Source organism: Desulfolutivibrio sp. (assembly GCF_036584575.1).
In the GTDB taxonomy this organism is placed as follows: Bacteria; Desulfobacterota; Desulfovibrionia; order Desulfovibrionales; family Desulfovibrionaceae; genus Desulfolutivibrio.
On sequence record NZ_JAZHDB010000080.1, the window covers coordinates 1 to 57,671 of the forward strand.

50 protein-coding genes and 1 tRNA gene (1 of these 51 running past the window's edge) are annotated in these 57,671 nt (G+C 62.6%); 31 read left to right on the forward strand and 20 right to left on the reverse strand.

The genetic code is table 11. The features are described 5' to 3' along the window. The first annotated feature begins 2 nt into the window (after positions 1-2). The 8 genes from V3572_RS05930 (at position 3) to V3572_RS05965 (ending at position 8,598) form a co-directional block, all read left to right on the forward strand. On the forward strand, positions 3-1,577 hold the full coding sequence (locus V3572_RS05930; RefSeq protein ID WP_442877361.1) for an NAD(P)H-hydrate dehydratase: 1,575 nt from the start codon (positions 3-5) through the stop codon (positions 1,575-1,577). 13 nt (positions 1,578-1,590) lie between these two features. Continuing rightward, positions 1,591-2,040: a CBS domain-containing protein gene (locus V3572_RS05935; RefSeq protein WP_332110061.1), complete on the forward strand. Its 450-nt coding sequence runs from the start codon at positions 1,591-1,593 to the stop codon at positions 2,038-2,040. Between the two features lie 10 nt (positions 2,041-2,050). Next, entirely contained in the window at positions 2,051-2,665 is a 615-nt protein-coding gene (gene tsaE, locus V3572_RS05940) for a tRNA (adenosine(37)-N6)-threonylcarbamoyltransferase complex ATPase subunit type 1 TsaE (protein ID WP_332110062.1), read from the forward strand. A gap of 26 nt (positions 2,666-2,691) precedes the next feature. Continuing rightward, positions 2,692-3,927: an aspartate kinase gene (locus V3572_RS05945; protein ID WP_332110063.1), complete on the forward strand. Its 1,236-nt coding sequence runs from the start codon at positions 2,692-2,694 to the stop codon at positions 3,925-3,927. A 305-nt stretch (positions 3,928-4,232) separates the two neighbouring features. Then, positions 4,233-5,843 (forward strand): citramalate synthase, encoded by a 1,611-nt coding sequence (cimA, locus tag V3572_RS05950; protein ID WP_332110064.1) that lies wholly within the window; start codon positions 4,233-4,235, stop codon positions 5,841-5,843. 121 nt (positions 5,844-5,964) lie between these two features. Further along, on the forward strand, positions 5,965-7,038 hold the full coding sequence (locus tag V3572_RS05955; protein ID WP_332110065.1) for an acyltransferase family protein: 1,074 nt from the start codon (positions 5,965-5,967) through the stop codon (positions 7,036-7,038). Between the two features lie 102 nt (positions 7,039-7,140). After that, positions 7,141-7,590, forward strand: coding sequence for a universal stress protein (locus V3572_RS05960; protein WP_332110066.1), 450 nt, complete (start codon positions 7,141-7,143; stop codon positions 7,588-7,590). 144 nt (positions 7,591-7,734) lie between these two features. Further along, positions 7,735-8,598 carry an AraC family transcriptional regulator gene (locus V3572_RS05965; RefSeq protein WP_332110067.1) on the forward strand — a complete coding sequence of 288 codons (864 nt, stop codon included), beginning with the start codon at positions 7,735-7,737 and terminating at the stop codon, positions 8,596-8,598. A gap of 77 nt (positions 8,599-8,675) precedes the next feature. On the opposite strand, the gene V3572_RS05970 is transcribed toward V3572_RS05965, so the two are convergent. The 4 genes from V3572_RS05970 to V3572_RS05985 all read right to left on the reverse strand — a co-directional run bounded on the left by V3572_RS05970 (position 8,676) and on the right by V3572_RS05985 (position 10,946). Beyond that, positions 8,676-9,092: a type II toxin-antitoxin system HicB family antitoxin gene (locus V3572_RS05970; protein WP_332110068.1), complete on the reverse strand. Its 417-nt coding sequence runs from the start codon at positions 9,090-9,092 to the stop codon at positions 8,676-8,678. 11 nt (positions 9,093-9,103) lie between these two features. Continuing rightward, positions 9,104-9,289, reverse strand: coding sequence for a type II toxin-antitoxin system HicA family toxin (locus V3572_RS05975; RefSeq protein ID WP_332110069.1), 186 nt, complete (start codon positions 9,287-9,289; stop codon positions 9,104-9,106). Between the two features lie 265 nt (positions 9,290-9,554). Further along, positions 9,555-10,298: an S-methyl-5'-thioadenosine phosphorylase gene (gene mtnP, locus V3572_RS05980; RefSeq protein ID WP_332110070.1), complete on the reverse strand. Its 744-nt coding sequence runs from the start codon at positions 10,296-10,298 to the stop codon at positions 9,555-9,557. A gap of 105 nt (positions 10,299-10,403) precedes the next feature. Further along, positions 10,404-10,946 carry an adenine phosphoribosyltransferase gene (locus tag V3572_RS05985; protein WP_332110071.1) on the reverse strand — a complete coding sequence of 181 codons (543 nt, stop codon included), beginning with the start codon at positions 10,944-10,946 and terminating at the stop codon, positions 10,404-10,406. Between the two features lie 118 nt (positions 10,947-11,064). Between V3572_RS05985 and V3572_RS05990 the strand changes: the two genes are divergently transcribed. From V3572_RS05990 to V3572_RS06015, 6 genes are all read left to right on the forward strand, one after another. Next, complete coding sequence (locus tag V3572_RS05990) at positions 11,065-12,402, forward strand: amidohydrolase (RefSeq protein ID WP_332110072.1); 1,338 nt, start codon at positions 11,065-11,067, stop codon at positions 12,400-12,402. Positions 12,403-12,498: 96 nt separating this feature from the next. Then, positions 12,499-12,744, forward strand: coding sequence for a PxxKW family cysteine-rich protein (locus tag V3572_RS05995; protein ID WP_332110073.1), 246 nt, complete (start codon positions 12,499-12,501; stop codon positions 12,742-12,744). 620 nt (positions 12,745-13,364) lie between these two features. Next, positions 13,365-14,591, forward strand: a complete 1,227-nt coding sequence (locus tag V3572_RS06000) for a M20 family metallo-hydrolase (RefSeq protein ID WP_332110074.1) — start codon at positions 13,365-13,367, stop codon at positions 14,589-14,591. After that, a complete protein-coding gene (mnmG, locus tag V3572_RS06005; RefSeq protein WP_332110075.1) occupies positions 14,588-16,468 on the forward strand; it encodes a tRNA uridine-5-carboxymethylaminomethyl(34) synthesis enzyme MnmG in 1,881 nt (626 codons plus the stop codon). The genes V3572_RS06000 and mnmG overlap by 4 nt, the downstream gene beginning before the upstream one ends. Before the next feature lie 174 nt (positions 16,469-16,642). Next, entirely contained in the window at positions 16,643-17,194 is a 552-nt protein-coding gene (locus tag V3572_RS06010; RefSeq protein WP_332110076.1) for a hypothetical protein, read from the forward strand. Beyond that, positions 17,170-17,565, forward strand: coding sequence for a type II toxin-antitoxin system death-on-curing family toxin (locus V3572_RS06015; protein WP_332110077.1), 396 nt, complete (start codon positions 17,170-17,172; stop codon positions 17,563-17,565). The genes V3572_RS06010 and V3572_RS06015 overlap by 25 nt, the downstream gene beginning before the upstream one ends. A 96-nt stretch (positions 17,566-17,661) precedes the next feature. On the opposite strand, the gene V3572_RS06020 is transcribed toward V3572_RS06015, so the two are convergent. Continuing rightward, positions 17,662-18,663: a glycosyltransferase family protein gene (locus tag V3572_RS06020; RefSeq protein ID WP_332110078.1), complete on the reverse strand. Its 1,002-nt coding sequence runs from the start codon at positions 18,661-18,663 to the stop codon at positions 17,662-17,664. Positions 18,664-19,351: 688 nt separating this feature from the next. Between V3572_RS06020 and V3572_RS06025 the strand changes: the two genes are divergently transcribed. The 4 genes from V3572_RS06025 to V3572_RS06040 all read left to right on the forward strand — a co-directional run bounded on the left by V3572_RS06025 (position 19,352) and on the right by V3572_RS06040 (position 22,667). Beyond that, positions 19,352-19,627 (forward strand): RNA recognition motif domain-containing protein, encoded by a 276-nt coding sequence (locus tag V3572_RS06025; protein ID WP_332110079.1) that lies wholly within the window; start codon positions 19,352-19,354, stop codon positions 19,625-19,627. 197 nt (positions 19,628-19,824) lie between these two features. Next, positions 19,825-21,198: a protoporphyrinogen/coproporphyrinogen oxidase gene (locus V3572_RS06030; protein WP_332110080.1), complete on the forward strand. Its 1,374-nt coding sequence runs from the start codon at positions 19,825-19,827 to the stop codon at positions 21,196-21,198. Positions 21,199-21,249: 51 nt separating this feature from the next. Beyond that, positions 21,250-22,353 (forward strand): M24 family metallopeptidase, encoded by a 1,104-nt coding sequence (locus V3572_RS06035; RefSeq protein WP_332110081.1) that lies wholly within the window; start codon positions 21,250-21,252, stop codon positions 22,351-22,353. Further along, positions 22,350-22,667, forward strand: a complete 318-nt coding sequence (locus tag V3572_RS06040; RefSeq protein WP_332110082.1) for a DUF4911 domain-containing protein — start codon at positions 22,350-22,352, stop codon at positions 22,665-22,667. Before V3572_RS06035 ends, V3572_RS06040 begins: the two co-directional genes overlap by 4 nt. Here V3572_RS06040 and V3572_RS06045 read toward each other — a convergent pair. After that, positions 22,654-23,019, reverse strand: coding sequence for a response regulator transcription factor (locus V3572_RS06045; RefSeq protein WP_332110083.1), 366 nt, complete (start codon positions 23,017-23,019; stop codon positions 22,654-22,656). The two genes, V3572_RS06040 and V3572_RS06045, sit on opposite strands and share 14 nt — an antisense overlap. A gap of 125 nt (positions 23,020-23,144) precedes the next feature. Then, positions 23,145-23,792, reverse strand: a complete 648-nt coding sequence (locus tag V3572_RS06050) for a hypothetical protein (protein WP_332110084.1) — start codon at positions 23,790-23,792, stop codon at positions 23,145-23,147. Positions 23,793-24,216: 424 nt separating this feature from the next. On the opposite strand from V3572_RS06050, the gene V3572_RS06055 reads away from it, so the two are divergent. From V3572_RS06055 to V3572_RS06065, 3 genes are all read left to right on the forward strand, one after another. Beyond that, positions 24,217-25,599 (forward strand): LysM peptidoglycan-binding domain-containing protein, encoded by a 1,383-nt coding sequence (locus V3572_RS06055; RefSeq protein WP_332110085.1) that lies wholly within the window; start codon positions 24,217-24,219, stop codon positions 25,597-25,599. Between the two features lie 140 nt (positions 25,600-25,739). Beyond that, positions 25,740-25,901: a hypothetical protein gene (locus V3572_RS06060; RefSeq protein ID WP_332110086.1), complete on the forward strand. Its 162-nt coding sequence runs from the start codon at positions 25,740-25,742 to the stop codon at positions 25,899-25,901. A 12-nt stretch (positions 25,902-25,913) separates the two neighbouring features. Next, positions 25,914-26,063, forward strand: a complete 150-nt coding sequence (locus V3572_RS06065; RefSeq protein ID WP_163300235.1) for a hypothetical protein — start codon at positions 25,914-25,916, stop codon at positions 26,061-26,063. 231 nt (positions 26,064-26,294) lie between these two features. On the opposite strand, the gene V3572_RS06070 is transcribed toward V3572_RS06065, so the two are convergent. The 7 genes from V3572_RS06070 to V3572_RS06100 form a co-directional block, all read right to left on the reverse strand. Next, entirely contained in the window at positions 26,295-27,203 is a 909-nt protein-coding gene (locus V3572_RS06070; protein ID WP_332110087.1) for a DMT family transporter, read from the reverse strand. 209 nt (positions 27,204-27,412) lie between these two features. Beyond that, complete coding sequence (gene jag / locus V3572_RS06075; RefSeq protein WP_332110088.1) at positions 27,413-28,576, reverse strand: RNA-binding cell elongation regulator Jag/EloR; 1,164 nt, start codon at positions 28,574-28,576, stop codon at positions 27,413-27,415. Between the two features lie 74 nt (positions 28,577-28,650). Then, a complete protein-coding gene (gene yidC, locus V3572_RS06080) occupies positions 28,651-30,252 on the reverse strand; it encodes a membrane protein insertase YidC (protein ID WP_332110089.1) in 1,602 nt (533 codons plus the stop codon). Further along, positions 30,134-30,559: a membrane protein insertion efficiency factor YidD gene (yidD, locus tag V3572_RS17795; RefSeq protein WP_442877362.1), complete on the reverse strand. Its 426-nt coding sequence runs from the start codon at positions 30,557-30,559 to the stop codon at positions 30,134-30,136. The genes yidC and yidD overlap by 119 nt, the downstream gene beginning before the upstream one ends. 3 nt (positions 30,560-30,562) lie before the next feature. Next, on the reverse strand, positions 30,563-30,934 hold the full coding sequence (gene rnpA, locus V3572_RS06090; RefSeq protein WP_332110119.1) for a ribonuclease P protein component: 372 nt from the start codon (positions 30,932-30,934) through the stop codon (positions 30,563-30,565). After that, the gene (rpmH, locus tag V3572_RS06095; RefSeq protein WP_163300240.1) at positions 30,931-31,068 is read right to left on the reverse strand and encodes a 50S ribosomal protein L34; all 138 of its coding nucleotides are present in this window, start codon (positions 31,066-31,068) and stop codon (positions 30,931-30,933) included. The genes rnpA and rpmH overlap by 4 nt, the downstream gene beginning before the upstream one ends. Positions 31,069-31,125: 57 nt before the next feature. Then, positions 31,126-31,449, reverse strand: a complete 324-nt coding sequence (locus V3572_RS06100) for a hypothetical protein (RefSeq protein WP_332110091.1) — start codon at positions 31,447-31,449, stop codon at positions 31,126-31,128. Between the two features lie 154 nt (positions 31,450-31,603). Between V3572_RS06100 and V3572_RS06105 the strand changes: the two genes are divergently transcribed. The 10 genes from V3572_RS06105 (at position 31,604) to V3572_RS06150 (ending at position 44,706) form a co-directional block, all read left to right on the forward strand. Further along, positions 31,604-31,680: transfer RNA gene (locus V3572_RS06105), tRNA-Met, on the forward strand. Positions 31,681-32,800: 1,120 nt separating this feature from the next. Further along, entirely contained in the window at positions 32,801-32,980 is a 180-nt protein-coding gene (locus tag V3572_RS06110) for a CsbD family protein (protein WP_332110092.1), read from the forward strand. A 246-nt stretch (positions 32,981-33,226) separates the two neighbouring features. Next, positions 33,227-34,192, forward strand: a complete 966-nt coding sequence (locus tag V3572_RS06115) for a hypothetical protein (protein WP_332110093.1) — start codon at positions 33,227-33,229, stop codon at positions 34,190-34,192. A 112-nt stretch (positions 34,193-34,304) separates the two neighbouring features. Next, on the forward strand, positions 34,305-34,706 hold the full coding sequence (locus tag V3572_RS06120; protein WP_332110094.1) for a PRC-barrel domain-containing protein: 402 nt from the start codon (positions 34,305-34,307) through the stop codon (positions 34,704-34,706). Positions 34,707-34,768: 62 nt separating this feature from the next. After that, positions 34,769-35,245 carry a hypothetical protein gene (locus V3572_RS06125; protein WP_332110095.1) on the forward strand — a complete coding sequence of 159 codons (477 nt, stop codon included), beginning with the start codon at positions 34,769-34,771 and terminating at the stop codon, positions 35,243-35,245. Positions 35,246-35,674: 429 nt separating this feature from the next. Then, positions 35,675-35,923: a GlsB/YeaQ/YmgE family stress response membrane protein gene (locus V3572_RS06130; RefSeq protein WP_332110096.1), complete on the forward strand. Its 249-nt coding sequence runs from the start codon at positions 35,675-35,677 to the stop codon at positions 35,921-35,923. Between the two features lie 191 nt (positions 35,924-36,114). Continuing rightward, complete coding sequence (locus V3572_RS06135) at positions 36,115-36,432, forward strand: BON domain-containing protein (RefSeq protein ID WP_332110097.1); 318 nt, start codon at positions 36,115-36,117, stop codon at positions 36,430-36,432. A 963-nt stretch (positions 36,433-37,395) separates the two neighbouring features. Then, positions 37,396-38,916, forward strand: a complete 1,521-nt coding sequence (locus tag V3572_RS06140) for a sigma-54 interaction domain-containing protein (RefSeq protein ID WP_332110098.1) — start codon at positions 37,396-37,398, stop codon at positions 38,914-38,916. Positions 38,917-39,460: 544 nt separating this feature from the next. After that, entirely contained in the window at positions 39,461-42,463 is a 3,003-nt protein-coding gene (locus V3572_RS06145; protein WP_332110099.1) for a chemotaxis protein CheB, read from the forward strand. Further along, positions 42,460-44,706, forward strand: coding sequence for a hybrid sensor histidine kinase/response regulator (locus V3572_RS06150; RefSeq protein WP_332110100.1), 2,247 nt, complete (start codon positions 42,460-42,462; stop codon positions 44,704-44,706). The genes V3572_RS06145 and V3572_RS06150 overlap by 4 nt, the downstream gene beginning before the upstream one ends. 58 nt (positions 44,707-44,764) lie before the next feature. Here V3572_RS06150 and V3572_RS06155 read toward each other — a convergent pair whose 3' ends face one another. The 6 genes from V3572_RS06155 to V3572_RS17800 all read right to left on the reverse strand — a co-directional run. Then, complete coding sequence (locus tag V3572_RS06155; RefSeq protein ID WP_332110101.1) at positions 44,765-46,261, reverse strand: B12-binding domain-containing radical SAM protein; 1,497 nt, start codon at positions 46,259-46,261, stop codon at positions 44,765-44,767. A gap of 103 nt (positions 46,262-46,364) precedes the next feature. Beyond that, on the reverse strand, positions 46,365-54,962 hold the full coding sequence (locus V3572_RS06160; protein ID WP_332110102.1) for a GH36-type glycosyl hydrolase domain-containing protein: 8,598 nt from the start codon (positions 54,960-54,962) through the stop codon (positions 46,365-46,367). A 307-nt stretch (positions 54,963-55,269) separates the two neighbouring features. Beyond that, positions 55,270-55,551 (reverse strand): hypothetical protein, encoded by a 282-nt coding sequence (locus tag V3572_RS06165; protein ID WP_332110103.1) that lies wholly within the window; start codon positions 55,549-55,551, stop codon positions 55,270-55,272. A gap of 937 nt (positions 55,552-56,488) precedes the next feature. Next, on the reverse strand, positions 56,489-56,647 hold the full coding sequence (locus V3572_RS06170) for a DUF3309 family protein (protein ID WP_332110104.1): 159 nt from the start codon (positions 56,645-56,647) through the stop codon (positions 56,489-56,491). A 656-nt stretch (positions 56,648-57,303) separates the two neighbouring features. Continuing rightward, the gene (locus V3572_RS06175; protein ID WP_332110105.1) at positions 57,304-57,591 is read right to left on the reverse strand and encodes a hypothetical protein; all 288 of its coding nucleotides are present in this window, start codon (positions 57,589-57,591) and stop codon (positions 57,304-57,306) included. 26 nt (positions 57,592-57,617) lie between these two features. Next, a protein-coding gene (locus V3572_RS17800) for a DUF3309 family protein (RefSeq protein ID WP_442877363.1) crosses the window boundary here: on the reverse strand, positions 57,618-57,671 show its final stretch. 123 nt of this gene lie beyond the right edge of the window; only the last 54 of its 177 coding nucleotides appear in the window; the start codon falls outside the window, past its right edge; it ends in the stop codon at positions 57,618-57,620.

Sequence of the window (57,671 nt, forward strand, 5' to 3'; positions counted from 1 at the left end):
TCCTGCCCCCCGGCAGCGTCGTCCCCCTGCCCACCCCGGTCGAGATGGCCGCCTGGGACGCGGCGGCCATGCAGGACTTCGGATTCCATCCCCATGTGCTCATGGAGAATGCGGCCCGGGCGGCCCTCGACGTGCTCGAAGAGCAGTACGGCCCCCTGGTCGGCGCCCGGGTCCATCTCTACGCCGGTCCCGGCCAAAACGGCGGCGACGCCCTGGCCCTGGCCCGGATGCTCCATATGGCCGGGGCCGATCCCCTTCTTCTGTTGGCCCGCAAAAGGGCCCGTTTCCACAAGTCGGCGGCCTACAACCTGCGTCTGGCCGAGAAACTCGGCCTGCCCATGGCGTCCCTGTCCCGGGCCGGACACGCCCTGGCCGAACGCCCGGACATCCTTGTGGACGGACTGCTCGGCACCGGTTTTCGCGGCTCCCTGGCCCCGGATTTCGCGGCCTGGGTGGCGAAGATCAATGCCGCTTCGAGCAAAAGCCTCGTTTTTTCCCTGGACATCCCCTCGGGCCTGGACGGGGCAACCGGGCTTCCCGGCCCCGACGCCGTGCGGGCCACGGCCACGGCCACCTTCGAGGCCGCCAAGGTCGGCCTTTTTCTGCCCCATGCCCGGCCCTTCACCGGGCGCCTGCATGTCTGCCCCATCGGCATCCCGGCCCAGGTCAAGGCCGCCCATCCGGCCTCGTTTGCGGGCCTGTGCCCGGGCATCATGGACCATGCGCCCGATGCCTCGCCCCTCATGCACAAGGGGACGGCCGGAAAGGTGCTGGTCGGCGGCGGCAGCCCGGGGCTTTGCGGCGCGCCGCTTTTGTGCGCCATGGGGGCCATGCGGGCCGGGGCCGGGCTGGTCACCGTGGCCTGCCCGGCCGGGATCGAGCCTGCGGTCAAGGCCGGTCGGCCGGAGATCATGACCGCGCCCCTGCCCGAGACCTCCCCGGGGGCGGGCTGGTCGGCGGACATGGCCGAGGCGGTGCGCGCCCTGGCGACAACGGCCGACGCCGTGGTCATCGGCCCGGGACTTGGCCGCGAGGACGGGGGGGAGGCGTTTCTGGCCGGACTTTTTTCGCCCGGGCCCCTGCCCGGACCCGTGATCCTCGACGCCGACGCCCTGTTTTTTTTGGCCCGCGTGCCGGACCTGGCCACCCGGCTGGGGTCTGGCGCGGTGCTCACCCCGCATCCCGGGGAGATGGCCCGACTGCTCGGCCTGTCCGTGGCCGAGGTGGAGGCCGACCGTCCCGGGGCGGCCCGGACCCTGGCGGCGCGCACCGGGGCCGTGGTCGTACTCAAGGGACCGGGCACGGTCATCGTGGACGGTTCCCATGCGGGCTCGCCGGCCATCCTGTCGCCCCATGCCGCGCCAAACCTGGCCGTGGGCGGGTCCGGCGACGTGCTGGCCGGGGTCGTGGTCCGGCTTTTGGCCGCCGGGTGCTCCCCCTTGCTTGCGGCCTGCCTCGGGGTGTATTGGCATGGCCTTTGCGGGGAACGCCTTTCCCGGCGCTTTCCCCGGCGGGGGAACACGGCCGTGGACATCGCCGACGCCCTGCCCCGGGTGTTTCGCCACCCCCAACCATAAAGAAGGACCAAGCATGCTCAAAGCCAAAGACGTCATGACCCGCGAGGTGGTGACCGTCACCCCGGACACGGAAATCTCCCAGGCCGCCCGCCTGCTCTTGGACAAGGGCATAAACGGCCTGCCGGTCGTCACCCCCCAGGGGGCGGTGGTGGGCATCCTGTGCCAGAGCGATCTGGTGGCCCAGCAGAAAAAGATCTCCCTGCCCTCGGTCTTCTCCCTGCTCGACGGATTCGTGCCCCTAAGCTCCATGAAGGATCTGGACCGGGAGATGGAAAAAATCACGGCCATGACCGTGGAATCGGCCATGACCCCGAAACCCGTCTGCGTCACCCCCGAGACCTTTGTCGACGAGGTGGCCACGCTCATGACCGACCGCAATTTCCACACCGTCCCGGTGGTGGACGGCGGAAAACTGGCCGGGGTCATCGGCATGCGCGACATCTTAAACGCCATCGTGAAATAGACGCCGCCCCATGCCCTGCGTCCCCACCGCCGTGGTTCTCGCGGAGGCCTCCCGCACCGTGCGCCTGGGGGCCGTCGTGGGAACGGTCCTGAAAAACGCCCAGGGCGTGACCGTTGTGCTCTTGCGCGGCGACCTGGGATCGGGCAAAACCACCTTCATTCGCGGATTGGCCGAAAACCTGCCCGGCGGTGACGAAGCCGAGGTGGCAAGCCCCAGTTTCAACCTGGTCAACATCTATCCCACCCGGCCGGAAGTGGTGCACATGGACCTCTACCGCCTACACGGGGAAGAGGCCCGGGAGCTGTTCGAGGACAGCGCCGAGTTCCTGGACGGACAGGCGTCCGGCATGACCGGCGGCCCAGGCCAGGCGGACACGGGGCGCGACCGTCCGGGGCGCATTCTGGCCGTGGAATGGGCCGAGCATCTGCCCCAGGACTGCCTGGAACGCGACCATCTGGCCTTTTTTTTCAGGCCCTCTTTCGCGGGGCGGATGGTGGAGATCAGCGCCCACGGCCCCACGGCCGAGGCGCTCTTGTCCGCCCTGGCGCCCCATCTGGAGATCTTTTCCGGGGACGGCGGCCAAGGCCCCCCACCCGGCGACACGGATCCTCGGGACCGCGCCTGACGCGGCCCCGGCAACGCGGAGGAAGCATGCGTATATTGGTGCAAAAATACGGCGGCACGTCGGTTGCCGGGCTGGATCGCATGAAGCAGGTCGAGGCCCGGGTGAAAAAAGGCCTGGCGGAAGGCTTCAAGGTGGTGGTGGTGCTCTCGGCCATGTCCGGGGAGACCAACCGCCTTTTGGGGCTGGCCAGGCAATGGTCCGCCAATCCGGACCTCTCCGAGTGCGACGCCCTGGTGACCACGGGCGAGCAGGTCTCGGTGACCCTGTTCGCCATGCTGCTCAAAGACGCGGGCATCAAATGCCGCTCGGTCATGGGCTTCCAGATCCCCATCCTGACCAACAACAATTACGGCCGGGCCCGCATCCTGGAAATCGACAACGCCAAACTGCTGGACATGCTCGACGAGTTCGACGTGCTGGTGGTGGCCGGGTTCCAGGGGGTGAGCTGTCACGGGCGGCTGACGACGCTTGGGCGCGGCGGCTCGGACACCACGGGCGTGGCCCTGGCGGCGGCGCTTTCCGCCGACGTGTGCGAGATCTACACCGACGTCAAGGGCGTCTACACCACCGATCCCAACATGTGCTCCACGGCCCGCAAGCTGGACCGCATAAGCTACGACGAAATGCTGGAATTCTCCAGCATGGGGGCCAAGGTCTTGCAGATCAGGTCCGTGGAGTTCGCCAAGAAATACAATGTTCCTGTCCGGGTGCGTTCGACGTTCTGCGACGATCCCGGCACATTGGTCACCCAGGAGGACGAGCTGATGGAAGACGTGCTGGTTTCGGGCATCGCCTACGACAAGGATCAGTGCCGCATCACCGTATTCAACGTCATGGATTGTCCCGGCGTGGCCGCCGCCATCTTCAGCCCCATCTCCGATGCGGGCATCCTGGTGGACATGATCGTGCAGAACACCAGCCGCGACGGCCGCACGGACATGACCTTCACCGTATCCCGGACCAATCTGGAAAAGACCCTGGAGATCCTTTCCCGCGACAACAAGGACATCGGCGCGGTGGAAGTGCAGCACGATTTGAACGTATGCAAGGTTTCGGTCATCGGCGTGGGCATGCGCAACCACTCGGGCGTGGCCTCCATGATGTTCACCTGTCTGCGCAACGAAAACATCAACATCCTCATGATCTCCACATCGGAAATCAAGATCACCTGCCTTATCGAGGAAAAGTATCTGGAACTGGCCGTACGCGCCCTGCACGACGCCTTCGGCCTGGACAGGGCGGGCGGTGATCGGGTCTGCTGATCAACGCTTGCAGATGCAGGCCGCACCCGATACCATGTTTGAAAAACGGGGCGAAACAGGAACCGCGCGCCAGGGCCGGGGAAAGCCCCCCAGTCGCGCTGTTCCAGTTGAAAGGACTGTGTTGTAACGCCGCAATTCCTTCCGTACCGCGTGCCGATGCACCCTTTTGTTTCAGGCTCTTTTTTTTAACATGCTTTTTTTCATACCGCACAGAGAGAAACGGTCCCTGCCGCCTCCGGGCGGGGGCCGCACGCGCGGACACACATCCGGCGCCCCCCGGCCGGGACAGGGACGTAAAACAGGCCATGGACAGAATCGACATCTACGACACCACACTGCGTGACGGCACCCAGGCCGAGGACATCAACCTGACCACCGAGGACAAGATCCGGGTGGCGGTGAAACTCGACGAACTGGGCGTGGCCTACATCGAGGGCGGCTGGCCGGGATCGAACCCCACGGACAAGCGGTTTTTCAAGGAAATCCGCAACTACGACCTGAAAACCGCCAGGGTGGCGGCCTTCGGCAGCACCCACAATCCCAAGTCCACGGCCGAGGCCGACCCCAACCTCAAGGCCCTTCTGGCCGCCGAGACCGAGGTGCTGACCATCTTCGGCAAGTGTTGGGGCATCCACGTCACCGAGGCCCTGCGCACCACCCTGGAGCGCAATCTGGAGATCATCGCCGGTTCCCTGGCCTATCTGCGCCCCCATGCCCGGGAGCTTTTTTTCGACGCCGAGCATTTCTTCGACGGCTTCAAGGCCGACCCCGACTACGCCCTGGCCGCCCTGGCCACGGCGCACAAGGCTGGGGCCGACGCGCTTGTCCTGTGCGACACCAACGGCGGAACCCTGCCCCACGATCTGGGCGAGATGGTGCGCACAGTGCGGGCCGCCCTGCCAGGGGCCGTTCTCGGCATCCATCCCCACAACGACTCAGGGCTGGCCGTGGCCAACGCCCTGGAGGGCGTGCGCCAGGGGGCGACCCATGTGCAGGGGACCATCAACGGCTACGGCGAACGCTGCGGCAACGCCAACCTGTGCGCCATCATCCCCAACCTGGAGCTCAAGTTCGGCCAGTCCTGCCTGCCGGAGGGACGTCTGCCGCTTCTGGCCCCGATAGCCACCTTTGTGGCCGAGGTGGCCAACCTGGCCCCGTTTTCCCGGCAACCCTACGTGGGAGATTCCGCCTTCGCCCACAAGGGGGGGGTGCATGTCAGCGCCGTGGCCCGCAACCCCTTGACCTACGAACACATCGATCCCTCCCTGGTGGGCAACCGGCGCCGGGTGCTGTTGTCCGATCTCTCGGGCCAGAGCAACATCCTGTTCAAGGCCCGGGAATACGGCTTCGAGTTGGACAAAAATGATCCCTTCGTTCTGGAGCTTTTGACCACCATCAAGGATCGCGAGAGCAAGGGCTACGAATATTCGGCGGCCGAGGCCTCCTATGAGCTGTTGCTCAACCGGGTGCTGGGCCGGGCCCGCTCCTATTTCACGCCGATCCATTACCGCATCCTGGACGATCAGGCCTTCACCCGCGACGAACTGACCACCGAGGCCACGGTGATGATCAAGGTGGGCGGCAGTCTCAAGCACACCGCCTCCACCGGCCGGGGTCCGGTCAACGCCCTGGACCGGGCGCTACGCAAGGCGCTGCGGGGCTTTTATCCGCGCCTAAGCGAAATGCGCCTTTTGGATTTCAAGGTGCGGGTGTTGACCTCGGCCAACCGGGAGGAATCGGGCACGGCGTCGTACGTGCGGGTGCTGTGCCAGTCCGGGGATCAGAACCGGCGCTGGACCACGGTGGGGGTGTCCCACAACGTCATCGAGGCCAGTTGGCAGGCGTTGGAAGACTCCATCAACTATAAGCTGTTCATCGACGACAAGGACAAGTTGACCCGGGCGCTCCGGGGCTGAGTCAGGGCGGCGGTGCGAGTCGTCCGGCATCGCTGCGGCTGCAGATTCGGATAACAGGATTCAGGGGGCGACGCCCCGAACGTCGGATGGGACGTTCGGGGCGCTTCCACAGGGACGAGACATGGGCGCCATCCGTTTTCTTTTGGCCATTACCGTGGTCATCAACCACACCGGGCCCCTGTTCGGACTGGTTTTTACCGACGCCTATATTGCGATTAAAATTTTCTTCATCATCTCGGGCTTTTATATGTCGCTCATCCTGAGCGAAAAATATGTCGGCCCCGGGAGCTACCGCCTGTTCATCACCAACCGGATCTTGCGCCTTTTTCCGGCCTACTGGGTCATCCTGGCCCTGGCCGTGGCGGTTTCCCTCTTTTTCCGAATGTTTCTGGACTCCTCGCTGCTGCTTGGCCCCTGGTTTACGCGGCAGGATTACCTCAGCCCCCTCTCCGCCGCCGCCCTGGTCCTGGCCAACCTGTGCATCGTCGGTCAGGACATCCTTTTTTTCATGGGCCTGACAAAGGACGCCGGGATGTTGTATTTCGACGCCAACGCCCTGCTTTCCCCCCAGCCTGCCTGGTTTTTTCTCCTGATTCCCCAGGCCTGGACCCTGTCCCTGGAACTCATCTTCTACCTCATGGCTCCGTTTCTGGTGCGCCGCAGGCTGGCGCTGCTGTTGCTTCTGGCAGGGGCGAGCTTCGCCGTGCGCTGGTACATCTATCGTGTGGAGCTCCCCATCGATCCTTGGGAACAACGGTTTTTTCCGGCTGAATTCGGGTTCTTCATCCTGGGCATCCTGTGCCACCGTTTCTATACCAGGATCACCACCCGGCCCATGCGCCCCTGGCTCCCCCAGGCGGTGACCTTAAGCTTTTTAGGCTATCTCGCGGTCTACCAGTTTCTCCCCGGCGGATTCGCCAAGGAGCTTCTCACCTACGCTCTGGCCATTTTCGCGCTCCCCTACGCCTTTGTGTTCACCAAGTATGTGACCTGGGACCGCACCATCGGCGAACTCTCCTATCCCATCTACATCTCGCACTGGCTGATCATCGTCGTGGTGCGCTACTTCTATCCCCCGGCCATGCTCCCCATCCTGTCCGTGGTGATCTCTGTGGGCTTCTGCTTTGCCTTCAACGTCTTTTTTTCGGATCGCATCGAGCGCTACCGGCAAAAACGCGTTCTGGCCGCCAGTTGAGCACTCCTGGCGCCTCGTCCGCCCCTTTCCATCGCCCGGGGCTTGGGCTAGGGTATGGCCATCGTTTCACAATCCCAACGTTTAAACCCACGGGAGCTGTATATGGCCAAGATCGAGACGATTCTCTGCGCCCTGGATTTTTCCGAGGTCAGTCCCAAGGTGGCGGATTATGCGCGGCTTCTGACCGACGCCTTCGGGGCCAAACTGGTGGTGCTGTATGTGGCCCCCTCGCTCAACCAATATGTGGAGTTCCACGTCCAGGCCAGCTACATCGACAACTTCGTCCAGGGCATCGTGACCGGGGCCACGGAGACCATGGACGCCTTTTTGAAGGAGCATTTTCCGGGACAAAACGTGGAAGGCCGGGTGGCCACGGGATATGCGGCGGAAGAAATCTTAAACGCCGCCAAGGACGTCAAGGCCGACCTGATCGTCCTGGGCACCCACGGCCGCAAGGGCATCGACAAGATCCTCTTCGGCTCCGTGGCCGAGAAGGTCATCAAAAGTGCTGTGGTTCCGGTCATGAGCATGCGTCCTGACCCGGAGAAATAACACCCGGGATGCGCCCTGCCGCCTTGTCACCGCCGGGAGACCGGCGGTTTTTTTTGGTTCCGGGCCTGGCTGGGGGCGACATTCGCAAAAACGGTCAAGCGGCGTCCCAAGCGACCTGCTATCACCGCGCCCATGGAGACACGCGTGGCGCGAGACGACTACCGGCAGCGCATCAACCGGGTTTTGGCCTGCATGGAAGGCAACCTGGACGCGCTGCCCTCCCTGGAGCATCTGGCCGGGCTGGCCCACTATTCGCCGCACCATTTCCACCGGGTGTTCACCGGCATGGTGGGGGAATCCCTGGCCGCCTACGCCAGACGGCTGCGCCTGGAGCGGGCGGCCATGTTTTTGGCCCGAACGGCCCGGCCGGTGACGGACATCGCGCTTGGCAGCGCCTACGACAGCCACGAGGCCTTCACCCGGGCCTTCAAGGCCCATTTCGACGTCTCGCCCAGCGCCTACCGGGAGGCCGCCCGCCGGGGGCTGCCCCTGCCCAAATGCCCCGTGCCTCCGCCCACACCACAAGGAGACATCGCCATGGACGCAAAAATCGTTTTCTTCCCCGTCACGAAGGTGGCCTACGTGCGCCACGTGGGCCCCTACGCAGGCTGCCACGCGGCCTGGGAAACCCTGTGCGGATGGGCCGGGCCCAAGGGCCTGCTCGGGCCGCAGGCCCGGGTCATCGGGGTCTGCCACGACGACCCCGAGGTCACGCCGCCGGAAAAAATCCGTTACGACGCCTGCCTCACCGTGCCCGAAGGGGTGACGGCCGAGGGGCCGGTGGGGATCATGGACATCGGCGGCGGGGACTATGCCATGGCCCTGCACGAAGGGCCCTATTCCGGGCTGCACCAAAGCTACGCCACCCTGTGCGGCGTGGAGCTGCCGAAGCTTTCCCGGGAGCCCGGCTACGCCCCGAGTTTTGAAATCTACGTCAACGACCCGGCCACCACGCCGCCCAAGGATCTGCGCACGGAGATCTACATCCCCCTGCTCCCCAAGGCGTAACCCGCCCGGCCGAAAACGGAAAAACGGCCGGTGGCGCAAGCCCCCGGCCGATTTATGGCGTAAAACCCCATTTTCGTTCATTCAAACGACAAAACCAGCTTCTTCCCCATCACGGCGGCAACCCGATCCAGGCTTTTTAAGCTCGGCCAGTGGGAGGGGTCTTCCAGACGCCTGGCCGAGGGCCATGAGGTTCCCAGGGCGCGGGCCACTTCTGCCAGGGACCGTGCGCCGCGCGCGAACCGCACCAGAAGCGCCGCCTGGACCTTGGCGTCCGGGGCCACGGCGTCCGCGTCCGGCGGGACTGCCTCCGGTCGCGGGATGGCGTGCCCATTCTCGAGCTTGAAGGCCAGCATGCCCGACAGGGCCTCGACCGCGTTGCACAGGGCCTCGTCGCGGGTCGAACCTTCGGTGAAGACATCTTCGAAATCCGGAAAACGGACGAAGAAGCCTCCTCCCGGCTCGGCTTCGAGCACCACGGGATACCGTATGTCCATGTCCGCAACTCCTATTTCAGATCCACGCCGGTCTGGCGGGCGATGGCGGCGAGGAGCCCGGGACCGATATCCTTGGCGCCATGCACCGGGACCGGGACGGCACAGCCGTCCTTGGCCATAATATGGTGACTTCCGGAAATCCGGTCCAACTTCCAACCGGCAGCCTTGAGCCGCCGGAGCACTTCCTTCCCATTCATAATAAATACACCTAAAATGATCTATTGTCAACAGTTCATCACGGCGCCCCCGTTCCGCCAGGCAAGGTCGAGACGAAGCGCGCGGTCCCTCACGGCGAAGACGTGTCGGCAGTGCGCGCCCCGTGAAACCGACACGTCACCCGGTCCCCGGGAAACGCCGCAATCTTCGTCCCGCGCGGGCCGTCCATGGCTGTTCCCCGACAACAAAGACACGGCCGAAGACTTTCGCCCCCGGCCGTATAAACCATCCCGCACCCAGACGGATTTACAGCGCCTTGATGGTCTCGACCAGAAGCGACGTCACCTTTTCCGCGTTTTCCTTGAAGATATGCACGATCTCGTCCCAGGTCACGGGCGGCTCGTCGGTCTTCCAGCAGTCGTAGTCCGTGGACATGGCCACGGCCGCATACGGCGTCCCGGCCTCGGCCGCCAGGCCGCATTCCGTGGAGATGCTCATGTTGATGACGTCGGCCCCCCACAGGCGGAACATGTTGGACTCGGCCCGGGTGGAGAAGCGCGGTCCCTCGATGGTCACCGCCGTGCCCGTCTCGTGGTGCCGGTAGCCGAGCTTTTTACACTCGGCGATGAGCACCTCGCGCAGCTTCGGGGTGAACGGCTCGGCCATGGGAGTGTGCAGGGGCTCGTGGGGCTTGAAATGGTCGTGGAAGGACAGACGGCGAAGCCGGGTAAAGTCGATGAACTGGTCCAAAATGACCAGATCGCCGCGCCGGATGTCCTCACGAAGCGACCCCACGGCCGTGGTGGCCAGAATGGCCGCGCATCCGGCTTCCTTGAGGGCCCAGATGTTGGCCCGGTAGTTGACCTGGGTGGGCGGTGCGGTGTGCTGGCGGCCGTGCCGGGCCAAGAGCGCCACCTCGCGTCCGGCGATTTTCCCCACCCGCAGGGTGGAGTTGGGCGGCCCGTAGGGGGTGTCCATCTCCAGGTCCGTGGCGTTTTCCAAAATGTGCGGATCATCCAGGCCGCTGCCGCCGATGATGCCGATGCGCATAGGGTTTTCCTTTGTCGTTCCCGCCCCTTCTCGTGCGGCCCAGGCCGCGCGGACAGGGCGGACGGTCAGTCGATGGTTCCCCGGGGCGCCTTTTGGCGCCGCCGATCAGGCGCAGGAGGGCTTTTTGTCCGGCGTGCCCACATGCACCACGCTCTGCACGCTGTAGCCGTCCAGGCCGTCCTTGCCGTTTAAGAAATCCAGCTCCACCAAAACGCCCACGCCCGCGATTTCGGCCCCGAAGGACTCCACCAGCTTCAAAACGCCCTTGAGCGTGCCCCCCGTGGCCAGCAGGTCGTCCACGACCAGCACCTTCTCGCCCTTAAGCACGGCGTCCTCATGCATACACAGGGTGTCCGTGCCGTATTCCAGGTCGTAGGTCACGCTCTGGGTCTTGTAGGGCAGCTTGCCGGGCTTGCGCACGGGCACGAACCCGATGCGCATCTTGTAGGCCAGGGCCGCGCCGAAAATAAATCCCCGGGCCTCGGCGGCCACAATCTTGGTGGGGTTGGCGTCGGCGAACCGGGCGGCCATCATGTCCACGGCGTGATGAAAGGCCTTGCCGTCGCCCAAAAGGGGGGTGATGTCCAAAAAGACGATGCCTTCCTTGGGGAAGTCGTAAATTTCACGAAGCAATGCGCGCAGATCCATGAGGCCTCCTTGTTCGGGGAACATGCCGCTCAACCCTTGCGCTCCTATCGGGTTTGCCGCAACCCGTCAAGAATACGGCCGATTGCATCCCGACGGTCAGCAGCGTAAAAGCCAGGGCATGAGAAACGACGCCTCCATGCCCACCCCCTGCGACACCCTGGTCACCGCTTCCCACATCCTCACCCAGAACGCCGCCCGGGAGACCGTGACGGACGGGGCCGTGGCCATATCCGGCGGCCGCATTGTCGCCGTGGGACCGCGCGCCGAACTGGCCGCCGCATTCGTTGCGGCCGAAACGCTTGCCATGGGCCAGGCCCTGATCCTGCCCGGCCTGGTCAACACCCATACCCACGCGGCCATGACGCTTTTTCGAGGCCTAGCCGACGACCTGCCCGTGGCCGACTGGCTGCACAACCACATCTGGCCCATGGAAAGACTGCTCACCCCAGAAGCCGTGCATCTGGGCTCGCTTGTGGCCTGCGCCGAGATGCTGGCCTGCGGAGCCACCTGTTTTGCGGATCTCTATTTCTTCTCCGAACAGACCGCCCGGGCCGCCGACGCATTCGGCATGCGGGCCGTGGTCGGCGAGGGCGTGCTCGACTTCCCCACCCCCTCGGCCCAAACCCCGGCCGAGGCCCTGGACATCTCCCGCGCCCTCTTCGATCATCTGCGCGGCCACCCGCGCCTGAAAGCCATGGTGGTGGCCCATTCGCCCTACGCCGCCTCGGACGCCACCCTCACCGCCTGCGCCGCCCTGGCCCGGCGGGAACACGCCGTCTTCACCCTGCACGCCGCCGAGGGCGTTACGGAAAACGCCGACAGCCTGGAGAAAACCGGCAAACGGGTCATCCCCCACCTGCATTCCCTGGGAATTTTGGGGGAAAACTGCCTGCTCGCCCACTGCGTCCACACCGACGACAACGACCTGGACCTCCTGGCCGCAACCGGAACCCGGGTGGCCCACTGCCCCAGAAGCAACGCCAAACTGGCCTCGGGGACGGCCCCGGTCCCGGCCATGCAGCAACGGGGCGTCACCGTGGGCCTGGGCACGGACGGCGCAGCCAGCAACAACACCCTGAACCTTTTCGCCGAAATGAACTGCGCCAGCCTGACCCACAAACTGGCCACCGGCGACCCCACGGCCTTCCCGACCCGGGCCGCCCTGGATTCGGCCACCCTCTCGGGCGCGGCCTGCCTGGGCATCCCGGACATCGGGGCCATCGTCCCGGGCGGCCACGCCGACCTGGCGGTCCTGTCGCTTGCCCGGCCGAACATGGTCCCCTTTTTCGACGCGCCCTCCCAGATCGTCTACGCCGCCTCCGGGGCCGAGGTGGTCCTGACCATGGTGGCAGGCCGCGTGGTCTACCGGGACGGCCGGTTCCCGGGCATGGACGTTGCGGCCCTTTTCCGGGAGGCCCGGGACATGGCCGTGAGCCTGGCTGCAAAACGGCCTTGACAAGTCCGGGCAAATGAATAAAAGGGCCTGTTTCTCGCACAAACACGAATAGACAGCAACGGACGCCCCGCGCGTCATTTTTCATGGAGGAAACCCATGTCCGCCCAGACCATCACCGTCAACGGCATCGAATGCCATCCCATCGTCGAGAAGTGCCAGGGCTGCGAACGCACCAAGGAAGTCGAAGGCGCCACCTACTGCACCAGCTATCCCCTGCCCGAGCGCAAGTGGGCCCAGAAGGTGTGCAATTTCGCCACCCACGTAAAGCTTGAGATCGACAAGGGCGGCAAGGTCAACATCAACCCCTTGAAGGCATCCAAGCGCGCCGCTCGCGGCCGTTAATGGCGGAATAGTTAGTTTTTTCTTAAAAAATACTGACGTATTTTTTAAGTGGGGGGGAGCGCGCCGCCCGCAGCCGGTAATGGCGCAAGAGATTGATTTTTATTAAAAAATACTGACGTATTTTTTAAGTGGGGGGAGCGCGCCGCTCGCGGCCGGCAACGGCGTAATCGATGGATTTTCTTAAAAATGCCGCCGTATTTTCAAGGGTGAAGCGCGCCGCCCGCGGCCGGTAGCCCACGCTTCGGGACTGCGGTTTCGGGGACTGCCTCCGGCGGCCAAAGGGGCGCGGCCCCTTTGGAATCCCCTCCCGGGGAGAACCGTGCGCCCCGCCTTTTTTGCCCGAGGGCGGCCCACGCGCATCAGGATTTCATGCCGGGGGAACCAGTTGGTTCCCCCGGTTTTTTGACGTTCCCGCGTCTGCCCGAAACGGCCTTGCGGTCTCACGCGGCCAGGCGTCGCCGTGGGCGCATTCCTTGAGCCGCTCGAAATCGCCCGGGGCTTGGCCTTGCGGTCTCGCGCGGCCAGGCGTTGCCTTGGGCGCGGCAACCGGCTATCCTGGCGCATCCCCACGCCGGGCACGGGGCCGCGCCCCACCGGCCAACGCCATCCCCGAGGTTTTCATGCTCGACACCGTGCTCGACTTCCTTGACGCCCAGCGCGACGAAATCATCGCCCTGCAACGCCGCATGACCGCCATCCCGGCCCTGGGGCCGCTCAATGGCGGCGACGGCGAACGCCGCAAGGCCGACGACCTGATCCTGTATCTGAAAAGCCTGGGACTGCCCGAGGCCAGGGAATTCAGCGCCCCGGACGACCGGGTCTCCTGCGGCCACCGCCCCAACCTGGCCGTGGTCATCCCCGGCGCAGACGCCTCGCGCACCTTCTGGACCATCTCCCACATCGACGTGGTGCCCCCGGGCGACCTGTCCCTGTGGGACAGCGACCCCTACGAGCTGGTGGTGGACGGCGACATCCTCCGGGGCCGGGGCGTGGAGGACAACCAGCAGGCCATCGCCGCCTCGGTGATCCTGGCCAAGGCCCTTGCGGCAAAGGGCCTCACCCCGCCCATGAATTACGGCATGCTGTTTGTCGCCGACGAAGAAACCGGCAGCAAGCACGGCCTGGATTACGTCCTGGCCCAGCATCCCGGGATTTTCACGCCGCGCGACCTCTTTCTCATCCCGGACTTCGGCCGCCCGGACGGGGAAATGGTCGAGGTGGCCGAAAAAAGCATGCTGTGGCTGAAGTTTTCGCTTTTCGGCCGACAATGCCACGCCTCCACCCCGGACGAGGGGAGAAACACCTTCGTGGCCGCCTCCGACCTGGCGCTGAGGCTGCTTACCCTGCACGAGACCTTCCCGGACCAGGACGAACTTTTCGCGCCGCCGCGCTCCACGTTTTCGCCCACCAAGAAAGAGGCCAACGTGGAGAACATCAACACCATCCCCGGCCGCGACGTGTTCTACATGGACTGCCGAGTGCTGCCCGTCTACGACCTGGACGACGTGCTGGCCGCCGTGCGCGACATCTGCGCCGCCGTGGCCGACGCCCGGGGCGTGGAGGTCGCCATCGAGATCGTGCAAAAAGAACAGGCCTCGCCCGCGACCCCGCTGGACAGCGAGATCGTGACCCGGCTTCTGCCCGCCATCCGGGCCGTGTGCCATAACGACCCCAGGCCCATGGGCATCGGCGGCGGCACCGTGGCCGCCTTCCTGCGCAAGCGGGGCTTTGCGGCCGTGGTCTGGTCCTGCCTCATGCACAACGCCCATCAGCCCAATGAACAATCGAGCATCGCCAAGACCATCGCCGACGCCAAGGTCATGGCCCGGGTGCTCCTCGACCGATGACCGAAAAACCCTCCCTTCCCGACCGTTTCGACCTGGCGGTGGTAGGCGCGGGGCACGCCGGGTGCGAGGCGGCCATGGCCGCCTCCCGCCTGGGCCTGGCCACGCTGCTTTTGACCATAAACGTGGACCGCATCGGGCATCTGTCCTGCAACCCGGCCATCGGCGGCCTGGCCAAGGGCCACATGGTGCGCGAGATCGACGCCCTGGGCGGCATGATGGGCCTGTGGGCCGACGAGGCAGGCATCCAGTTCCGGACGCTCAACACCCGCAAGGGCCCGGCCGTGCGGGCCACCCGGGCCCAGATCGACCGCGACGCCTACCTGCGCGTGGTAAGGCGCGACATCTTCGCCCAAAAAAACCTGTGGGTGTTCCAGGACATGGCGCAGGACATCCTGACTGAAAACGGGCGCGTCTGCGGGGTGCGCACGCTTTTGGGCCAGCAGTTCGCGGCCCGGGCCGTGTGCGTGACCACGGGCACGTTTTTGCGCGGCCTCATCCATGTCGGCCTGGACCATTTTCCCGGCGGCCGTCTGGGCGACCCTCCCTCGACAGGGCTTTCGGCCAGCCTGGAGTCGCTTGGCCTGTCCCTGGGACGGCTCAAGACCGGCACCACGCCGAGGCTTCTGGCGGCCAGCGTGGACTTTGAAAAGACCACGCCCCAGCCCGGCGACGCCCCGCCCCCGGGGTTCAGCTTCCACGGCCCGGGTCCGGTCCTGCGCCAGGTTCCCTGCCACCTGACCTACACCAATGCGGCGGCCCACGCCGCCATCCGGGAGGGGTTTTCCCGCTCGCCGCTTTTCACCGGGGTCATCCAGGGCACGGGGGCCCGCTACTGCCCGTCCATCGAGGACAAGGTGGCCCGGTTTCCGGACAAGGAACGGCATCAGGTCTTCATCGAGCCCGAGGGGCTGGAGAGTCCCGAAGTCTATCCCAACGGCATCCCCACCAGCCTGCCGCTGGACGTGCAAAAAAAGATGCTGGCGGCCATCCCGGGCCTGGAAAAGGCCCAGATCGTGCGCCCGGGCTACGCCATCGAATACGATTTCGCCTTCCCCACCCAGCTTGCCCCTACGCTTGAGGCCAAGGCCGTGCCGGGACTCTATCTGGCCGGACAGATCAACGGCACCTCGGGCTATGAGGAGGCCGCAGCCCAGGGATTGTGGGCGGCCGTGAACGCCTTTTGCGCCCTCTCCGGGCGCGCCCCCTTCCTGCCCGGCCGGGACCAGGCCTACATGGCGGTCCTGGTGGACGACCTGGTGACCAAGGGCACCACCGAACCTTACCGCATGTTCACCTCCCGGGCCGAACACCGCCTGCTTTTACGCGAGGGCAACGCCGACGCCCGGCTCACCCCGCTTGGCCGTGAGCTGGGGCTGGTGGGCGACGCCCAACACCACGCTTTTCTGGATAAAATGCGGGCCGTGGCAGCCTTGTCCGCGGCCATGGCCGCCACCCGGGTGCGGCTTGACGAGACCCCCCAGGCCTTGCGCGACAAAATCGGCCCCACAGAGCTGAAATCGGCCCTTCTGGCCGAACTGGTGCGCCGCCCGGAAATCGAGATCGCCGACGTGCTGCCGCTGGTCCCGGAGATGGGCGGAAGCGCCCCGGACGTGTGCGTCGAGGTGGAGACGGGCATCAAGTACGAGGGCTATCTGAAACGCCAGGAGGAACTGGTGTCCCGGGCCGGACGCCGGGAGGCCTCGCCCATCCCGCCCGACTTGGACTATGCGGCCATCCCCGGGCTCTCCCGGGAGGCCGTGGAAAAACTCAGCCGGGTGGCCCCCCGGACCATGGGCCAGGCCGGACGCATCTCGGGCATCACCCCGGCGGCCCTGTCCTGCATCGAGATTCGCTTAAAAAAGCTCGGCATCGCGTAGCGTCGCGCACTGCCCGGGAATCTTCCCGAGACTTCTTTTTGTCCAATCCCGGCTGAATCCGCAACCACGCCGGACGTAGCGCCCGCGTTGACGGAATCCGCGCCAGAGACTACAGATTTCCATATCCTTGTGCGATGGACGCACCGACACACACTTCCCCACACAGGATTCGGCATGCCCGTTCCCGCCACGAAATATACCGACCTTATCCACGCCGTAAACGACATCGTCACCTCCGGCAGGCGCGACGAGGTGGCGCTCATGCGGATCCGTCGACAGGCAGAACGTCTTCTGGACGCAGACAGGATTGGAGCGTTGACGGTGCTCGGCGCCGTGGCCGGACTTCTGGGCGACGAAAAGACCATGCATGTCCGGCATCTGGCCGTGTTGGAACTGACGGACGGCAGCTATGACGCCCTATACAACTACGCCAACACCCTGGCCTGGGCGGGCAACTTTTCCAGCGCCCTGGCCATGGCGAAGCAGGCCTACGAGGCCTCCCACGACCCTGCCGCCCTGGACCTCATGATCATCGCCGCACATGCCCTGGGTCTGGCCTCTTTTTTCCGCACGCTGTGCGCCCAGTGGCTCGAGTCGACCGGCCGCCCGCATGAGTTGGAGACCGGGGAACCGCCTGCCGGGCACATCCGCGACACCGTCATGGCCCGCCTCGAAGACGACATGTCCCGGAACGCGGAGCTATGGACACGCCTTTCGAATGTGTGACGCTGGCCGAGATCGTCGAGGCCAACCGCAGGCTGACCACACGCTTCGGCGGGCGGCACGCCCTGATGCAGCCCGGTTCCCTGGAACACGCCCTGGCCCGGGTGCACGGCGTGATCCCCGGCGATCCCGAACTTCCCACCGCCACGGCCAAGGCCGCCTTCCTGTGCCTGCGCCTGGCCCAGGGCCACTTCTTTTTTGACGGCAACAAACGCACCGCCTTCTGGACCTGCACAGAGACTTTACATCGCAATGGATTTCGCCTGTCGATTGATCTGGACGACGTGGTCGGGCGCATGGTGGCCATGGCGCTCAAAGAGATGGACGTTCGAGACGTGGAGCGCTGGCTTCTGACTGGACTTTTTCGCCTCTGACACGTCCATTGACCTTTATCCGGGTTCGGTGCCCCGAACCCCGCCCGCAGTCAGGCATTTCAGCGGCTTCTTCCATGCCAGGACGCGAAGCGCGCCCTACGCCTTGTCGCCTCTGCGTCCCATCTCCAGATAGACGGCGGCCTCGGGAGCGGGACGCAGGGCCTCGGCCCAGTGCAGGTACAGGGGACGAAGCACCTTTGAAAACAGGGACGCGGCTGTGTCCAGTCTGGCCGCGATCAGGCCTTCAAAAGGCCGGTGTCCCTGGATGAAATCCACCAGGGCGGCGGCCCGATGCTCGGGACGATGGGCGCATCGCACCAGGGCCTCCCCTGCGGCGCCCACCCGCTCCCGCCGGGGCGCGTCGGCCAGAAGCCCTTCCGTCAGTTCGGCCGCAGCCCGGGCGTCCATGGCCGGATAGGTGAACAGGTGTTCGCCCGGGGTAAAAAGCTCGGACTGGCCGTGGCCCACCTCGGGGGTCAAAAGGCACGCCCCGCAGGCCAGGGCCTCGAAGACCCGGAAATTGAGGTCCCCGCCTTCGGCCACGTTGAGCACCAGCTTGGCCGTGGGGAACAGGTCGCGGTACGCGCCCCGGGTGACCCAAAGCCCCGGCACGAGCCGTCCCAGTTCGGCCAGGAAGGCATGCCGCCCGGGGGTCAGCACGGGATCGACCTTGCCCACGAACAGCAGGTCGTGGATCTTTGGCGCATCCTTTGGCCGATCCTCCAGGCGCGGAAAAGGCGGCAGCCACATGACCCGATCCGCCCCCAGGCGGGAGACGAACCGGGGCAGGTGGTCCCGAAGGCTCACGGCGCACAGGTCAAACGCCTGGGCATAGTCCGGATACCAAGCGTGAATGTGGCTGTCCACGCAGTAGAAAACCGTCAGGCAGGGAAAGCGTTCGAGGCCCGAAAAGGGCGGCGGGCCGGACTTGTCCGAATAGACCACCACATCCGGAACGCCCCCCGCCAGCCGGACCACATCGGCAAAGGAGAGCACCTGGAGCGGGTCCAGGGGCACGACGGCCACCCCGGGGCACACGGCCCGCATGCCCGCATCCAGGGGATGCCGTCCGACCCAGGCGATGCGCAGGGTCTCCATCGCGATCCACCTCCCGCAACCGGGCCGGTCGCCCGGCCACCGCATGTTTTGCCCATCCCCCTGACCATTCGCCATTTTCACCGGAAAAACAAGGTGTTCATCCATCTCCAAACACCTGTCTGGCCTGCAAAACGGTTTTCTCCATGCGCCATCAGGCATTTTTCCAAAGCATCCACTCTAGAAACGGCGGTCGCTTCCGGCCCCTGGCGCATTTGTTTCCATGCCCGGCCCAAAGAGCAAGGAGGAGGAACGCCACGCTTTGCGTGCTCGGCCTTCGCTAAAGGGGGTTTTCCGCACACGGCATGGTGCGGCCTCGTTCGTTTTACCTTCGGGGTACGGTATTGTTTTCATCAATTTTCGGCCTGGCGAAAAAATTTCGTATCGTCGTCCATGCGGCAGCACAAACCCCTTGCCGGTCCATATCTTTTGCGCTACGGGGAAAGTGTTCGCCCAAGATCGTGTCGCCTTCCCGGTGGTCGCGGAATGGCGGCTGATAGTGAGCGCGATCTGATCCTTCAGATGTCCACGGCAGTGAGGCCGCCCGCCGCGTGTATCATCCGCCGCATAAACGGAGTTCCGACGTCCGACAAGCCGCCTGGTCGCGGTACACCCGTTTTGCTGCGAGTCTGCGGCAGTCTTCGTCCGTGGCTTCTGAGCCAATGCCTTGAGAAAAGGGAGTCTTTCACTCATGCCCAAGAACATTTATGTCGGCAACCTGCCCTTTCGGGCCTCCGAAGACAACGTCCGCGATCTTTTTGCCCAGTATGGCGCCGTATCCTCCGTCAAGCTCATCTCCGACCGGGAGACGGGCAAGCCGCGCGGCTTCGGCTTTGTGGAAATGGATGACGACACCGAGGCCGACGCGGCCATCGAGGCCTTAAACGGCAAGGATTACGAAGGTCGCAGCCTGAAGGTCAACGAGGCCAAACCCCGGGCCCCCAAGCCCAGTCGTCCCGCCTGGTAGACTTTTTCCCGTCGCGACACGCCGCGTGCGGCATGTCGTGACGCTGCATCCCCCCGGGGCGGCCCGATTCGGGCGGCTGCGGGCCGCCTGGGGAGAGGGGCTTTTATTTGCCTCGCCTTCCGTCCGGCCAACCCCCTACTCTTTTCTCCCGGCACATTTTTTGTATACCCTGCGCAAACCCCTGTGCGGAGGATGCCGTGCGCGTCAAATATCTGATCATCGGCGCCGGACCCACCGGGCTTGGCGCAGCGGACAGGCTGCGTGAGCTTGGTCACGACGATTTCCTCGTCCTGGAGGCCAACGGCCATGTGGGCGGCCTGTCCGCCAGTTTCACGGACCCGGCCGGATTCACCTGGGATCTGGGCGGACATGTGGTCTTTTCCCATTTCGAGCATTTCGACCGGCTTCTGGACGAGCTTTTGGGCGACCATGTCCTCACCCACCAGCGCGAGGCCTGGATACGCCTGGCCGACACCTGGGTGCCCTATCCCTTCCAGAACAACATCCGCCGCCTGCCCCCGGACATGGTCTGGGAATGCGTGCAGGGCCTTTTGGCCGTCGCCCGAAACGGCGCGTCGACCAGCCCTCCCGCCCACTTCCGGGAGTGGATCGAGAAGAGCTTCGGGCCGGGCATCGCCCGGCTGTTCATGCTCCCCTACAATTTCAAGGTCTGGGCCCATCCCCCGGAAACCATGTCCCACCGCTGGATAGGGGAACGGGTCAGCGTGGTGGACCTGGCCCGGGTGCTGGAGAACATCATCCGCAGCCGCGACGACGTGTCCTGGGGCCCCAACCGGACCTTCGCCTTCCCCCTCACGGGAGGCACGGGCGAGATCTTCCGCCGCCTGGCCGCGCGTTTTACCGACCGCGTGCGGCTCGACCAGAAAACCGTGGCCGTGGACATGGCCCAAAAGACCGTGCGCACCGCCGCCGGGTTGACCGTGTCCTACGACCGGCTCCTGACCACCATGCCCCTGGACCGCTTCGTCCTGGACGTGGCCCAGGGCCTGCCCGACGCCGCCCGCCAGGCCGCCGCCCGGCTCAAGCACAACGGCGCGCTCATCGCAGGCATCGGCATCGACGGCCACCGCCCGGACTCCAAATGCTGGATGTATTTTCCCGAGTCCAACTGCCCCTTTTACCGGGTCACCAACTTCCACAACTATTCCTACAACAACACCCCCTCCCCCGACGGCACGGTCCCCCGCCACCGGGCGCTGATGACCGAGGTGTCGTTTTCCGGGCACAAGCCCGAAGACGGGGCCGATCACATCGAGCGGGCCGTGGCCGGGCTCGGGGCCGCCGGACTGCTCGAACCCGGAGAGCAGGCCCGGGTGGTCTCCACCTGGCAGACCCGCCTGGACTACGCCTATCCCATTCCGTGCCTTTCCCGGGACGGCGCCCTGGCCGTGATTCAACCCCTGCTGGAGGCGGCGGACATCTTTTCCCGGGGCCGGTTCGGCGGTTTCAAATACGAGGTGGGCAACATGGACCACTCGGTCATGCAGGGCGCCCAGTGGGCCGAGCGCATGGTCGCGGGAACCCCGGAGACGGTCTACCGCCTGGGCTAAGACCAACCCAAGCCGAAAAATCGGGTGGCGGGCGTTGACGCCGGGGTCGACATGCGGCTAAATCCCGGCATGGAAAACACCAACGATACCACCCACGTGTACGCCGCCAGGCGGGACCGCCTGCGCGCCAGCCTAGCCGCCGCAGGCCACGAAGCCCTGCTCGTCTCCCATGCCGCCAATCGCTATTACTTAAGCGGCTTCGAGCTCCATGACGCCCAGTGCAACGAATCCTCGGGCATGCTCCTGATCACGACCAGCGGCCGGGACCAGCTCCTGACCGATCCCCGGTTCCTGGACGCGGCCCGCAGGCTGTGGCCGACAGACGGCATCTTCATCTATTCCTCCAACCGGTATCAGGCCATGGGCGAACTTTTCAAGTCCATGGGCCTTGGGAAGATCCTCTTCGAGGCCAAAAGCCTGTCCTACGACACCCACGCCCTGCTCTCGGAACACATGGACATGATCCCCTGCACGGGATTCGTGGAAAGCCTGCGCCTGTACAAGGAGCCGGGCGAGATCGCGCTGTTGCGCCGTTCCTGCGCCGTCAACCACGCGGTCATGGCCCGGCTGCCGGATGTGCTGCTACCGGGGATCACCGAGGCCGAGGCGGCCTGGGAGATTGAGAAGCTCTTCCGGGAATTCGGGGCCAGCGAGCTGTCCTTTCCGTCCATTGTGGCCGTCGATGAAAACGCCGCCATGCCCCACGCCGTCCCCGGATCCAAGGCGGCCACGGACGCCAGCCTGGTCCTGGTGGATGTAGGCGGCCGCCTGGACGGCTACTGCTCGGACCAGACCCGCACCTTCTGGGTTGGCGACAGCCCCTCGGATCGCTTCCAACGCACCCTGGACATGGTCCAGGAGGCCCAAAACGCGGCCCTGACGGCCATTCGCCCCGGGCTCTCCTACCGGGACGCCTATATGCTGGCCAAAAACGCCTTCGCGGCCCATGGGGTGGACGCGGCCTTCACCCATTCCCTGGGGCACGGCATCGGCCTGGAGACCCACGAGGCCCCGAGCCTGAGCCCCTATGCCGAGGGACGCCTTTCCCCGGGGATGGTGATCACGGTGGAGCCGGGGCTGTACGACCCGGCCTGGGGGGGCGTGCGCTGGGAATACATGGTGCTTGTCACAGGCGACGGCTGCGAGATCCTGTGAGACGGCGGCCACGGCGACGCCCGCCCTATCTGCCGCCCGGGAATTCCGAGCGGCTGTACCTGTCCCTACCCGGGGCGGACGTCGGCCTGTTGCGTTTTCTGCTGGAGGGCTACGGCCATGTGGCGTGCATGAGCGTGGTGGACCGCTATGCGGCCGTGGTGCGTCTTTTTTTTGCACCGACGGCGCGGGAGGAGGTGCTGGAGTTTGTGGCGGCTGCGGCGCACGAAATTCCGGGGCTGGTCCTGCGTTTTGATCCCCGGGACCGGCCCGGACATGACCTGACGGCGCAGGCAGCCTGCGTCAGTCCGCCGTGAGGCGGTGAACGGCGTCCAGGAGTTCGCTTTCGCTGAAGGGTTTGACCAGGATGTCGTTGGCCCCGAAGGTCTTGGCGTGGTGCAAAAAATCCATCCCCATGCTGGGGGAGCCCCCGGAAATGGCCAGCACCCTGCAGTTTCCCGCTTCGCGAATGTCTTGGATGGTCTCAATGCCGTCTTTTTCCGGCATGAAGATGTCTAAAATGACCAAATCCACGGGATGGGCGTGAAAAAGCCGCATTCCGGCCTTGCCGTCCGTGGCCTCCAAGACGGCATGCCCCTCCTCCTCAAGATACAGCCGCATCACGCTACGGATGGTTTCGTCATCATCGATGACCAGGATGGTTTTCATGGACGCGGGCCTTTGCGGTGGATTCCGGCGCAAGGCGGGCACAGCCGGGAAAACATGCGGCGCGGCCGTGTCGCCGGTTGTGCCGTTGTACCCCGGTCGGACATTTTTTCAAGGAAAAAGGCGCTTCATCCGGCCGTGAAATCGTACATGTCCAGCCGCTGGCCATTGGCGTCGAGCAAAACCGGATCGATCATGCTCATGCCCCGACTTTCGCCCATTTCCATGGACATCTCCCGGCCGTCGTAGAACAGCCCCGTAAGCAGGGCGTCCTCGAAAAAGAAATCGTCGAACCGGGTAATTTCGGCCGAAAGCTTGTCGGGCTCGAACTCTCCGTCGAAATCCGGCAGGGTGAACACCATGGCGCCCTTGTCCACGGACCCCAGGAGTGCGGCCACCTGGCCTTCCCCGACCTTCCCGGCCACGGAGGCCAGGGTCGGAGACGTAACGCGCGTCGCCAGCCCCGACGTCCCAAGCGTGGTGACGCGTCCCTGGCAGGAGGCGGTCAGTTCCAGGCCGCTTTCGAAGACCGCAGCGATCAGATGGATGTGTTTGGGCAGGGCCAGCCAGCCGTTCCACTCCTGGCCCGACTCCCGGGCGAAGGCGGCGGCCATGCGCTCGTCGAAATACACCACGCCCTTGAAGCAATTCCCGGCGAAATAGGGGGTGTTGTTTTTTCCCCAACAGTGGCGAAAGACCTTGGAGACGAAGTTTTTGTGCAACGCGGTGACTAAAACCTGCTCGATGTCGCCGTCTGTCTTGACCACCAATGGCATAGCGAAACTCTCTTTGTTTCGGGTTCCAAGCAATACCTTATGGACCATACCCTGTCCTGACGGCTCGGGCAAGGCAGGAACACGGTCCCAGGGCCGCAACGTTTCGCCCCGGCCAAGAAATCGACGCCAGGAGCCCCCGGGGCCGCCGCATTCCTTCCGCCATGCCGCCTTGTCCGGCCGCCCGCCACCAGGGGGCGGCCCGTCGTCGCCCCGGCAGACACGCCCCGCTCCCGGGCCGTCTCCCTGCTCCAAGCCCCCCCCGGGGGGCGTCGCAAGGCCATCCAAGTCAGTCAACCCATTGAAATACCGAACTCTCTAAAAAAAGTTGCCCCTTTTTCCGTAAACGTCTACAGTCCCGACCTCACAGACACGTCGTTTTGGCTCGTTTTCAGATCGAACTCCTCGTTCTCACCAAGGTGGACATATGCCCCGAACGTTCCGTATTTCCATGTTTTTTGTCTTCATATTGCCCCTTTTCGCCATCCACTTCCTGCTTTCCACACCCTGTGCCCAGGCCTATGCCGTCAAATCCGGCGACACCCCGGGCGGGATCGCCCAAAAACATGGCCTTTCCACCCAGGATCTGCTCAAGGCCAATCCCGGACTTGATCCGAAGAAGATGCGCGTGGGCCAGGAAATCACCATCCCCGGGGCGAAGCCCCAGCTAAAAGCGGCCGAGGGCAAGCCTCGCCAGGACGAAAAGGCGTCAAAAAAGCCCGCTGAGGAAAAGGCGAAGGCCGCCGAGGAAAAAGCCAAGCCTGCCGAAGAGAAGGCCAAATCCGCCCCTGCGGCGTCCGGCGGGGCATACACCGTGCAAAAGGGCGATACGCCGCAAGCCATCGCCGCCAAGCTGGGCATCTCCGTCCCTGAGCTGCTCAAGGCCAATAACAACCTCGACCCCCGCAAGCTCAAGGTCGGGCAGACCCTCAAAGCCCCTGGCGCCGTGGCGGAGAAGCCCGAAAAAAGTGAGCCCAAGGCCGAGCCCAAGGCCGAAGCCAAGAAGGCGGCAGAGACCGTCCAGCACAAGGTCAAGCGCGGGGAAACCCTGGGCGCCATCGCCTCACGCTACGGCACGACCGTCGAGGCCATCCAAATACTCAACCCCGCCGCTGCCTCCGGCAAGGTCAAAACCGGCGTTCGGCTGAACATTCCGTCCGGCCAGACGCCTGCCCCCGCCGCCCGGCAGACCCCGCCATCGGCCGAACCGGAAATCGCCGCCGAACCGGGGCGAGAAGCCGAACCGGAAACGCCCGTCGCCACTCCGGCCTCCCCGACCGACCCGACCGCCACATCCGGCGCGACCTCGCCCGAGCCCGCTGCGGCCGAGCCGGAAACCGGCAGCCCGGCCGACGCCGAAGGCTATTTCGAGAAAGGCAATGAGCTTGGCAAGCAAAACAAGTATCAAAAGGCCATCGAGCAGTTCGACCGGGCCATCAAGCTCAACCCCAACCGGGCCGACTACTATGCCAGCCGGGGACACGCCTTCTATTACATGAAGCTCTACACCCGGGCTGTCGAGGATTACACCCAGGCCATCGAACGCAACCAGTCCTTCGCCCTGGCCTATTCCATGCGCGGCTTGAGCCATACCCGGGCCGGACACTTTGACAAGGCCCTGGAAGATTACAACAAGGCCATCTCCCTTGGCCCCAAGGAAGCCGACTATTACAAAGGGCGCGGCTATACCTATTTTCATCTCAAGCAGTACGGCCCCATGTGCGAGGATTACCAGAAGGCTTGCACCTTCGGCGATTGCGAACTCCTGGAAACGGCACGCAAGGAAAACCTTTGCACGAAGGGGAGCTGATCCCCCGCCTGGGCGGAGCATGGACGCCTTTTGCCGCGTCCGTGTTGACGATGCCGCACACGTCGGCAACACTCCTATGGGTATGCGCCAGGCATGGCACGGCTCAACATGTCCCGCTTGACGCATCCAAAAGACGGCGCATGAAATCTTCCGGTCGGTTTTCCCTGGCCCTGGGCAGGGAGACGCTCTCCTGCCACCCCCGGCTGATGTCGGCCCGTCGCGTGCATCCCCGGCCCGGCCAGCCCGCCATGCCCCACGGCGCGCCCGGCGTTGCGCCGGTTTGCGCCCGGGCGCGGCGCTAAGGAGACTTTCCCGTGCTTTCCTATATCGTCTGGGCTGCGGTCATCGGGGTGTGTTTTTTCCTCGGGGCCAAACTGACCTTCCAGGTGCGCGAACGCAAAAAAAAGCAGTTGCGTATCGACTTCGACCAGGCCAAGGAACGGGAAAAGGACGGCCGCCTGTAGTCGCACGCCCTGCCTTTTCCCAAAAAATACGCCGCCCGGGATGGCCCTGGCGGCGTTTGCGCGTTCACGCGGCTGATTTTTTCGACACGGCCGTCGGCGCATGCGTCCGGCCCGCACCAGGCAACTCCTCAGGGACGCCTTCCGGCGGTTACGCCGCAGGCCTGGGGCCGGGAGCATCCATTTCCGGAGCATTCCCTCCGCCGAACACCTGTGAGCACAAAGGCCTGCGCCTTATGCCGCGTCCAGGGCCTTGGTCCCCTTGGGCCACAACTGGGAGGCCAGCATGCCGCCCATCATCAGCGTGCATCCGAAAAGCCCCCGGCTCCCCATGGATTCATCCAGAAGCAGCCACCCGGCCAGGGCCGCGAAAACGGCCTCCAGACTGAGCAGGATGGCGGCGTGGGCCGGTTTGGCGTCGCGCTGGGCCACCACCTGCAGGGTGTAGGCCAGCCCCACGGACATAAGCCCGCCGTACAGGATGGGATACAGGGCGCCGGACAACCCCTGGAGGGTGATGGTCTCCGTAAAAAAGGCGGTCAGAAGGCTGAGAACGCCGCACACCGCGTACTGGCTGCACGCCAACTGGGTGGCCCGCATACGCGGTGAGAGCCAGCCGATGAGGCAGACGTGTCCGGCCCAGAACACGGCCCCCACAAGCTCCAGCACGTCCCCGAAGGACATGCTCAGATCCTCGGTGACCGACAGAAAATACAGCCCCACGGCCGCCGCAACCGCGCCGATCCAGTCGCCGCGGGTGGCTTTTTGCCGGAAGAACATCCCGATCATAGGCACGATGACCACGTAGAGCCCGGTGATGAATCCGGCCTTGCCCGCCGTGGTGTAGACCAGCCCCACCTGTTGCAGGGTGGCCCCGGCGAAAAGGGCGACACCGGCCACAAGGCCTCCCCACAGGCCGATGGAACCGCCCCGGGCGGGACGCAGGAAATCGGAGGGGTGGCTCTGTCCCACGCTACGCAGGGCCAGGGGCAAAAGCGCCCCCGCCCCGAGCAGAAACCGCACCCCGTTGAAGGTGAACGGTCCCACATGGTCCATGCCCAGGCGTTGGGCCACAAAGGCCAGGCCCCAGATGAGGGCGGTCAGCAGCAGCAGAATGTCGGCTTTGAATTCGCGGGAACCCACGTCTTGCTCCGGAGGAAACGGTTACGGCCGTTTTGCCCCGGTTCCCCCATTCGCAAAAAGGGAATGCCGTCCGTGGCCATACAGGCCTCAGACCACGTGGGTCACTGCGCTCCCACATCGGCATGGGCGAAACCCGGGGCGTTTCCGGCACGAACAAAACGCCCCGGGAGACTCTCGATCAAACGTCAAAACGCGGACGAACGGCCGCGTCACCCCGCCCGTTCGGCGCTGCCGCCGTTACGCTGCTGGCGGGGCACGATGATGACCCGTTTGAGCGGGCCGTCGCCCTTGCTGCGGGTCTGGACGGTCTCGTCCTCCTGCAGGGCCAGATGCACCACCCGGCGGTGGTAGGACGAAAGCGGCTTGGTGCTCTGGGGACGACCCAGGGACTTGGCCTTGTCCGCCAGATAGATGGCCATCTTGCGCAGGTTGTCGTCCTGGCGCTCACGGTATTCGCCGGTGTTGATCTGGATGCGTACCGGATCTTCGTGGCGTCTGGCCACGATGCGGTTGGCCAGATATTGCAGGGAGGCCAGGGTCTGACCCTCGCGGCCGATCAACAGCCCGGAATTCTCCTCGTCCAGGACCAGGACGGTCACCCGCTCGGAGTTCCCGGAGATCTCCATCTCAGGCAAGGCATCGAGAATGCCCGTCAGCAGATGCTCCATGACCTCGCGCACCAGGGCCGTAAGCTCCTCGGACAACGGGCCGGGAGGCGGCAAGGCCTCGCGCGGCTCACGGGGTTCGCGGGTTTCGCGCGGCTCACGGGGTTCGCGGGTTTCGCGCGGCTCACGGGGTTCACGCGGCTCACGAGTCTCTCGCGGTTCACGCGGCTCACGAGTCTCTCGCGGTTCACGCTGTTCGCGCGCAGCACGGCCGCCGGACTGGCGGGGAGCGCCTTGGCGGGGTCTACGCCGCTCAGCCGCAGGACGGTCCTCGGCGGCAGGGGACGTCTTGGCTGCGGCGGCCGACTCCTGAGCGGGCTCGAAAGCGGCCGGGGCGGCAGCTTCGTCCCCGGTCTGGGGTGCGGCGGCATCCTGAAGCTTGGCCGGACGCGCGGGTTGCCGCGCCACAGGCCGGGCCTCGGGGGCGGAAGCGGCCTCGGGGGCGGCCTCGAGACCGGTTTCGGGGGCATCCGCCAAAGGGGCGGGGGCGGTCGGCGCCGGGGCGGAGGGTTCGGCCAGAAGCCTGATTTCCTCGCGCACCCTGGCCCTGATCTCGGCCTTTTTCTTGCCGACAAGTCCAAAAATGCCGGTGGACCCACCGGTTATGATTTCAATTTCCAGTTTCTCCCGTTCCGTCTTGAAGAACTGGCAGGCCTGTTCCATGGCCTCGTCCACATTTTTTCCGCTGAATGTCTTCATCTCGCTCATGGGGTCTCCTTGGAGAGCGCCCGGCCTGGGGCGATGACCGGGCCGGGCGTGCATGGGGCGCGTTGTCCGGGCGATCAGGCCTTTGTGCTTTTGTTCATGAGGCGCCATTGCTGGGCGATGGACAGGACGTTGTTCACCAGCCAGTACACAACCAGCCCCGAGGGGAAGTTGAGGAACATGAAGGTGAACACGACCGGAAGCGCCAGCATGAGCTTGGCCTGGGTGGGATCGCCGGGGGCCGGGGTCATTTTCTGCTGCAAGAACATGGTCGCCCCCATGACGATGGGGGTGACGTAAAAGGGGTCTTTGACGGACAAATCGGCCAGCCAGACGATGTCCGTGAAAGGCACATGGGCAATAAACGGGGCGTGCCGCAGTTCAATCGCGTTCAAAAGCGCCTGGTACAGGCCGATGAACACGGGAATCTGCACCACCATGGGCAGGCATCCGCCTGCCGGGTTGACCTTGTAGGTCTTGTACAGCCGCATCATCTCTTCGTTCATCTTCTGGCGGTCATCTTTGTGCTTCTCGCGGATCTGGGCCATGAGCGGCTGCAACTTGCGCAGCTGGTCCATGGACTTGTAGCTCTTGTGGGTCAGGGGCCAGAACACGATCTTGATGATGATGGTCAAAAGGATGATGGCCACGCCGTAGTTGCCCACATAGCCATGCAGGAAATCGAGCAGGATGAGCAGGGGCTTGGCGATGAAGTCGAACCACCCGTAGTCCACGGAGGCCGAGAGGTCGCCCGGGGCCTTGGCCAGATACGCCGTCTCCTTGGGGCCCAGATAATACGCGGACGGCAGATCGACCCGGCTGGAGGCGGTCACGGACACGGCGTCCTTTTCCATGGCCACCCGGTACACGCCGTCCTCGAACTTGGCCTTGGCCAGATATCCCGACTCCAGGGTCACGGAGGCCATGATGAAGTAGTTGCTCTCCACGGAGGCCCACTTCACCCCCTTGTCGGCGACGACCCCCTGCTCGAGATCCTTGACGTCGGTGACCGTGTGCAAGCCGGAATCGTTGAAATAGGCAACCTTGGTCACGTTGTAGGATTCGCTTTTCTCCGACAGTTTCTCCACGGCCAGGGCGGTCGCCACCTTGAGGCTGACCGGGGCGCTGGAGGCGTTGATCAAGGCCAGTTTTTCATCGAACAGGTAGTTGTCAGCCGTAAAGGTCATGGTGCGCTCGATGCGCAGATCGCCAAGTTGGCCCACGAAGGTGATCGCCCCGCTTTGCCCCAGGGTCAGGTCCAGATCCCCGCCCTCAACGGACCACTGGGCGGCCTGCCAGGTGGGCTGGCCGTTGACGAGCAGCCCCAGGGGGGCCTTTTGGCGGGAGATGTCGCTGACCAGGTTCACCAGGGGGGAATCCGCGGCGATGGTCTGGTGATAATCTGTGAGGGCAAAGGAATCGAGCACGCCGCCCAGGGAATTAAAAACTGCGGTGTAAAGCGGCGTTTTGACCGTGATCATGCGCCCCGGGGTGGGGGCGAAAGCCGACAGGGTTCCGATGGGAGCCGCTGCCGTGGCGGGTTTCGCCTCGGACGGAGCCTCAGATGTGGTGGCCTGGGGCGGCTGCGGGGGGGCTTTCGGCGTCGGGAACAGGAAGTTCCAGGCCAAAAGCACCGCCAGGGAGAGAACCACAGCCAGCATGACGCGTTTGTTTTCCATGGTGATGAATGTTTCCGTCGGTGGAGGTGAATATGGATGGGGCGCAGTCCTGGACGCTCCCGCTCGGACCCGTGGCGGCCGAAGGGGCGTCTGGCACCGGATCGTAGCCGTACCCCCCGAAGGGATGGCAACGCAAAAGGCGTTTGAGTGTCAAAAAGGAGGCGCGGAAGAAACCAAACCGCGAATAGGCTTCATAGGCGTACCGGGAACAGGACGGCACGAAGCGACAACACGGCTGGTGCCAAGGCGAAACCGCGAGTTGGTAGAAGCGTATGCACGAAAGGGCAATTCGTCGCATGACTGGCATCGGTCACGCCCCTGTGACGCGGGAGAAATCCTTGCGCAGCCGGGCCACGAGCGGCAAAAGCTCGCGACAGGCGGCATCAAGGGAAAACCCGGCGACATCCAGGGATTTCTTGGCCACGATCACGATGTCGAGGGAAACCTCGACAATCGAACCGTGCAGCCGAAAAAATTCCCTGAGCACGCGTTTTATACGGTTGCGCGCCACGGCGCCGCCGCATTTTTTCCCAACCGTGAGCCCCAGCCGCGCGGACACGCCGTCCGCAGGCCGCAACAAAACAAACACCACGAAATGCCGGGTGAAATATTTGCGTCCCGAATCGTAGCAGGCCGTAAACCGGCCGCGACGGCGCAGCCGGTGCTCCGGGGGGTAAATCAGGCGGCCAGACGCTTGCGGCCCTTGGCCCGTCTGCGGCGCAGGATGGCCTGCCCGTTTTTGGTCCTGGAGCGAACCAGAAAGCCGTGGGTGCGATTTCTCCGGGTCTTGTGCGGCTGATATGTCATCTTGCTCATGCATAATCTCCAAGTGATGTGATGAACTTCTTCTCATATCCACAAACTCCGAGGCCGTCAACCGGGATTGCGCCCCGTCTGGTCGCCGTCCGGGATTCTTCGTACCGAGGTCCGCCCGGACAAAACGGCCATGACGCGTCCGGCGAGAATCGGGACGAAAGCCTGCCCGACCCAAAACACGGGGTCACCGGCCATGACGGCATAGGCCAGCCCGCTTCCGACGCCGAAAAGCCCGGCGAGGCGGGCCAGCCATCCCGGGAACGTCCGGGACGGGGTGTCGCCGCCAGTACTTTTCACGCGCCGCAGGGCCAGGGCCCAGGCCAGGGCGAACCAAGCCTGCAGGGCAATGGCCGACAACAAGGCGAAGTGTCGAGGGGACATGTTCCCGCCTGGGCAACGCCTGGGATGGCCGACGCGGGGTCGCGTTCCCCCGCTTTCGGTGTGTCGTGGCGAGCGTTGCCGGAAAAAGAGTGTGTCCGTGAAAAAGAGTGTTGACAAGTCTTTTTTCAGCGCGTAGCTTCCCCTTCTTCAGTGACGCGGGGTGGAGCAGCACGGTAGCTCATCGGGCTCATAACCCGAAGATCGCAGGTTCAAATCCTGCCCCCGCAACCAGCAAAATCAAGGGCTTACGGACGAAAATCCGTAGGCCCTTTTTCTGTTTCCTACCCTATTCCTACCCAGGAAGGACTCGCCACCTGGGAACCCACAAGATAGCCCCAGCAATTTGACCGTCCCGATCACAGTGCAATTCGCAACTTCCGGACCTAAGCGCACAATCCGCAGATTCGCGAAATCCCTCCGCGGGGGGACGATCACATCGGGAGCGGCAAAATCATGGCATCCCTTGTTTCAATCCACACCTCCGCGCGCGGGGCAACTGCAGAGTAGCCCTGGCCGAGGCTGCTCAAACGCCTCCTCGCCGCCGCAGCCCGTCCGCCCTCGCCCCCTCAGCAAGGGGGGAGCGGCGGTCGCAAAATATTCCTGACGACATCAGACCACCAGACATCCAAACACCGAATTCCGCCCGCTCCTCCTCCGAAGGCCCCAGCTTCGCGGGCTCACTTGTCGTGTCCGGACAATCGGCGAACGTTAATTTCTATAGAAAATACCAAAAGGCCACATTTCACAATACGGATATATTATTTTCCGATCACGACACGGGCTCTCCGGTCCATTCGCTTCGGCTCTTCCAGGTCCGGGGTCGACACGGCGGTACTGACCACGGCATGCAGGGTTCACCGCCCTGGATACGGCGGCCCCCCCTCCCCCTGATCGCCGCGCACATGACTGCCCAATGCACGCGTCCGGATGAAAAACGTCGCTGCCAGATCCTCCACGTTTCGGCCCTTTGCGCGACAATCCGCTCATTTCACGAGAAATACGCGTGCCCAGGCTCGTGTTCTTGATCTGGTTCGTCCTGAGACCGGGCGGTCAGGAGCCACCTCCCCGGCAACACACTCGGGAAAAAGCATGTCGCATTTGACCAAAGGTCACATACGACCGGACGCGCCTGCCCGCTAGCGATGAGGTGGCGTAGTCGACCACAGGAGAATGAATCATGAAACCAGCATGTTGCAAAACAATACCGTCACAACAAAAACCGGCATGGAAAATGTAATATCAACATATATCATCATTATTCCTGAACCTGATGCGCGGCAGAGCAAACAGCATGACTTAAGAAGGCAAAAATTCTTTCATATGTAATAGTAAACAACGTGGAGATCACGCCATGTCAGGAACGAAAAAGATTGTTTTTGGCACAGTTCGCCAGATCAAGGGAACCATTAAAAATACTATTGGTTCGATAATAAATAATAAACAGATGGTGCTCGAAGGCAACAACGAGACGTTGTATGGCAAAATACAAGTCAAACTCGGCAATATTGAAAACACCCTCACAGAGTATTGATGTGTATAGACATAAATGTTTCGCGATGGGCATTGCTAAAATGCAAAATCTTCACGTCTTCATGAATAAACGCAATAAAACTAGCGCATATGTGCATATAATGACAATTTATATGACTGCGGCGCGTTGCCATGTCCATATATAAAGTTAACTATAGGCTACAAAGCGATGCAAAATAACAATTCATAATAGTTTTACAGACGCTACTTATAAGTGAAATAATCGCGTTAAAATTAGGCGGTAATTATGAAAACATTCAAGGATGGAGAAGTAATACACCTCTACACAATGCGACATCAGACAAACATAAAGCTAATCATTCTATGGGTCGTTGCGATATGTGCAGTCTTCGCCTTTTTATTGAGTACTGCGTCATTTGCCAGCGACCTGTCGACTCACGAGTCAATATCAACAGGCATGCATCATACTGTTGACGTTGCGATGAATAGAAGCACCCCCTTGGTCTTTACCTGCGATCCTCGCCTCGGTTTCAAAAATATGAAAGAGCGACGCGCGGCAATGAGTTTATCCGTACCAGCTGGGATGAAGATATTCTTTCAACGCATTGGGTCTTCATCAATATATCAAACTAAGAAGCATGGCTCTGTCTATATATTCAAGTCTGGAATGAATATCGACGCTGATGGAGCGTTCACCGCGTATCATCCTCTCCCCGGGAAAGGCCTGGACCACCTCGGAAACGCAGGACGACCTGGCAACTGGTGGGGGATTGTCACCCATAATACCAAGCGAAGCGGCAAGCCCGTTCTTCAGGATGCGACGGACCCTGCACCGGGCTACTACGTGTCCGGGACGAGCTTGCAGGACGCAACAAAAAAGAACAACGACCCAACGCGATATGTCAATTCTGAAGCGATACCATTCTTCGTTCTCCCCGGTGATAGCCGGATCCCGGCGACGATGGGCGACTTTGGATATGTGGTGAACATGGACACCGCGATGTCGTCGGGCTGCATCTTTGCGGACGTCGGCCCAGATAACAAGATTGGCGAAGGATCCATCGCGCTGGCCAGGGCTGTGGGCATCCCGAGCGACCCCAGGGGGGAAGGGACAACCGACCAAATGATCTATGTCGTTTTCACAGACACCTCTCAAGGGTGGCCTGTCGACAAAAAATATATCGACTCGCATTCGAATCAACTCTTTGAGCAGTGGGGCGGGATGGAGAGGCTGCGCCGCGAGATGTATTAATGAATATTCGGCCTCATGGCTATCTTGATGAAGCTTTGCATGGATAACTCGACCAGCGATGGTCTGAATATATCAACAGGTCACAAAAACTGTTTAACGAAGGAGCATCATCATGACAATTGCCTTGAAGACACTTTGTGCGGCTGCGGCCCTGTCCCTGACGCTCGTTTCGGGAGCCGCCTTCGCTCAAGCCACGCCTGTGGTCGGCACCATCGGCATCACCAGTGAGGAAATCCTGGTTGTCGCCAAGGGATGGAGCATCAAAAAGGATATCCTGGACAAGGATGTCTTCAATGAAGCCAATGAAAAGGTCGGCACCATCAGCGACATCATCGTGACCCCGGTGAAGGCCATGTCCTATGCGATTGTGGGCACTGGCGGCTTTTTGGGGATTGCGGAACATGACGTCGTCATTCCCCTCAGCCAACTGACCATCAAGGACAAGCGTGTTCTGCTGCCGGGCGCCACCAAAGACGCCGTCAAGGCCATGCCTGCCTTCAAGTACTCCAAGTAGCCTTTGCTCATTCGCAAAGCCGCAGTTACCGCTTTGAACAGATCCATCAAAGGAGAGTCCTTGTGAAGTATCCCTCATTCTTCGGGTTGGCGTTGTTGGCGCTCAGCATAACGGCCTGCACCGGTCCTCCGGGACCGCAGGGAGCAACCGGCGACAGGGGGTATACCGGACAGACCGGGTCAAAGGGAGTGCCCGGTCATACGGGGAGTACAGGCCAAAAGGGAAACACCGGATACACCGGCGCCACGGGCGCTGCCGGGAACAAGGGGAATACGGGAGCGGCAGGCCAGCAGGGAGTTGCAGGAGATACCGGCTTGCGCGGAGACACGGGTGATACCGGCCAACAGGGCGACGTTGGCCAGCAAGGAAACACCGGCGATACCGGTTCCCGTGGCAACACGGGCGACACCGGCAGGCAGGGTGACACGGGCGACACTGGCAGGCAGGGGAATACCGGGAGTCAGGGAAACAAGGGGAACACCGGGTCGACAGGGAACACCGGCGACTACGGCACTCCGTCGACGGTCATCGTTCGATGACAGGATCGGCGCCATGCGCACAGTATTCGGTGGCCGCCTGGGGTTTGAGGAGAAGGCGGCGCCGTGACCATGACAAAATCGACACCCATCCGGCCTGGCCGCAGCGAGATTGTAGAATCATCCAGGCTGTACGTTCTCCCGATGCGTTGAACAAATGATGTGATGGAAACTGTGCATGAATCGCCATACTGGTTAGAGAACAGGAATACGGTTGGCAGGAGGTCGATGTTGAGCGCCTCCTGTCGATATGTTGCTCAAGATGTCTACAGATCAAGTTATTTTCTGAATCATGCTTTTTTCGTGTCTTTGAAATTTGTGTACGAGAATTTTTCAACACGATAGGTCAAAAGTATCATTTTTTTCTAAAATACTGGCGAGTTCCTAGAGGGACGCAACGCCAGGAGATGAAACGACAGGATGGGATATGACATGAACGAACTTCTCTGGTTTCTCCTTGTCGGGTTGATAGCCGGGTGGCTGGCCGGAGTCCTCATGGGGGGGGGCGGATTCGGCCTTGTGGGCGATCTTCTTGTGGGCGTCCTGGGCGCGGTTCTCGGTGGGCACCTCTTCGGCTCCGCCATCATTGGCGTACATGGGCTCTTGGGGTCGATACTGGTGGCCACGCTTGGAGCGGTGATCCTGCTTGTCTGCTTGCGCGTGGTCCGACGACTCACCTAGCGTCGTGTCCTGGACAATTGGCGCGCCTAAGTTGTGAAAAGAGCACTGTAACATGCTGCAATTTATTAAACAATACAGACGTAATATTGAGAGACGACACACGGGCGGCAGCCGACCGAGAGGAAAGAGCCTGACGACGTTCACACCAAATAACATCACCGTGCAACATTCACAGAGAAAGGAGCCAGATCATGTCACGATATCACCATGTCACCGGATTGATCATTGTCGTTGTCCTTTCCTTCATCGTCGGATGTGCCTCAACGCCCACCCGGGAAGGCACAGGGGAATACATTGACGATAGCGTCATCACGGCAAAGGTGAAAACGGCTATATTTCAGGAGCCATCACTGCAATCCGCCGAGATCAATGTCGAGACGTTCAAGGGTGTGGTGCAGTTGAGCGGATTTGTCAGTTCCCGGCAGGATATCAATACTGCGGTCCATGTGGCTCGGAGAATCGTTGGCGTAAGAGACGTTCGCAACGACATGCTTGTCAAGGGACAGTGATAAAGCGTCACTTGGCTTCATTGGCAAAACTCTATCATCCTGAAAAATGTTTGTCACAAGGAGAGAGACATGAAAAGGATTCTTTTTACCGTAACGATCCTGCTTGCCTGCGCCTGCATAAGTCAACTCTCGTTTGCCGCCGGGCCAAACTCATTTGAATGCATACGGCCTGATGGCATGGTTGTCTGCACGGTAAACGCGCCATCCGGTGATCCAAGCACCATTTGCAATCGCGACTGCAAGGAATGCAACTTGACGTGCGTAGCCAGGCAGCATGTCGTCCGGGATGGAAATGAGCTCATCTTCAACCCTGGCGCCTCGGCCCCCAGGCGTTCAAACCAGCCGCAGCATAACGGCGTTGAGACGAGACAATACTGCCGACAGCAATATCGGCAATGCGTGGACTCGTGCCGGAATAACCCGAGCAACAGAACCCAATACGACGTCGATGTGTGCACTTCGAGTTGTTCCAGTACCCTTTCGGGTTGTGGCCGCAGGCCCTGATCCGTGTGTTGAAGCGCCTCCCCCTGCGCGCCACGCCGCCCCTGGGTACGGTATTGTCTTGACCAGGGGGAGACATGTTCTTAAGCATGATGCTATGGAGAAGACGGCCCGCCGGAAAACAGGTAACGGCAAAATGATTTTATACTTGGCAGGGGTAGCCTCCGAACGGAACCTCTGCACTCGCGCAGGAAGGCCTTCGGGCTAAAACGGCCAGGCCAGGCGGGAGCGCGGCATTTTGGGAGACGGTCTGGCGTATGCCAGGGGGAGTGGGGGATGTGAGGCATGAACATGCAGCATGTCCAATGATTCCCGAGGGCGACCGATGCCGGAAGGCGCGGCCGCTCTCGCCGGTTCGCAGAGCGAGAGGCAGACCCGCCGCACGGGCGTCGTCCATGCCGGGGCGAGGCTGGTTTCTGATTGTGCCGCAATGCGTGCCAAGTGACTCGGGAAATGAGACGAATGCCAACATACCACACGCATGACAGGCGAAGGCTGCAAACCTTCGTCCGTTTTTTCGACAACTTCCTGGGGTCGATTCTTGAGCCTTTGGTGTTGCTTGATGCCGAACTCAGGATCGTGAAAGCCAATATGTCTTTTTATCAGACCTTCCATCTCACGCCACAAAAAACGGAAGGCGTTTTGATATACGAACTTGACAACGGCCACTGGAATATCCCCAGACTAAAGCTTCTGCTTGAGGCAATCCTTCCCAAGAACAACATCTCCCAAGATTTTACGATAGAACATGATTTTAATAACATTGGACATAAGATATTACATGTGAACGCCAGGTTGATTTGCGACAATATAAATGTTCCGCAATTGATCTTTCTGGCTATAAATGATGTAACCGAGCGCGAGGGATATAAAAAACATCTTGAGGATATCGTTTCCGAAAGAACCGCAGAACTTCTCATCGCAAAGGAGGAGGCTGACAAGAGAAAACAGATTGCCGAGGATTCACTTTCAGAAATCAAACACCTTAAGCAACTCCTGGAGATCGAGCGATCCTATCTGAAAGAAGAGATAAAAACTGAATACAACCATGAAAATATTATCGGGCAAAGCACTGCGATAAATTCCGTTTTTTACAAGATCGAACAGATTGCCGGTACGGACACCAACGTCCTGATTCTCGGGGAGACAGGAACGGGCAAGGAACTGGCGGCCAGGGCCATTCACGGCTTGAGCCAGCGCAAGGACCGGGCCCTGGTCAAGATGAATTGCGCCGCGCTGCCGGCAAATCTTATCGAAAGCGAGCTGTTCGGCCATGAAAAGGGCGCGTTCACCGGAGCGCTGGCCAAGCGGCTGGGCAGATTCGAGGTCGCCAACCACGCCACCCTGTTTTTGGACGAGATCGGCGAACTGCCCCTGGAGTTGCAGGCAAAACTGCTCCAGGTGCTGCAAAACGGCGAGTTCGAGCGCTTAGGCAGTTCGCAAACCATCAAGGTCGATGTCCGGATTATCGCCGCCACCAACCGGGATCTGGAGGAAGAGGTTCGCAAGGGGACGTTTCGCGGCGATCTGTGGTACCGGTTGAACATCTTCCCAATCCTCATGCCGCCGCTACGGGACCGTGCCGACGACATCCCGCTTCTGGTCAACTTCTTTGTGGGCAGAATTTCAAAACGTTTGGGAAAGGTTATTGAAATCATACCGATAACGGTCATGCAGGCCTTGCAGCAGTATCCCTGGCCAGGAAATGTTCGAGAATTGGAAAACGTCCTTGAGCGGGCCGTGATCGTTTCGTCAGGTCCGAAGCTGCGTCTGGTGGATGAACTCCGCAGCGTGCCCGTGGCGGATTCGCGCGCCGCCACAAAGACGTTGGAGGCTGTCGAGCGGGACCATATTCTCCGCATCCTGGAACAGACCCAGTGGAAAGTCGGCGGGAAAAACAGCGCGGCGGAAATCCTTGGCCTGGAACGCAGCACCCTGCGCGGCCGGATGCGCAAGCTCGGCATCCGCAAGACGCAATCCTAGGCCGTGCCTTCGAAATCGGAAAACGGCCTGGCCCATCCCGGCAGTCCCTTTTTCTGGCCAAATATGACCACCGAGAGCATATTTGACCAGATGCCCACCTGGGCACGGCCGCCGTTCGTTTTCTCGGGAGGGGAACAGCCCGTCCGGACGAACGGAGTCGATTCCATTGTCGCGCACATCTCTCTTCTTTGGCTTTTTGTCCGCAGGTTGGAGCAGGGATCTTCGGTGTTCGCCACCCACAGTGCGGATTTACATGATTTTTGAGTGCATTCAGCATGAACTATTTCACGGGCAATTTCATATGAAATGGATTCCAGGCCTTACGTGAGCCAGGGCTTGACCGGAAAGACCATCCTGGTACTCTTTTTGTATAGAATTTTATATGTAACAGTGGCGTAGTGTGTCGCATACCCTCGAACAGCCATGAACACACAACATGTCCGGTTCCGGAAAATCATGGCGATCCGGAAGTAGATTTACCAAAAAACGTGGTCACGATTGGAACCCGATGCCAAATACAAATGAAAAGCTGGAACAGGCCGATATGTCCGACCGTGCAGCGCCAATCGAAACGCCGACGGCAACAGCAAAACACGCGGCAACGAACGCCGCCCCCGGGCAGGTTCCGGTTATCGGCCTGGGGGCCTCGGCAGGGGGCCTTGAGGCCCTGGAACTGTTTCTCCGCAACGTCCCCGCGGGCTCCGGCCTGGCCTTTGTCGTCATCCAGCACATGGACCCCACCAAGAAGGGCGCCCTGGTCGAATTGCTCCAAAGGGCCACGGATATGCCGGTCCAGGAGGTCGAGGACGGACTGCGGATCGCGCCCGAGCATATCTATGTCATCGCCCCGAACACGGACATCTCCATCCTGGGCGACACCCTGCATCTGTTCCCCCCGACCCAGGCCCGGGGCCTTCGCCTGCCCATCGATTTCTTCCTGCGCTCCCTGGCCGACGACCGGGGGCCCTCCGCCATCGGCGTCATCCTCTCGGGCATGGGCTCAGACGGCATGCTGGGCCTGGGGACCATCAAGGAAAAAGGCGGGGGAACATTCGTCCAGGAGCCGGGAACGGCCAAATTCGACGGCATGCCGCGCAGTTCCATCGACGCCGGGCTGGCAGACGTCGTGGCCCCAGTGGAAGAATTGCCCGGCAGGATTCTGGCCTACCTCAAGCACGCCCATCCGGCCGCCCCGTCGGCCATCGCCATCAAGGCCAAGGACCAAAGCGCCCTGGAAAAAGTCTTGATCCTGTTGCGCTCCCAGACCGGCCACGACTTTTCCCTGTACAAAAAAAGCACCATCTATCGCCGTATCGAACGGCGCATGGGCCTGCATCAGATCGACGAGATTCCGGACTATGTGCGGTTTCTGCGGGAGAACCGCCAGGAGATCGAGCTGCTTTTCAAGGAGCTTCTGATCGGGGTGACGAGTTTTTTCCGGGATCCGCTGGCCTGGGAATATCTGAAGACAACGGTCATCCCGGCCCTTTTGGCCGCACAGCCGGAGGGCGGAACCCTGCGGGCCTGGGTGCCGGGCTGCTCCACCGGGGAAGAGGCCTATTCCCTGGCCATGATTTTTAAAGAGGCCCAGGACGCCTGCCGACCGCCGCGCAGCCACGCGCTTTTGATCTTCGCCACCGACCTGGACCGGGACGCCATCGACAAGGCCCGGGCGGCCGTCTATCCGGAAAATATCGCCGTGGACGTCTCCCCGGAACGCCTGCACCGGTTTTTCAATCAGGTCGAGCATGGCTTCAAGGTGGGCCAGGAGATACGGGAGACCGTCATATTTGCCCCGCACAACGTGGCCATGAACCCGCCTTTCACCAAACTCGACATCCTGATCTGCCGCAATCTGCTCATCTACCTGGATCACTCGCTGCAACAAAAGCTGTTGCCGCTTTTTCATTACAGCCTCAATCCCGGCGGCACGCTGTTTTTGGGCAGTGCGGAAACAGTCGGAACCTTCACCGACCTGTTCTCCCCCCTGGACAGCAAGCTGCGGCTGTATCGGCGCCTTGACGTGGCCACGCATGCCGCCCCGGTGGAGTTTCCCGACGCCTTCAGGGCTGCTCCGTCCCCGTCGGCCGATCCCGCACGGAAGCCCGCACCTGTCCCCAACATCCAGGTTCTGACCGAACGATTGCTCTTGCAATACTATGCCCCGGCTGGCGTACTGACCACGGAAAAGGGAGACATCGTCTATATCAGCGGACGCACTGGCAGGTACCTGGAACCGGCGGCAGGAAAGGCAAACTGGAATCTGTTCGCCATGGCCCGCGGAGATCTTCACTTCAAGCTCGACGCTGCCTTTCTCCAGGCGGTCAGGGAGAGAAAATCCGCCATAATAAAAAGCGTCCACCTGGGAACAAACGGCGGGAAACATGCCGTCGACGTGGTGATACACCCTATTGATGATCCTTCTGATCTGAAAGGAATGGTCCTGGTCGTTTTTCTGGATGTTCCGGATGCCCTGGAGGCGGCGGCTCCCACCCTCGTCGACCCAGAAATAAAGGATATTTCCCAACTGGAGGCCCTCGGACGGGAGCTGCTCCAGGCCAGAAGCGAGGCCAAAACAATCCGACTGGAGATGCAGACTTCCCAGGAAGAGCTGAGACTTAGCAATGAAGAATTGCAATCCGCAAACGAGGAATTGCAATCCACCAATGAGGAACTGACCACATCAAAAGAAGAAATTCAGTCCATGAACGAGGAACTCCAGACCGTCAACCATGAATTGAAGGCGAAATTCGACGACCTGTCCCGGGCCAACAACGACATGAAGAACCTGCTCAACAGCACCGACATCGCCACGCTGTTTCTGGACGACGACCTCAATGTGCGGCGGTTCACCACCCAGGTCGCATCGATCTTCAAGCTCATTCCAAGCGATGTGGGGCGGCCCATCACGGACATCGCCACGGTGCTGGAGTATCCCGACATGATTTCGGACGCACGCGAGGTGCTGCGCTCCCTGGTCTTTCTCGAAAAAGCCCTTCCCGCCCGGGATGGCCGCTGGTTTCTGACGCGCGTCATGCCCTATCGCACCCTGGACAATCGGATTGACGGATTGGTGATCACCCTGTCCGACGTAAGCGCCTCCAAGCGTCTGGAGGAGCGGCTGCGGGAAAAGGAGCACGAGGCCCTGGCGGTGTTCGACAACATGCCCAAGGCGTTCGCGCTCCTTACGACCGTGTTCGATACGGCGGGCGTCTTTGTGGACGGCCGGTTTGTGTTCGTCAACGAGGCCTTCGCGGACCTTTGGGGCGGACCAGGCGGGGAGGTGCTGGGCCGGACCCTGCGCGAGGTGTGGCCCGGGAACGAGGCGCGTTGGCGGGCGGCCTGCCAGAATGCGGCCGTACACGGCGTACGCGGCGGTTTCGATCTGTTTTTCGAACATGGCGCGAAAACCGTTCGGTGTTCCGCCTACCGGCCGGGCGACAAACCCGACCGCTTTTGCCTCCTGCTCGAGGCTCAGCCCGGGATGCTGGAGGGGCCATGTCTCAAAGACGCCTCCCACGCTGCATCCGGGGAGGGCACGCCATGAGAAGCGAAGGGGCAGCATCACCGAAACCAGCCGCCCTGCGCCAGCAGGCCGAGGAAATGTTGCGTCGCACACAAACCGGCCCGACCGTCGCCGAATCTTCGGGGGATTTGAAGCGGCTCGTCCACGAGCTCCAGGTCCACCAGATTGAGCTTGAGCTGCAAAACGAAGAGCTGCGCCGCTCCCGGGACGAGGTAGAGGCGGGGCTGGCCCGCTACGCCGACCTCTATGACTTCGCCCCGGTCGGATACTTCACCCTCGATGGCGACGGAACGATTCTCCAGGCCAATCTCGCCGGAACCAACGTGGTGGAGGTGGAGCGGGCCAACCTGATCAACCGGCGTTTCCACTTCCTTCTCCCCGACCATGCCTATACCGCCTTCAACAGCTTCCTTGGCGAGGCCTTTCAGGGCACGGGGCAGGCCATCTTCGAAACGCCCCTGGTCACGGGAAAAGGGCACGCGAAATGTGTGCGACTTGAGGCCGTCGTCCCCAAGGGCCGTCCGGAATGCCGGATGGCCATGACGGACATCACCGAGCGCACGGAGATCGGGGATGTCCAGAATTTTCTTTCATCCAGAGGCTTTACACGATCAGGTGAGGATTTTTTCCAATCCCTGGCCCGCTATCTGGCCGAAAAACTGGAGATGGGGTTTGTCTGCATCGATCTGCTGGAGGGAGACGGACTGACCGCCCGGACCGTGGCCGTCTACTCCGACGGGCATTTCGAGGACAACATGTCCTATGCCCTCAAGGACACCCCTTGCGGCGACGTGGTCGGCAAGATGATCTGCTGCCATCCGGAACATGTCCGGCGGCTGTTCCCAAAAGACGAGGCGCTGGCGGCCATGGACGCCGAGAGCTACATCGGGACGACCCTGTGGGGCTCCCAGGGACGGCCGATAGGATTGATCGCCCTCATCGGCCGCACCCCCCTTTGCAACGCCCGGCTGGCGGAGACCCTGTTGCGCATCGTGAGCGTCCGGGCCGCCGGGGAACTGGAGCGCCGACAGGCCGAGGGGGATCTCATCGCGGCCAAGGAGCAGGCCGAATCCGCCAACCGGGCCAAGAGCGAATTTTTGTCCAACATGAGCCATGAGATCCGTACCCCGTTAAACGGCGTACTCGGCATGCTCCAGTATCTGAAGTTGACCGCCCTGGCCGACGAGCAGAAAGACTGCGTGGCCCATGCGACCTCAGCCAGTTGGCGACTTTTGGCCCTCCTGGACGACATCCTGGATTTTTCCAGGATGGAGGCCGGCAGGCTGAACCTGACCATGAAGCCCTTCGCCCTGGGTGACATTTTTCGATCTGTGTCGGACATCCTCGACGTGGTCGCCGGGAAAAAAGGCCTGGCCACCTTCTGGCATATCGACCCGCGCGTTCCCCTCCGGCTGGTGGGCGACGAGGCCAGGATACGGCAGATTCTCTTCAATCTGGTCGGCAACGCCGTCAAGTTCACGACCCGGGGAGAGGTCCGGATCATGGCCTGGGCCGAATCCGGCGACGCCCCGGAAGGGCCCAGGCTTTTTTTCTCGGTGCATGACACGGGCATGGGCATCCCCCCCGAACAGCAAGACCGTATTTTCGATCGCTTCACCCAGGTCGAGGCCTCCTACACCCGGCAATACCAGGGCGCCGGCCTGGGGTTGGCCATCGTCAAGCGACTTGTGGACCTGATGGACGGCGAGATCTCCTTAAAAAGCACGGTCGGTGCGGGAACCCGGATAACCGTGTCCATCCCCTGCGCCCTGCCCCGGGAAGAACACGACGCGACGCCTGCGGCCATGCCGTCCCCGGAACCGCGCAGGCGAACTCGGAAGCTGCTGGTCGTCGAGGACGAACCCGTCAATCTGAAGGGCATGGAGGCGCTGCTCGGGCGCAGGGGCTATGAAGTGGCCACCGCCCGCAATGGGGTGGAAGCCCTGGCCGCCCTGCGCCAATCCCAATTCGATTGCATCCTGATGGACGTCCAGATGCCGGTGATGGACGGCATCGAGGCCGTGCGCCACATCCGCAGCGACAAGGAATTTGCGGCGGTGTCGGGCATCCCGGTCATCGCGGTGACGGCCTATGCCCAGACGGGTGATCGTGAGAAATTCCTGGCGGCGGGCATGGACGACTATGTGGCCAAGCCCGTGGCGCTTCATGCGCTCGAAGAGGTCATCGACCGGCTGATCGGGGAAAAATCGTCGACGCCCGGGGCGAAGGCCTCTGCGCCACCGGCTGTTTCCCTGACGCCGTGAGGACGGGCCGGGCCGGGCCGTCCATTTGGGAACCATCCGGGGATGCGCCCTCCCCCGCTTAGGCCTCGGGCGCGGTATCGACGCAAAGCACCCGGCGGGCCACGCGCTCGAAGTGCAGGCCGAGAATCGCCAGTTCCACGGCCACGGGAAAGGCCTTGCGCTTGGTCGTAAGCGTTTTGAGCATGAGCCTCCAATACGCAAAGCGGGCGTGTGAGACCACGCCGATGGACCACATGCTGCGCGCGAAGGCCCAAACCTCGGTGGAGAGTATCTTTCCCCGCGCCGTGGGGGTATAGGCGGCCAGAAAGGTGTTGATGCGCTGGTAGTATTTTTTCGGGGAATAGATCACGTGAAGCAGCCGTTTATAGCCCTCAAGCAGGGTTTCGCGGCCCATGGTTGGAATGAAATTCAGGCTGGCGTCCGTGTTTTCCCCGCTCATCTCGCCGACCAGACGATCCTCGGCCTGAAGGCGACGCCACAACCGGGTCTGGGGCAGGGCGTTGAGCACGCCGACCATGGCCGTGACCACCCCGATATCCTGGATGAAACGAATCTGCTGCTCGAAGATCGACGGCGTGTCGTGGTCGAAACCCACGATAAATCCCCCCATGACCTGCATGCCATGCTGATGGATGGTGCGCACGGCGCTGGCGAAATCCGTGGCCACGTTCTGGTTTTTCCCGCACTCCTTGAGGCTTTCCACGGACGGGGTCTCGATGCCGATGAAGACCTTGTGGAAATTGGCCGCGCTCATCATGCGCATGAGCGTTGCGTCCTGCGCCAGGTTGACGCTGGCCTCGGTCATGAACTTGTAGGGATAGCCGCGTTTTTTCTGCCAGGCCGAAAGGAGCGGCAGGAACTCTTTGACGTGGACCAGATTGCCGATGAAGTTGTCGTCCACGATAAAGACCGTGTCCCGCCAGCCCGCGTCGTAAAGGCTTTGCAGTTCGCCAAGCATCTGGTCGGGACTTTTGACCCGGGGCCGCCGCCCGTTCATGGCCACAATGCCGCAGAATTCGCAGTCAAAGGGGCAGCCGCGCGAATACTGCACGGACATGGACACATAATCCTTGAAGTTCACCAGTTCCCACAAGGGCAGCGGCGTGGACCCGAGATCGGGCCGCCCGGCGGCCTCGTAGACCTGCCTGGCGCGGCCGCCCTGCAAATCTTCCAAAAACGTCGGCAGGATGTCCTCGGCCTCGCCCAGGATGAAATGGTCCACCCCGGGGAAATTCCCGGGCTGGGTGGAGAAGGCCGGCCCCCCCGCGATCACCCGTTTGCCCGCGGCCTTGGCCCGGGCGATGATGTCCCGGGCGCTGGGGGCCTGGACGAGCATGGCGCTGACCAGGACCACGTCGGCCCAGGCCAGATCGGCCTGGGAAAGGGGAGCGACGTTGACGTCCACGAGCCGTTTTCCCCAGGACTTCGGAAGCATGGCGGCCACCGTGAGCAGGCCCAGGGGAGGAAAGGCCGCTTTCTTGGCGATAAACGGCAGGACATGCTTGAAACTCCAAAACGTGTCCGGATAGGCGGGATAGACCAGAAGGGCGTTCATGGTTGGCGGACCTCACGCAGGTAATGGTGTGGGCCAGGGGTTGAGCAAAGGATATGCCGACTTTCGCCTCCCTGACAAGGCGCTTCGGCCAGGCCCCGGACCATCAGCCCAGGTCCACCTGGACGTGGTGATCCCGGCGGTCGTCCACAAGCGATATCCGTCCCGCGCCGTCCATAACGGCCTGGGGCGACGCCGTCCCGTCCACGCTCACCCGGATGACCCGCTGCGGAATCTCGCCAACCCGGGTCAGGGTGATGTGGTAAAACGTCTCGCGAAAACGGTAATGGATCTTATACGAGTCCCAGTGGGCGGGGATGCACGGGGCGATATGCAGGCGGTCCACCTCCAGGCGAAGCCCCAAAAGCGTCTCCACGGTCAGCCGGTACATCCACCCCGCCGCCCCGGTGTACCAGGTCCAGCCTCCCCGTCCGGTGTGCGGCGGCGCGGCGTAGATGTCCGCGCTCATGACGTAGGGCTCGACCTTGTAGCGTTCGCTCTGTTCCGGACGGCTTGCGTGCCGCACGGGGCAGAGCATGGCGAAGAGCTCCCAGGCCCGTTCCCGTTCTCCCAACATGGCGAAGGCCATGGTGGTCCATATCGCGGCGTGGGTGTAGTGGCCGCCGTTTTCACGTACCCCGGGCACATATCCCTTGATGTAGCCGGGCTCCAGGTTTGAGGTGTCGAAAGGCGGGGCCAAGAGGGCGATGATCCCCTCCCGGCGGTGCACCAGATGCTCGTCCACGGCGGCCATGGCCAGCCGGGCCCGCGTTTGATCGCCGCCGCCGGAAATGACCGCCCAGCTCTGGCTGATGGAATCGATCCGGCATTCGGCGTTGCTGGATGAGCCCAAGGGTGTGCCGTCATCGAAATAGGCCCGCCGGTACCAGCCGCCGTCCCAGGCGTTGGCCTCCATATTGGCGCGAAGCGTCGCGGCCTGGGCGTCGCAGGCGGCGGCGAACTCCATATCGCCCCGGGTGCGGGAAAGCCCCGCGAACGACTGGAGGTTTTCGTACAGGAACCAGCCCAGCCAGACGCTCTCGCCCCGGCCCTCGCAACCGACGAGATTCATGCCGTCATTCCAGTCGCCGCAGCCCATAAGCGGCAGGTGGTGTTCGCCGAAGCGCAGGCCGTGGGAGATGGCCCGCACGCAATGCTCATAGAGCGTGGCTACCTCGCTTGAAGATTGGGGCTGGTCGAAGGAGGCCTCCTCCTGCGCATTAAGCTCGCGGCCCTCAAGGAATGGGGCCATCTCGTCGAGCACCCCCGTATCCCCCGTGGTCGCCACATACCGGCAGACGGCATAGGGGAGCCACAGATAGTCGTCGGAAAAATGCGTGCGCACGCCCTGCCCGTTGGGCGGATGCCACCAGTGCTGCACGTCGCCCTGGCGGTATTGCCGCCCGGCGCAGCGCACCAGGTGCTCGCGGGCCAGCCACGGCGTCGCATGCAGCAGGGCCAGGACGTCCTGCAACTGATCCCGGAAGCCGTAGGCCCCGCCGGACTGATAGGGGCCGCTACGGCCCCACAGCCTGCACGACAGGATCTGGTAGACCAGCCAGCCGTTGGCCAGCACGTCGAGGCAGGGGTCCGGGGTCTCCACATGGATGGCCCCCAGGGTCCGGTTCCAGAATTCCCACACCCCCTCCAGGGCCTGCCGTGCGCCGCCCACGCCTCCGTAGCTCTGGATGAAATACCGGGCCTCGTCGGTGTTGCGGGCCGCGCCGATGATGAACACGATCTCGCGTTCCTGTCCCTCGGCCAGATCGATCCAGGTCTGCATCGCGGCGCAGGGATCAAGGCCGGGGCCGGTCGATCCCGAAAGACGCTTGCGGCGCATGGCCTCCGGACTGGCCAGGGAGCCGTTGCGGCCGATAAACGCGGTGCGGTTGCCGCTGACCACACGCTCCCGCTGGCTGACCTGCACGAAGACCACCCGCCCGGCGCATTCGCGGCCGTAGGCGTTGCGGGCATACAGCGCCCCGCACTCCGGGTCCGTTTCGGTGACGATGTGCATGAGGTTGGCGTGCCGCCACTCGCCGAGCACCAGTTCCCAATAGCCGGTCAGGGACAGCCGACGATGGCGTTTCGAGTGGTTGCGCAGCTTGACCGCCACGAATTTCACCGGCGCGTCCATGGCCACATAGGTATGCAGTTCCGAAGAGATGTCGGCCTCGCGATGCTCGAACACGCTGTAGCCGAACCCATGTCGGCACACGTATCCGGTCCGGCCCCGGGCGGGCAGCGGCGTGGGCGACCAAAACGCCCCGGTCTCCTCGTCGCGGATGTAGAAGGCCTCGCCGCTGACGTCGCTTACGGGGTCGTTGTGCCAGGTGGTCAGCCGGAATTCGTGAGCATTCTCCACCCAGGTGCAGGCACTCCCGCCTTCGCTGACCACCGTGCCGATATGCGCGCTGGCGATGACGTTGGACCACGGGGCGGGGGTGTTTTGACCGGGCTCCAGGGTGATCACGTATTCGTGGCCGTCGGGCGTGAACCCTCCCAGGCCGTTGCAGAAAATGCGCTCGCGCCGGGCGAGCTCCCGGGCCGGTTCGGGCGACGGCGGCAGCTCCGGCTTCAGGCGGTCCGAGGTGCGTGGTCCCGTGGTGCGGCGTTCCACCTGCTCGACCAGCGTCTCCGGACCATCGGTGAGCACGACCCTGGCCACCGTCTGGAACAATACCCGGTCCTCCTCGGAGAGTTCCTCGGCCCGGCGCACGAAAACGCCACCCGGCTTGTCGAGAAGCTGGGCCTCGGGGCCCGTGTTGATCAGCCCCACGATCTGGTCCTGCAACACCGCCCGGTAGCCGGAAAAATCCTCGTTTAAGATCACCAGGTCGCTGGCCAGGCCCTTTATCCGCCAATAGGCATGGGCCTGCAGGGCCTGCCGCACCATGTCGATGCGCTCAATGTCGCCGATGCGCACCAGGATGATCGGCAGATCCCCTGAAACGGCAAAATGCCACAGGCCGGACTGGCCGCGCTGGTTGCGGGCGATGATCCCAGGGGCGACACGGCGCAAGGCGTTGCCGTACACCACGGAATTGGCCAGGCGGCCGTAGACCTGGGCGTCGGCCTCGGTCGCCCCCAGGTTGCGCAGCACCTCCTGGCTGTGGAACCAGGCCATTTCAAAGGCCCGGGCCACGAAATGCCGGTCGCAATACTTTTCGATCAAGGCCAGGGCGGCCTGGCGGGTGTCGGCCACGCCGGTGATGATCTGCACCGTGGCCGATTCGTCGGGCGCCAGGGTGATGGTGCGGCGGATGGACACGATGGGGTCGAGCACCGACCCCTGGGTATTTGAAAGCGCCGTCTGCCCGACGACGGACAGGGCCACGGGGTTGGCCGCCGTGCGCCCCCGTCCGATGAACGCGGCCCGATCCGTCTCGTAGGACGCCTCGTCGGCGGTCACGCCCGGGGCCGCCAGCACATGAAACATCCACGGCGTGGGTTCGTCCGGCGTGCGGCGGCGGCGGGTGCACAGGATCGCCTGCCGCTCGGGCAGGATCTCGGTCTGCACAAAGAGGTTGCTGAAGGCGCGATGGGCCAGGTCGGCGTTGAGCGGGGCCAGCACCACCTCGGCGTAGCTGGTCACCTCCACGCGCCTTGTGCGCGACGACAGGTTGGTAAGCGTGACCCGGCGGATCTCGGCGTCGTCCTCCGGCGAGACGCTCATCTCCGTATGCGTTTCGATGGAGGCGTCGCGCCGCTGGTATTCCGCGCGGCCCTGCACGAAGGCCGCCTCGTAGTGATCGGCCTGGCACAGCGTGGGTTGATATCCGGTGGACCAATACCGCCCCGTGTCCCGGTCGCGCAGATAGATAAACGTTCCCCAGCAGTCGCAGGTGACGTCCTCGCGCCAGCGGGTCACGGCCAGATCCCCCCACCGGCTGTAGCCGCCCCCGGCGTTGGTGGTCATGACGTGGTACCTGCCGTTGGACAACAGATGCACCTCGGGCAGGCGGGCGTCCGGGTCGGTGAAAACGCGCATGATCGACCCCGTGTCCACGGCGGGCGGATGCGCTGCGGCGCTCACCTCGGCGGCATGGGGGTGCAGCATCTCGCCGGTTTTGGGCAGGCGTTCCTGCAAAAGCAGCTCCGTGGCCCGCAGGGAGGGGGCGGACATGAACCGCCTCTGCATGGGCTGGCCAAGCAGGACATGGGTGAAGGCCAAAAGGCTCATCCCCTGGTGGTGGGCCATGAACGTCCGCACGATGGCGCTATGCGTGTCCCGGGGGGCGCGCGAGGGCGTGTAGTCGATGGCCTCGTAAAAGCCGTAGGTGCCGAGGAACCCGCTGGCGAAAAGCCGTTGCAGATTGCGGCAGGCATCCCGGGGCGCGACCATCAGGGCCAGGGCGCTGGCGTAGGGAGCGATGACCAGATCGTCGCCCAGGCCGCGCTTGAATCCCAGGCCGGGTACGCCGAAGGCCCGGTACTGGTAGACGTGCTGCACGTCGGTGGCGTTGTAGCAGGACTCGGAGATGCCCCAGGGCACGGCGCGTTGCCGACCGTACTCGATCTGGCGCGACACGGCGGCCTTGCAGGTCTGGTCCAGCAGGGTGTTCGGGAAGCTGGGCATGACCAGTTGCGGCATGAGGTATTCGAACATGGAGCCGCTCCAGGAAATGAGGCTCACGTCGCCGCCATGGCTTGTCAGCAGGCGGCCCAGGGAAAACCAATGTTTCTGGGGTATCTGGCCCTGGGCGATGAGCACAAAGCTGGTCAGGCGGGCCTCCGAGGCCAACAGGTCATAGCAGGACGGGTCGCGACGCCGTTCGCCCACGTCATAGCCGATGGCCAGCAGGCTGCGGGACGTGTCGTACAGAAACTCGAAATCCATCATCGCCAGGCTGCGGCAGCGGTCCGCCAGGGCGTCGATCATGGCCAGGCGACGCGCCGCAGCATGGCCTGGAGACGCGGCGTGCATGGGGCTGTCGCCGGTTTCCGGGGGCTGGCCGTCACGGCCGTTCGCCCCGGCCAGTTCCGCCAGGGTGGGAATGTCGGCAAAAAGCCCCGACCCGGGCGAAAGCAGACGCAACTCGTCGTGCAGGGCCTGGGCTTGCCGGTCGAAGGCATGGGCCCAGTAAAACAGAGGGCTGTCGCTGGCGGCATCCCCGGGCAGCAGGGCCGCCACGCCGTCGCCCACGCCGCACATCTCCTCCAGCACGCGGTGGGCGGCCGCCAGGGTCAGCAGCTGTCCGGCCAGGGCCAGTGGGCGCAGGGCGTCCCGCAGAAGCGCGATTTTGCTTGCGAGTGCCGGTGTCCGGGCCGGAATCGCCTGTTCGACAAGCATCTGCAGGGTGTCCATAAGCCCCAGAAAGGCGCTGGAGGACAACACCGGCTGTGCTTTCAACTCGGCCAGTCCGGCCTGCAAGGTCAGCAGGCAGCCCACGAGATTGCCGCTGTCGACCGTGGAGACGTATTGCGGGCGAAGGGGTTGCCCCGTGCGCGTGTCGTACCAGTTGTAGAAATGGCCCCGGTACCGTTCCAGGCGATCCATGGCGGCCAGGGTCTTCCCGGTTCGCTGCAAAAATTCCCCGGCCCCAAGGTATCCGAAATCGTACGCGGCCAGGTTCGCCAAAAGGGCCATGCCCATATTCGTGGGCGAGGTCCGCGAGGCCAGAACTTCCGCAGGATATTCCTGATAGTTGTCCGGCGGCAACCAGTTATCCTTCGGGCCGACGAAGTCCTCGAAATACCGCCAGGTCTTCCTGGCCGCCCCGCGCAAAAACGCATGCTGGGCCAGTGTCAGTTCCTGGGTCGGGAGCAGAAGCGGCAGACTGATCCACCAGCACAGAAGCGGCGACGCGAACCACAGCAAAAGGACAGGCGCGGCAAACACCAGACCGTGCGGCTTGTCGGCCGAAAGGGTCAGGGCCAGGGCCGTGGCCAGGGCGGGCGCGAACCACATCTCCAGGCAAAACCCGGCCAGGGTGCGACAGGCGTTCCGGCGTGCATAGGACTTCGTGTGCCACGTAAGAAGTCCCTTCCGGGTAAAGAGCATGCGCCCGGCGGAACGCATGATCGCATCCAGGTTCATGATCGCGGCGTAGGGCAAGGCGGCCAGTTCCAGCCCGGAAAGGGCCATGGGACGTCCGGCGGCCCGGCTCGTCAGGAGCACCTGCAACGGCCAGGAACGGTCCTTTGGCTTCCGGATCAAGGCTATGGCGGCCTCCAGCCCAGCGGGCAGAAAGAGCACGGCCGCCACCACCAGCGTCCAGAACCAGACCGGACCCGGGCCGAGGGTCCATCCCACGGCCAGCAGGGCCAGAAGCGACGGCGGCACGAGGCTGCGCCGCAGGTTGTCGATGAGTTTCCACACCGACAACGCCGTGAGCGCGTTCGGCCGCCCGGCCGGTTTGGCCCCGTCCTCCCCGGGAGGGCCGGGCACGCGGGGAAACAGCCAGCCCGCAAGCTGCCAATCGCCGCGCACCCAGCGGTGGCGGCGGCTGGCCTCCATGGCGTAACTGGCCGGATGCTCCTCAATGAGGTCCACATCGGTCACCAGGGCCGAGCGGGCATACCCGCTTTCCAGCAGGTCGTGGCTCAGGACCAGGTTTTCCGGAAAACGCCCGCTGAGGGCCTGCCGGACGGCGTCCACATCGTAGATGCCCTTGCCGATAAACGAGCCCTCGCCAAACATATCCTGGTACACGTCCGACACCTCGCGGGTGTAGGGATCGATGCCCGAGTCTCCGGCGAAAAGTCTGGTGAATCGCGACTGTCCCGCGCTGGTCAGGCTGATGGAGACCCGCGGTTGCAGGATGGCGTAGCCTTCGACGACGCGCCTTGCGTCGGCGTCGTAGACCGGCCGGTTCAGGGGGTGGGCCATGTTGCCGATCAGCTTGCGGGCCGTGTCCCGGGGCAGTTGGGTGTCGGTGTCCAGGGTGATGACGTACTGGATGGAACCAAGCAGCGACGTATCCCCGACGATCTGGGAAAAGGCGGATTTGGACCCGCCGCGCAGTACGGCGTTGAACTGCTCCAGCTTGCCCCGCTTGCGCTCATATCCCATCCAGGTCCGTTCGTGGGGATTCCATGTCCGGGGTCGGTGGAACAGGAAAAAGACGTTCGGGCGATCCTCGCGATAGGTCTCGTTGAGGGCCTCGATCCCGGCCCGGACCCGGGCTACGAGCGCCTCGTCGCCTGGCATGACGGCCTCGGAGGCATCGGAAAAATCCGTGAGCAGGGCGAAATACAGGTGCGGGTCGCGGTTGCCCAGATAGCGGATTTCCAGGGCCTCCAGGAGGGCGTCGATCTCATGCGGCGCGCCAAGCAGGGTGGGGACGATCACCATGGTGGCCTGGCCGGGGGGGATGCCCTGCGAATAATCCAGCCGGGGCAAGGCGCGCGGCGGCAAGGCCATGGTGGCCGCGAGGTTCGTTAGCGACACGGCCAGGGCCGAGACGCCGACACCGGCCAGGACGGCCAGGAGCCAGGACCGCCAGTCCGCCGCTGCGGCATCGTTGAGGGAGAAGACCGCCGCCCAGGTCGCCAGCGCCGTGAAGCTCAAGATGAGGCCGAGGTAGAGTCCCAGACGGAGAGGCTGGCTTATCCGGCCAAGGCGTGTCTTCCAGGTCGCCCGGCTGTCCGCCGCACGCTCCAGCAGGGGGCGTCCATTGTCGACCAGATAGTATCCGACATGCGCGGCGCGATGCCCGAGGCCGTGCCGCTTCGCCGCTGCCTGGGCCAGGGCGACGGCCTGGCGGGCCACGTCCGGTTCACTTTGGGGACTGTCCCGGGCCACGTCCTCAATGACATGCCGATACCGGTCGCGGGTGGCGAAATCCTGGTCGGCGTGCAGCCCGACGGGGTCTTCGCGCAAGGTCTGCTCGACGACGCTTAGGGATTCGACGAACACCTTCCAGTCCGTCGAGCCGATGAACCGCAGGCTCCCGATGCTGTTGGCGATGGAGATCTGGTTGGCCGCAGCGGTGCGGCTGGCCGCCTCGGACAATTGGGTCGCGGTCACCCCCTGCTCAAGGAGTTTCTGCTCGACCCAGGTCTGGATGAAGGCCATGACGGCCCCCTGGGCCTGGAGCCGGGCGTAAAACTCCTCCACGAACGAGGCCGTCAGCGGAACATCGGCGTCGGCGAACTCGACAAGCACCTGGATGAGTTGTTTCGGTTCCTTCTCGGCCGTGGCGAGCATACGCTGCGCCCAGACGATGGCCGAGTCGAGTTCCTCACGGCGATGCGCGATGCGCAGGGCCACACGGCGAAGGTTTTCCAGCAGGGCCAGTTGCAGCATGATCGGGAAGGCCCACAACTCCCCCAGCCGTAGCGGCAAAACGGTCTGGTAGGCGGCGACGAACTGGGTGGTGTTGTCGCTGTCGACACGCCCGTCCATGTGGGAGATGAGCTCCAAGGCCAGGTCGTAGATGCGAGGGAACCCGGCCGACGGGCCGTCGGCCAAACGCGGCAACTGGCGGCTGTAGCCGCGCGGCAGGTGCCGCCGGGCCAGCACGATCTGCTGCTCGATGAGATAGAAGTTGTCGAGCAGCCAGGACTCCGCCGGAACGATCCGCTGTCCTGGCCTGGCGGCGGCCGTGACCACGTCATACGCCGCCAAAAGGACGCGCTCATTGTCCGCCAGCCGGGGCAACAACCTGTCCGCTCCCGGATGCGGCTCGATGGCATGCCGCCTGGCCAGATCGGCGGCGTGCAGCGTCAGCTGCTTGATGCTGAAAAGCTCCGAGCGCAACAACTCGGAATCCCAGCCTTGCTCCGGCGCATTCCGTGTGTGTGCAGTCAGTCCCACGTCTCGTTTGATGGCGATACGACTCTCCTTCTGAGGACGGTGCGTCTGTGACGTCTCGCGTTGTGAAAATACCAAGCGGGGTCTTGCTGGACCCCGCCTGGTCGGCCGGTGCGTATGACGTCATGAGGCGGGCGTCGCCTCGGCTGTTCCGGTCTTGGTTCGGACCCTGCGGTCAGTCCTGGCCGCCGCCCCCCCCTCCAAGGCCGTTTTCACTGCCGGGGCTCCTTACGGGAATGCCCGCATGTCCTGGCTAATAGACGTTTTCGTTGCAGACCCAGCCGCGCTGTCCGGTAGACACGACTTCAACGTATGACCAGCCGCCCCCGGAGCCATAGATCAAGACCTTGAGCTGTTCATCCATGGCGATCCTGTTGAGCTGGCCGCACCAAAAGCCTTCGCAATTGCGGAGCGGGAGATTGGACATGCCGGAATAGGCGGTGCTGCCAAGCGGCCTTGCGGTTGCCGTGACGGCGGGAAGCCCGAGGATGGCGGCAAGGGACAGGACGCAGGCAATTTTTGTCAAACTCTTCATGGAACACTCCTCGCGTAATTTGTTTTTTGGAAATGGTAGTGAGACGACACACTCCTCTTAAAATTGCTTTTACGTTATTTTTTATGACATGGATTTTCCATATTCTGTTCGCAGATACAATCCAGCACGTTCTGAATTTCGCTAGATGATACAGGTGACATCATACACATCAAGCGCTCCATGTCATGACGACTTTGTTTATGTGAACAGCCCCATTGCGGATGGATTTCTCCACGGGCAACACCTCTAATATGGCTGAAGGCATTGCTCACGTTGATAGTCGCAATCGCCAAAGCAGGTTCGCTTGCTGCTCAAGCCGGAAGACCTGTCGCACGATGTGTTGCACTTTCTCCAGGTGTCGTTGCAGTAATCGAGGCTCCGCACATGCTCTATCCTCGGATAGGACTCGCCGCGCAGGATGGGAAGGGGGTCGATAACCCGACCGGCTCCACTTTCTTCGATATGGATGGCGCCGCCAGATGAATCTCTGTAATACAGTCTCCCTTCCGTGTTTGTGTAGTACCGGTCATTGTCATCATCAACGATATAGTATAACCCGGCAGTGCCTCGTTCAACGCGTACGTTCCGATCAATGGAGTGGACAGATCCGGCCTCGTCCACATAATACAACTTGCCGTTGTTGTCTCGATAGTACCGCCGTGGCCCTTCATCGTTTCTGTGCACGATGACAGCTCTGTCATCAGAATTGTTTGATGTTGTGACCACATCAGGCGGCGGAGGCCTTCTATTTCTGACGCATCCAGTCGTCACCGCCACAACAAGGAGCGCAGCCATGCCGAGTATCAAACAAGATAATCCACGTTTGCGTTGCATAAGAGTCCTCCATGGAGAGTCACAAGTTCTTTTCTATTTCTTTGGGCATGGATCCCATATCGGACTTTGCGTACTGAAGAGATGCGCATCGGATTGCGTCCGTTTAGATTTTCCCGAGCAGGAACAGGATGACAAGTATGGCCACAATGAGGCCGATGACGCCGCTCGGTCTGTATCCCCAGGACCTGCTGTGAGGCCAGATCGGGATGATGCCCACCAACATGAGCACAAGGACGATCAGGAGGATTGTTGTGATGGACACGAGATACTCTCCTTTTCAAATGTCTTACGAAAAAATTATACTGCTGAGCGTTTACTAATTGCGGTGTTGCATCAATTGCATCATCAATATCGAGCTCTGTTTCCTATTGTAGACGTTGACATATAAACTTCAGAAGTATTCTATTGCCTGCCTTTGTACTTGACATAAAATCAACTTGCTGCTGTTTCTGCTCCACCAACGGATTTCTTCTTCTGTTTCTGCGCTGCATGCTTGATATGATGCCAAGCATGGGCAAGGTCGCATGTTCACGATATATGTATTTACAATATTCGAGCCAGCCACGTCATGCTCGGCGTGCTGGAGATAACAGCATGGTTTCTCACGGAAAATGCGTCCATAAATGGAGGGACTCGGCAGGCAACGACCGCCAATATGGTCAGATATGACCGCCTGGTCATATCTGGCCAGATGGCGCGTTGTTTGGCGACAACGTGAGGCGGCCTGTGGCGGTGGCAGGACTTCCTGGCGCAGGCGCGGTCTTTGGAACTGCGACTGGCGATCATGGGCGAACGCCCCTGGTTTACGCTTTCTTGCCGCGTGGACGAAGCGCCACGCCCACCCTTCTCCTGTCTGACTGCCAGACGCAGGTTCCGCAGACCTGCGGCGCGAGAGGGGCGTGTCGGCCTGGGTCCTTGTCAGGGCCAGGTTGGCTGCCATCTCTCCTGGCGGGATTTCTCTGTGGGGGGTGGCGAGGGTGTTTCAATTTCCCCGGGGGCATCAGCTCTTGACACGGATACCATGCCACCGTTGTTTGTGAAAAGTTTGTTCGGCATCGGCTCCGCATAGTAAATGGCTTCGGGCACGATCTTGATGCAGGGTGGTTTCGGCACGGCCTGAGAGAATTCATTTTTTGCCGAATTCGCGAAAATCAGGGACACCAAAAGGCTGCCCCCGAAAAGCAATGGTTGCAGTAATTGTTTCATAACACTCCACACCGTCACGATAGCGTTCATATTGATAACGTCAACATATCATTTCCTATCAGTAGCAACACAATTAATAT

Bases quoted from the DNA above. Each gene is read 5' to 3' on its own strand.
- V3572_RS05935 (WP_332110061.1), top strand. From the start codon at position 1,591: ATGCTCAAAGCCAAAGACGTCATGACCCGCGAGGTGGTGACCGTCACC.
- tsaE (WP_332110062.1), top strand. From the start codon at position 2,051: ATGCCCTGCGTCCCCACCGCCGTGGTTCTCGCGGAGGCCTCCCGCACC.
- V3572_RS05945 (WP_332110063.1), top strand. From the start codon at position 2,692: ATGCGTATATTGGTGCAAAAATACGGCGGCACGTCGGTTGCCGGGCTG.
- cimA (WP_332110064.1), top strand. From the start codon at position 4,233: ATGGACAGAATCGACATCTACGACACCACACTGCGTGACGGCACCCAG.
- V3572_RS05955 (WP_332110065.1), top strand. From the start codon at position 5,965: ATGGGCGCCATCCGTTTTCTTTTGGCCATTACCGTGGTCATCAACCAC.
- V3572_RS05960 (WP_332110066.1), top strand. From the start codon at position 7,141: ATGGCCAAGATCGAGACGATTCTCTGCGCCCTGGATTTTTCCGAGGTC.
- V3572_RS05970 (WP_332110068.1), bottom strand. From the start codon at position 9,092: ATGGACATACGGTATCCCGTGGTGCTCGAAGCCGAGCCGGGAGGAGGC.
- V3572_RS05975 (WP_332110069.1), bottom strand. From the start codon at position 9,289: ATGAATGGGAAGGAAGTGCTCCGGCGGCTCAAGGCTGCCGGTTGGAAG.
- mtnP (WP_332110070.1), bottom strand. From the start codon at position 10,298: ATGCGCATCGGCATCATCGGCGGCAGCGGCCTGGATGATCCGCACATT.
- V3572_RS05985 (WP_332110071.1), bottom strand. From the start codon at position 10,946: ATGGATCTGCGCGCATTGCTTCGTGAAATTTACGACTTCCCCAAGGAA.
- V3572_RS05990 (WP_332110072.1), top strand. From the start codon at position 11,065: ATGAGAAACGACGCCTCCATGCCCACCCCCTGCGACACCCTGGTCACC.
- V3572_RS05995 (WP_332110073.1), top strand. From the start codon at position 12,499: ATGTCCGCCCAGACCATCACCGTCAACGGCATCGAATGCCATCCCATC.
- V3572_RS06000 (WP_332110074.1), top strand. From the start codon at position 13,365: ATGCTCGACACCGTGCTCGACTTCCTTGACGCCCAGCGCGACGAAATC.
- mnmG (WP_332110075.1), top strand. From the start codon at position 14,588: ATGACCGAAAAACCCTCCCTTCCCGACCGTTTCGACCTGGCGGTGGTA.
- V3572_RS06010 (WP_332110076.1), top strand. From the start codon at position 16,643: ATGCCCGTTCCCGCCACGAAATATACCGACCTTATCCACGCCGTAAAC.
- V3572_RS06015 (WP_332110077.1), top strand. From the start codon at position 17,170: ATGGACACGCCTTTCGAATGTGTGACGCTGGCCGAGATCGTCGAGGCC.
- V3572_RS06020 (WP_332110078.1), bottom strand. From the start codon at position 18,663: ATGGAGACCCTGCGCATCGCCTGGGTCGGACGGCATCCCCTGGATGCG.
- V3572_RS06025 (WP_332110079.1), top strand. From the start codon at position 19,352: ATGCCCAAGAACATTTATGTCGGCAACCTGCCCTTTCGGGCCTCCGAA.
- V3572_RS06035 (WP_332110081.1), top strand. From the start codon at position 21,250: ATGCGGCTAAATCCCGGCATGGAAAACACCAACGATACCACCCACGTG.
- V3572_RS06045 (WP_332110083.1), bottom strand. From the start codon at position 23,019: ATGAAAACCATCCTGGTCATCGATGATGACGAAACCATCCGTAGCGTG.
- V3572_RS06050 (WP_332110084.1), bottom strand. From the start codon at position 23,792: ATGCCATTGGTGGTCAAGACAGACGGCGACATCGAGCAGGTTTTAGTC.
- V3572_RS06055 (WP_332110085.1), top strand. From the start codon at position 24,217: ATGCCCCGAACGTTCCGTATTTCCATGTTTTTTGTCTTCATATTGCCC.
- V3572_RS06060 (WP_332110086.1), top strand. From the start codon at position 25,740: ATGAAATCTTCCGGTCGGTTTTCCCTGGCCCTGGGCAGGGAGACGCTC.
- jag (WP_332110088.1), bottom strand. From the start codon at position 28,576: ATGAGCGAGATGAAGACATTCAGCGGAAAAAATGTGGACGAGGCCATG.
- yidC (WP_332110089.1), bottom strand. From the start codon at position 30,252: ATGGAAAACAAACGCGTCATGCTGGCTGTGGTTCTCTCCCTGGCGGTG.
- yidD (WP_442877362.1), bottom strand. From the start codon at position 30,559: ATGCCAGTCATGCGACGAATTGCCCTTTCGTGCATACGCTTCTACCAA.
- rpmH (WP_163300240.1), bottom strand. From the start codon at position 31,068: ATGAGCAAGATGACATATCAGCCGCACAAGACCCGGAGAAATCGCACC.
- V3572_RS06100 (WP_332110091.1), bottom strand. From the start codon at position 31,449: ATGTCCCCTCGACACTTCGCCTTGTTGTCGGCCATTGCCCTGCAGGCT.
- V3572_RS06110 (WP_332110092.1), top strand. From the start codon at position 32,801: ATGTCAGGAACGAAAAAGATTGTTTTTGGCACAGTTCGCCAGATCAAG.
- V3572_RS06115 (WP_332110093.1), top strand. From the start codon at position 33,227: ATGAAAACATTCAAGGATGGAGAAGTAATACACCTCTACACAATGCGA.
- V3572_RS06120 (WP_332110094.1), top strand. From the start codon at position 34,305: ATGACAATTGCCTTGAAGACACTTTGTGCGGCTGCGGCCCTGTCCCTG.
- V3572_RS06130 (WP_332110096.1), top strand. From the start codon at position 35,675: ATGAACGAACTTCTCTGGTTTCTCCTTGTCGGGTTGATAGCCGGGTGG.
- V3572_RS06135 (WP_332110097.1), top strand. From the start codon at position 36,115: ATGTCACGATATCACCATGTCACCGGATTGATCATTGTCGTTGTCCTT.
- V3572_RS06140 (WP_332110098.1), top strand. From the start codon at position 37,396: ATGCCAACATACCACACGCATGACAGGCGAAGGCTGCAAACCTTCGTC.
- V3572_RS06145 (WP_332110099.1), top strand. From the start codon at position 39,461: ATGTCCGACCGTGCAGCGCCAATCGAAACGCCGACGGCAACAGCAAAA.
- V3572_RS06150 (WP_332110100.1), top strand. From the start codon at position 42,460: ATGAGAAGCGAAGGGGCAGCATCACCGAAACCAGCCGCCCTGCGCCAG.
- V3572_RS06155 (WP_332110101.1), bottom strand. From the start codon at position 46,261: ATGAACGCCCTTCTGGTCTATCCCGCCTATCCGGACACGTTTTGGAGT.
- V3572_RS06165 (WP_332110103.1), bottom strand. From the start codon at position 55,551: ATGAAGAGTTTGACAAAAATTGCCTGCGTCCTGTCCCTTGCCGCCATC.
- V3572_RS06175 (WP_332110105.1), bottom strand. From the start codon at position 57,591: ATGAAACAATTACTGCAACCATTGCTTTTCGGGGGCAGCCTTTTGGTG.